The organism is Stenotrophomonas sp. 99219_Sma, assembly GCF_056480785.1.
Map to the genome: position 1 here is coordinate 843410 of NZ_CM151117.1, position 54844 is coordinate 898253.

The 54844-nt window shown below is 65.5% G+C and carries 61 protein-coding genes (1 of these 61 only partly in view); 48 read left to right on the forward strand and 13 right to left on the reverse strand.

Translation table 11 applies throughout. The features are described 5' to 3' along the window. The first annotated feature begins 122 nt into the window (after positions 1-122). The 28 genes from rpsJ to ACZK13_RS03940 all read left to right on the forward strand — a co-directional run bounded on the left by rpsJ (position 123) and on the right by ACZK13_RS03940 (position 15125). The gene (gene rpsJ / locus ACZK13_RS03805; RefSeq protein WP_005408208.1) at positions 123-434 is read left to right on the forward strand and encodes a 30S ribosomal protein S10; all 312 of its coding nucleotides are present in this window, start codon (positions 123-125) and stop codon (positions 432-434) included. 11 nt (positions 435-445) lie between these two features. Further along, a complete protein-coding gene (rplC, locus tag ACZK13_RS03810) occupies positions 446-1096 on the forward strand; it encodes a 50S ribosomal protein L3 (protein WP_004145336.1) in 651 nt (216 codons plus the stop codon). A 12-nt stretch (positions 1097-1108) separates the two neighbouring features. Then, entirely contained in the window at positions 1109-1714 is a 606-nt protein-coding gene (rplD, locus tag ACZK13_RS03815) for a 50S ribosomal protein L4 (RefSeq protein ID WP_004145337.1), read from the forward strand. Further along, positions 1711-2010 carry a 50S ribosomal protein L23 gene (gene rplW / locus ACZK13_RS03820; RefSeq protein ID WP_004145338.1) on the forward strand — a complete coding sequence of 100 codons (300 nt, stop codon included), beginning with the start codon at positions 1711-1713 and terminating at the stop codon, positions 2008-2010. The genes rplD and rplW overlap by 4 nt, the downstream gene beginning before the upstream one ends. Before the next feature lie 10 nt (positions 2011-2020). Further along, a complete protein-coding gene (rplB, locus tag ACZK13_RS03825) occupies positions 2021-2848 on the forward strand; it encodes a 50S ribosomal protein L2 (RefSeq protein WP_004145339.1) in 828 nt (275 codons plus the stop codon). Between the two features lie 6 nt (positions 2849-2854). Next, on the forward strand, positions 2855-3124 hold the full coding sequence (rpsS, locus tag ACZK13_RS03830; RefSeq protein ID WP_004154485.1) for a 30S ribosomal protein S19: 270 nt from the start codon (positions 2855-2857) through the stop codon (positions 3122-3124). 12 nt (positions 3125-3136) lie between these two features. Further along, positions 3137-3472 carry a 50S ribosomal protein L22 gene (gene rplV, locus ACZK13_RS03835; RefSeq protein ID WP_004145348.1) on the forward strand — a complete coding sequence of 112 codons (336 nt, stop codon included), beginning with the start codon at positions 3137-3139 and terminating at the stop codon, positions 3470-3472. An 18-nt stretch (positions 3473-3490) separates the two neighbouring features. After that, positions 3491-4225 (forward strand): 30S ribosomal protein S3, encoded by a 735-nt coding sequence (gene rpsC / locus ACZK13_RS03840; RefSeq protein ID WP_004145350.1) that lies wholly within the window; start codon positions 3491-3493, stop codon positions 4223-4225. Positions 4226-4230: 5 nt separating this feature from the next. Next, entirely contained in the window at positions 4231-4644 is a 414-nt protein-coding gene (rplP, locus tag ACZK13_RS03845; RefSeq protein WP_004154486.1) for a 50S ribosomal protein L16, read from the forward strand. Beyond that, entirely contained in the window at positions 4644-4829 is a 186-nt protein-coding gene (rpmC, locus tag ACZK13_RS03850) for a 50S ribosomal protein L29 (RefSeq protein WP_004154487.1), read from the forward strand. The genes rplP and rpmC overlap by 1 nt, the downstream gene beginning before the upstream one ends. Before the next feature lie 11 nt (positions 4830-4840). After that, on the forward strand, positions 4841-5110 hold the full coding sequence (gene rpsQ, locus ACZK13_RS03855) for a 30S ribosomal protein S17 (protein ID WP_004154489.1): 270 nt from the start codon (positions 4841-4843) through the stop codon (positions 5108-5110). An 11-nt stretch (positions 5111-5121) separates the two neighbouring features. Further along, complete coding sequence (rplN, locus tag ACZK13_RS03860; protein ID WP_010483978.1) at positions 5122-5490, forward strand: 50S ribosomal protein L14; 369 nt, start codon at positions 5122-5124, stop codon at positions 5488-5490. 16 nt (positions 5491-5506) lie between these two features. Beyond that, positions 5507-5824 carry a 50S ribosomal protein L24 gene (gene rplX / locus ACZK13_RS03865; protein WP_004154490.1) on the forward strand — a complete coding sequence of 106 codons (318 nt, stop codon included), beginning with the start codon at positions 5507-5509 and terminating at the stop codon, positions 5822-5824. Positions 5825-5835: 11 nt separating this feature from the next. After that, on the forward strand, positions 5836-6378 hold the full coding sequence (gene rplE, locus ACZK13_RS03870; protein ID WP_004154491.1) for a 50S ribosomal protein L5: 543 nt from the start codon (positions 5836-5838) through the stop codon (positions 6376-6378). Positions 6379-6396: 18 nt separating this feature from the next. Continuing rightward, positions 6397-6702, forward strand: coding sequence for a 30S ribosomal protein S14 (gene rpsN / locus ACZK13_RS03875; RefSeq protein WP_005408209.1), 306 nt, complete (start codon positions 6397-6399; stop codon positions 6700-6702). 258 nt (positions 6703-6960) lie between these two features. Further along, the gene (gene rpsH, locus ACZK13_RS03880) at positions 6961-7359 is read left to right on the forward strand and encodes a 30S ribosomal protein S8 (protein ID WP_005408210.1); all 399 of its coding nucleotides are present in this window, start codon (positions 6961-6963) and stop codon (positions 7357-7359) included. 18 nt (positions 7360-7377) lie between these two features. Continuing rightward, the gene (gene rplF / locus ACZK13_RS03885) at positions 7378-7902 is read left to right on the forward strand and encodes a 50S ribosomal protein L6 (RefSeq protein ID WP_010483977.1); all 525 of its coding nucleotides are present in this window, start codon (positions 7378-7380) and stop codon (positions 7900-7902) included. Positions 7903-7982: 80 nt separating this feature from the next. Continuing rightward, positions 7983-8342 (forward strand): 50S ribosomal protein L18, encoded by a 360-nt coding sequence (gene rplR, locus ACZK13_RS03890; protein ID WP_024957318.1) that lies wholly within the window; start codon positions 7983-7985, stop codon positions 8340-8342. Positions 8343-8502: 160 nt separating this feature from the next. Beyond that, positions 8503-9045 carry a 30S ribosomal protein S5 gene (gene rpsE / locus ACZK13_RS03895; RefSeq protein ID WP_004145411.1) on the forward strand — a complete coding sequence of 181 codons (543 nt, stop codon included), beginning with the start codon at positions 8503-8505 and terminating at the stop codon, positions 9043-9045. Next, entirely contained in the window at positions 9038-9229 is a 192-nt protein-coding gene (gene rpmD, locus ACZK13_RS03900; protein WP_004145412.1) for a 50S ribosomal protein L30, read from the forward strand. The genes rpsE and rpmD overlap by 8 nt, the downstream gene beginning before the upstream one ends. Positions 9230-9235: 6 nt before the next feature. Further along, positions 9236-9679, forward strand: a complete 444-nt coding sequence (rplO, locus tag ACZK13_RS03905) for a 50S ribosomal protein L15 (RefSeq protein ID WP_004154498.1) — start codon at positions 9236-9238, stop codon at positions 9677-9679. Between the two features lie 7 nt (positions 9680-9686). Continuing rightward, positions 9687-11054, forward strand: coding sequence for a preprotein translocase subunit SecY (gene secY / locus ACZK13_RS03910; RefSeq protein WP_005408215.1), 1368 nt, complete (start codon positions 9687-9689; stop codon positions 11052-11054). Between the two features lie 347 nt (positions 11055-11401). Beyond that, a complete protein-coding gene (gene rpsM / locus ACZK13_RS03915) occupies positions 11402-11758 on the forward strand; it encodes a 30S ribosomal protein S13 (RefSeq protein WP_004154500.1) in 357 nt (118 codons plus the stop codon). 11 nt (positions 11759-11769) lie between these two features. After that, complete coding sequence (gene rpsK, locus ACZK13_RS03920) at positions 11770-12159, forward strand: 30S ribosomal protein S11 (RefSeq protein WP_004145443.1); 390 nt, start codon at positions 11770-11772, stop codon at positions 12157-12159. A 15-nt stretch (positions 12160-12174) separates the two neighbouring features. After that, entirely contained in the window at positions 12175-12804 is a 630-nt protein-coding gene (gene rpsD, locus ACZK13_RS03925; protein WP_004145446.1) for a 30S ribosomal protein S4, read from the forward strand. Between the two features lie 55 nt (positions 12805-12859). Next, a complete protein-coding gene (locus ACZK13_RS03930) occupies positions 12860-13858 on the forward strand; it encodes a DNA-directed RNA polymerase subunit alpha (protein WP_010483975.1) in 999 nt (332 codons plus the stop codon). A gap of 191 nt (positions 13859-14049) precedes the next feature. Then, the gene (rplQ, locus tag ACZK13_RS03935; protein ID WP_005408217.1) at positions 14050-14433 is read left to right on the forward strand and encodes a 50S ribosomal protein L17; all 384 of its coding nucleotides are present in this window, start codon (positions 14050-14052) and stop codon (positions 14431-14433) included. 185 nt (positions 14434-14618) lie between these two features. After that, complete coding sequence (locus ACZK13_RS03940) at positions 14619-15125, forward strand: disulfide bond formation protein B (RefSeq protein WP_010483974.1); 507 nt, start codon at positions 14619-14621, stop codon at positions 15123-15125. 64 nt (positions 15126-15189) lie between these two features. On the opposite strand, the gene ACZK13_RS03945 is transcribed toward ACZK13_RS03940, so the two are convergent. Next, positions 15190-17316, reverse strand: coding sequence for a TonB-dependent receptor (locus ACZK13_RS03945; RefSeq protein ID WP_478482273.1), 2127 nt, complete (start codon positions 17314-17316; stop codon positions 15190-15192). A 221-nt stretch (positions 17317-17537) separates the two neighbouring features. Here ACZK13_RS03945 and ACZK13_RS03950 point away from each other — a divergent pair, with 221 nt between their 5' ends. Further along, positions 17538-18929: a class II 3-deoxy-7-phosphoheptulonate synthase gene (locus tag ACZK13_RS03950; RefSeq protein WP_032129763.1), complete on the forward strand. Its 1392-nt coding sequence runs from the start codon at positions 17538-17540 to the stop codon at positions 18927-18929. 791 nt (positions 18930-19720) lie between these two features. Continuing rightward, positions 19721-20863: a mechanosensitive ion channel family protein gene (locus tag ACZK13_RS03955; RefSeq protein ID WP_253144856.1), complete on the forward strand. Its 1143-nt coding sequence runs from the start codon at positions 19721-19723 to the stop codon at positions 20861-20863. A 56-nt stretch (positions 20864-20919) separates the two neighbouring features. Here the strand turns inward: ACZK13_RS03955 and ACZK13_RS03960 are convergent, their stop codons facing one another. The 3 genes from ACZK13_RS03960 to typA are packed head-to-tail and all read right to left on the reverse strand — an operon-like array spanning position 20920 to position 24910. After that, on the reverse strand, positions 20920-22542 hold the full coding sequence (locus ACZK13_RS03960; RefSeq protein WP_049401441.1) for an amidase: 1623 nt from the start codon (positions 22540-22542) through the stop codon (positions 20920-20922). 41 nt (positions 22543-22583) lie between these two features. Then, on the reverse strand, positions 22584-23051 hold the full coding sequence (locus ACZK13_RS03965) for a DUF2127 domain-containing protein (RefSeq protein WP_005408223.1): 468 nt from the start codon (positions 23049-23051) through the stop codon (positions 22584-22586). A gap of 11 nt (positions 23052-23062) precedes the next feature. Then, a complete protein-coding gene (typA, locus tag ACZK13_RS03970; RefSeq protein WP_088024560.1) occupies positions 23063-24910 on the reverse strand; it encodes a translational GTPase TypA in 1848 nt (615 codons plus the stop codon). Between the two features lie 273 nt (positions 24911-25183). Here typA and ACZK13_RS03975 point away from each other — a divergent pair, with 273 nt between their 5' ends. The 6 genes from ACZK13_RS03975 (at position 25184) to ACZK13_RS04000 (ending at position 31897) form a co-directional block, all read left to right on the forward strand. Further along, positions 25184-25675, forward strand: a complete 492-nt coding sequence (locus ACZK13_RS03975) for a peptidylprolyl isomerase (protein WP_004153629.1) — start codon at positions 25184-25186, stop codon at positions 25673-25675. 118 nt (positions 25676-25793) lie between these two features. Beyond that, positions 25794-26780, forward strand: coding sequence for a malate dehydrogenase (locus ACZK13_RS03980; protein WP_004153634.1), 987 nt, complete (start codon positions 25794-25796; stop codon positions 26778-26780). A gap of 121 nt (positions 26781-26901) precedes the next feature. Beyond that, complete coding sequence (locus ACZK13_RS03985) at positions 26902-27516, forward strand: RluA family pseudouridine synthase (RefSeq protein WP_478482274.1); 615 nt, start codon at positions 26902-26904, stop codon at positions 27514-27516. 680 nt (positions 27517-28196) lie between these two features. Then, complete coding sequence (prpE, locus tag ACZK13_RS03990) at positions 28197-30077, forward strand: propionate--CoA ligase (protein WP_049400974.1); 1881 nt, start codon at positions 28197-28199, stop codon at positions 30075-30077. A gap of 215 nt (positions 30078-30292) precedes the next feature. Beyond that, on the forward strand, positions 30293-30808 hold the full coding sequence (locus ACZK13_RS03995; protein ID WP_346487149.1) for a hypothetical protein: 516 nt from the start codon (positions 30293-30295) through the stop codon (positions 30806-30808). A gap of 33 nt (positions 30809-30841) precedes the next feature. Then, positions 30842-31897, forward strand: coding sequence for a suppressor of fused domain protein (locus ACZK13_RS04000; RefSeq protein WP_346487151.1), 1056 nt, complete (start codon positions 30842-30844; stop codon positions 31895-31897). Between the two features lie 67 nt (positions 31898-31964). Here the strand turns inward: ACZK13_RS04000 and ACZK13_RS04005 are convergent, their stop codons facing one another. From ACZK13_RS04005 to ACZK13_RS04025, 5 genes are all read right to left on the reverse strand, one after another. Further along, the gene (locus ACZK13_RS04005) at positions 31965-32576 is read right to left on the reverse strand and encodes a glutathione S-transferase N-terminal domain-containing protein (RefSeq protein WP_032130478.1); all 612 of its coding nucleotides are present in this window, start codon (positions 32574-32576) and stop codon (positions 31965-31967) included. Between the two features lie 84 nt (positions 32577-32660). Continuing rightward, positions 32661-33119 (reverse strand): cell wall hydrolase, encoded by a 459-nt coding sequence (locus ACZK13_RS04010; RefSeq protein ID WP_004154513.1) that lies wholly within the window; start codon positions 33117-33119, stop codon positions 32661-32663. A gap of 298 nt (positions 33120-33417) precedes the next feature. Further along, the gene (locus tag ACZK13_RS04015; RefSeq protein WP_478482275.1) at positions 33418-35448 is read right to left on the reverse strand and encodes an FAD-dependent oxidoreductase; all 2031 of its coding nucleotides are present in this window, start codon (positions 35446-35448) and stop codon (positions 33418-33420) included. 106 nt (positions 35449-35554) lie between these two features. Beyond that, positions 35555-36184, reverse strand: coding sequence for a membrane protein YczE (gene yczE / locus ACZK13_RS04020; protein ID WP_253146072.1), 630 nt, complete (start codon positions 36182-36184; stop codon positions 35555-35557). Positions 36185-36387: 203 nt separating this feature from the next. After that, entirely contained in the window at positions 36388-37407 is a 1020-nt protein-coding gene (locus ACZK13_RS04025; protein WP_478482276.1) for a zinc-binding alcohol dehydrogenase family protein, read from the reverse strand. A gap of 357 nt (positions 37408-37764) precedes the next feature. Here ACZK13_RS04025 and ACZK13_RS04030 point away from each other — a divergent pair, with 357 nt between their 5' ends. From ACZK13_RS04030 to ACZK13_RS04045, 4 genes are all read left to right on the forward strand, one after another. Then, the gene (locus ACZK13_RS04030) at positions 37765-38856 is read left to right on the forward strand and encodes an OmpA family protein (protein ID WP_010483958.1); all 1092 of its coding nucleotides are present in this window, start codon (positions 37765-37767) and stop codon (positions 38854-38856) included. A 220-nt stretch (positions 38857-39076) separates the two neighbouring features. Beyond that, entirely contained in the window at positions 39077-39583 is a 507-nt protein-coding gene (locus ACZK13_RS04035; protein WP_010483956.1) for a hypothetical protein, read from the forward strand. Between the two features lie 20 nt (positions 39584-39603). Further along, entirely contained in the window at positions 39604-40413 is an 810-nt protein-coding gene (locus tag ACZK13_RS04040) for a pseudouridine synthase (protein ID WP_125895370.1), read from the forward strand. An 85-nt stretch (positions 40414-40498) separates the two neighbouring features. Further along, a complete protein-coding gene (locus ACZK13_RS04045) occupies positions 40499-40834 on the forward strand; it encodes a hypothetical protein (RefSeq protein ID WP_049422606.1) in 336 nt (111 codons plus the stop codon). Between the two features lie 84 nt (positions 40835-40918). Here the strand turns inward: ACZK13_RS04045 and kbl are convergent, their stop codons facing one another. Continuing rightward, positions 40919-42127 (reverse strand): glycine C-acetyltransferase, encoded by a 1209-nt coding sequence (gene kbl, locus ACZK13_RS04050; RefSeq protein ID WP_005408238.1) that lies wholly within the window; start codon positions 42125-42127, stop codon positions 40919-40921. A 206-nt stretch (positions 42128-42333) separates the two neighbouring features. On the opposite strand from kbl, the gene ACZK13_RS04055 reads away from it, so the two are divergent. Further along, a complete protein-coding gene (locus tag ACZK13_RS04055) occupies positions 42334-43029 on the forward strand; it encodes a TorF family putative porin (RefSeq protein ID WP_071229157.1) in 696 nt (231 codons plus the stop codon). Between the two features lie 140 nt (positions 43030-43169). Here ACZK13_RS04055 and tdh read toward each other — a convergent pair whose 3' ends face one another. Next, positions 43170-44192 (reverse strand): L-threonine 3-dehydrogenase, encoded by a 1023-nt coding sequence (gene tdh, locus ACZK13_RS04060; RefSeq protein ID WP_010483949.1) that lies wholly within the window; start codon positions 44190-44192, stop codon positions 43170-43172. Between the two features lie 321 nt (positions 44193-44513). Here tdh and ACZK13_RS04065 point away from each other — a divergent pair, with 321 nt between their 5' ends. Then, positions 44514-46676 carry a S46 family peptidase gene (locus ACZK13_RS04065; RefSeq protein ID WP_478482277.1) on the forward strand — a complete coding sequence of 721 codons (2163 nt, stop codon included), beginning with the start codon at positions 44514-44516 and terminating at the stop codon, positions 46674-46676. Positions 46677-46810: 134 nt separating this feature from the next. Here the strand turns inward: ACZK13_RS04065 and ACZK13_RS04070 are convergent, their stop codons facing one another. Continuing rightward, positions 46811-47434: a hypothetical protein gene (locus ACZK13_RS04070; RefSeq protein ID WP_478482278.1), complete on the reverse strand. Its 624-nt coding sequence runs from the start codon at positions 47432-47434 to the stop codon at positions 46811-46813. 225 nt (positions 47435-47659) lie between these two features. On the opposite strand from ACZK13_RS04070, the gene ACZK13_RS04075 reads away from it, so the two are divergent. The 6 genes from ACZK13_RS04075 to ACZK13_RS04100 all read left to right on the forward strand — a co-directional run bounded on the left by ACZK13_RS04075 (position 47660) and on the right by ACZK13_RS04100 (position 53884). Then, on the forward strand, positions 47660-48304 hold the full coding sequence (locus ACZK13_RS04075) for a histidine phosphatase family protein (RefSeq protein WP_010483945.1): 645 nt from the start codon (positions 47660-47662) through the stop codon (positions 48302-48304). Positions 48305-48345: 41 nt separating this feature from the next. Further along, positions 48346-49617 (forward strand): bifunctional tetrahydrofolate synthase/dihydrofolate synthase, encoded by a 1272-nt coding sequence (folC, locus tag ACZK13_RS04080; RefSeq protein ID WP_478482279.1) that lies wholly within the window; start codon positions 48346-48348, stop codon positions 49615-49617. Between the two features lie 81 nt (positions 49618-49698). Beyond that, positions 49699-50727: an SPOR domain-containing protein gene (locus ACZK13_RS04085; RefSeq protein ID WP_125895367.1), complete on the forward strand. Its 1029-nt coding sequence runs from the start codon at positions 49699-49701 to the stop codon at positions 50725-50727. Positions 50728-50773: 46 nt separating this feature from the next. Continuing rightward, positions 50774-51553 carry a CvpA family protein gene (locus ACZK13_RS04090; protein WP_049400926.1) on the forward strand — a complete coding sequence of 260 codons (780 nt, stop codon included), beginning with the start codon at positions 50774-50776 and terminating at the stop codon, positions 51551-51553. 30 nt (positions 51554-51583) lie between these two features. Beyond that, a complete protein-coding gene (gene purF / locus ACZK13_RS04095) occupies positions 51584-53050 on the forward strand; it encodes an amidophosphoribosyltransferase (protein ID WP_032129068.1) in 1467 nt (488 codons plus the stop codon). Positions 53051-53059: 9 nt separating this feature from the next. After that, on the forward strand, positions 53060-53884 hold the full coding sequence (locus tag ACZK13_RS04100) for a ferritin-like domain-containing protein (protein WP_071229161.1): 825 nt from the start codon (positions 53060-53062) through the stop codon (positions 53882-53884). 67 nt (positions 53885-53951) lie between these two features. Here the strand turns inward: ACZK13_RS04100 and ACZK13_RS04105 are convergent, their stop codons facing one another. Beyond that, positions 53952-54844, reverse strand: partial view of a DUF2235 domain-containing protein gene (locus ACZK13_RS04105; protein ID WP_182267321.1) — the 3' portion only. 565 nt of this gene lie beyond the right edge of the window; the window shows 893 of its 1458 coding nt (coding positions 566-1458); its start codon lies beyond the right edge, outside the window — the gene reads right to left on this strand; its stop codon occupies positions 53952-53954.

Consider the following 54844-nt stretch of genomic DNA (forward strand, 5'->3'; position numbering starts at 1 on the left):
GAGGTCTATGGAGTGACCTTGGCGGCCTGCAGGACTGTGGGTCGTCCGTATTCAGGAATTTCATGGGACAAAGCAACCCAGAGGCTTTGTCTGTCGCTCTTTTAACGAAGGAACCTACCGCCATGGCGGACCAAAAGATCCGGATCCGGCTGAAAGCGTTCGATCATCGTCTGATCGACCGTTCGGCCAGCGAGATCGTTGAAACGGCAAAGCGGACCGGCGCGCAAGTGCGTGGCCCGATCCCGCTGCCGACCAAGATCGAGCGTTACACCGTTCTCGTTTCCCCGCACGTCGACAAGGACGCGCGTGACCAGTACGAGACCCGCACGCACAAGCGCGTGCTCGATATCGTTGACCCGAATGACAAGACCGTGGACGCGCTGATGAAGCTCGAACTGGCTGCCGGCGTCGACGTTCAGATCAAGCTGACCTGAGGACTACGACCATGACGAAGAAGTATTCGTTGGGCTTCGTGGGCCGCAAGGCTGGCATGAGCCGCGTGTTCACTGAAGATGGCCGCTCCATCCCGGTGACCCTGATCGAAGCAACCCCGAACCGCATCGCGCAGATCAAGACCGTCGAAACCGACGGCTACAGCGCCGTGCAGGTGACCGTCGGCGCGCGTCGCGCTGCCCTGGTCAACAAGCCGGAAGCCGGCCACTTCGCCAAGGCGAAGGTGGAAGCGGGTCGTGGCCTGTGGGAATTCCGCGTTGAAGACGCGCAGCTCGGCGATTTCGCCGTTGGCGGCGAAGTCAAGGCGGACATCTTCGAAGTCGGCCAGATCGTCGACGTCCAGGGTGTCACCAAGGGTAAGGGCTTCCAGGGCACCATCAAGCGCCACAACTTCCGTATGGGCGATGCAACCCACGGTAACTCGCTGTCGCATCGCGCGCCGGGTTCGCTGGGTCAGCGCCAGACCCCGGGTCGCGTTTTCCCGGGCAAGAAGATGTCGGGCCACATGGGCGCGGTGCAGCAGAGCACCCAGAACCTGGAAGTGGTCAAGGTCGACGTCGAGCGCGGTCTGATCGCCGTTCGCGGCGCCGTTCCGGGCGCGGCGGGTGGCGACGTGATCGTCCGTCCGGCGAGCAAGGCATAAGGAGAGATGACGATGGAACTCGTTATCACGGGTAGCAACAACAAGGTCTCGGTCTCCGACGCCGTGTTCGGTCGCGATTTCAGCGAAGATCTGGTCCACCAGGTCGTCGTTGCCTACCGCAACGCCGGTCGCGCCGGCACCAAGGCACAGAAGACTCGCTCCGAAGTGGCTGGTACCACCAAGAAGTCGAAGAAGCAGAAGGGCGGCGGCGCGCGTCATGGCGCACTGACGGCTCCGATCTTCGTCGGCGGCGGTGTCACCTTCGCGGCCAAGCCGCGCAGCTTCGAGCAGAAGGTCAATCGTAAGCAGTACCGTGCCGCCATGTGCGCGATCCTGTCCGAGCTGAACCGCCAGGGCCGTCTGACCATCGTGGAGTCCTTCGACGTCGAAGTGACCAACACGAAGGGTCTGATCGCCAAGCTGGCCGGCCTGGAAGTGGGCAAGCGCCCGCTGATCGTCACCGAAGAAGCGTCCGAGCACCTGTACCTGTCCGCCCGCAATCTGCCGTACGTGCAGGTGCGTGACGTCCAGGGTCTGGATCCGGTCTCGCTGGTGGGTGCCGACACGGTCGTCATCACCGCTGACGCGGTCAAGAAGGTCGAGGAGTGGCTGGCATGAACAGCAACGAAAAAATCTTCAGCGTGCTGCGTGCCCCGCGTGTCTCCGAAAAGACCGCGCGCCTGCAGGAACTCTCCAACCAGTATGTCTTCGAAGTTTCGAACGAAGCCACCAAGGCCGATGTAAAGGCCGCGGTTGAGCAGCTGTTCGACGTCAAGGTCGAAGCCGTCAACGTGGTCAACGTCAAGGGCAAGAACAAGTCCTTCCGTAACCGTGCTGGCCGCCGCGGCGATTGGCGCAAGGCGTACGTTCGCCTGGCCGATGGCCAGTCGATCGATGTAACGGCCAAGGCCTGAGGTACATCCCATGCCATTGATGAAATTCAAGCCCACTTCCCCCGGCCGCCGTTCGGCCGTGCGCGTGGTCACTCCCGACCTGCACAAGGGTGCTCCGCACGCTGCGCTGGTCGAGTCGCAGAGCCGCTCGGGTGGTCGTAACCACCATGGCCGCATCACCGTGCGTCACGTCGGTGGTGGTGCCAAGCAGCACTACCGCATCATCGACTTCAAGCGCAACAAGCTGGGCATCCCGGCGCGCGTGGAACGCATCGAATACGATCCGAACCGCACCGCGCACATCGCTCTGCTGTGCTACGTCGACGGTGAGCGTCGCTACATCATCGCCCCGAAGGGCCTGAAGGCTGGTGATCAGGTGATCGCTGGTTCGGATGCCCCGATCAAGGCTGGCAACACCCTGCCGCTGCGCAACATCCCGGTCGGCACCACCATCCACTGCATCGAACTGAAGCCGGGCAAGGGCGCTCAGATCGCTCGCGCCGCTGGTGCGGCCGTGCAGCTGGTGGCTCGCGAAGGCATCTACGCCACCCTGCGCCTGCGCTCGGGTGAAATGCGTAAGGTTCCGGTCGAGTGCTGCGCCACCATCGGCGAAGTCGGCAACGACGAGCACAGCCTGGAAAAGCTGGGCAAGGCCGGTGCCAAGCGTTGGCGCGGCGTCCGCCCGACCGTTCGTGGTGCTGCCATGAACCCGGTTGACCACCCGCACGGTGGTGGTGAGGCGAAGGCCGGCCAGGGTAATCCGCATCCGGTCACCCCGTGGGGTGTCCCGACCAAGGGTTACAAGACGCGCCATAACAAGCGCACTCAGCAGTTCATCGTCCGCGATCGTAGGGGCTAATCGACCATGGCACGTTCACTCAAGAAGGGCCCGTTCGTCGATCACCACCTCGTCAAGAAGGTGGAGGCCGCTGCGGGCAGCAAGAAGCCGATCAAGACCTGGTCGCGCCGTTCGATGATCCTGCCTGACATGGTAGGCGTCACCATTGCCGTGCATAACGGCAAGAACCACATCCCGGTTCTCGTCAACGAGAACATGGTCGGCCACAAGCTCGGCGAATTTGCCATCACCCGGACCTTCAAGGGTCACGGTGGTGACAAGAAGTCGGGCAAGTAAGGAGAGATGACAATGGAAGCGAAAGCCATCCTGCGCACTGCGCGCATCTCCCCGCAGAAGGCTCGTCTGGTCGCTGACCAGGTGCGCGGTCTGCCGGCCGAGCGTGCGGTCAACCTGCTGAAGTTCTCGGACAAGAAGGCTGCCCACCTGATCAAGAAGGTGGTGGAGTCGGCAATTGCCAACGCCGAGAACAACCAGGGCGCCGACGTCGACGAGCTGAAGGTTCAGACCATCATGGTTGATGAAGGTCCGACCCTGAAGCGTTTCATGGCGCGGGCGAAAGGCCGCGGTACCCGCATCCTCAAGCGCACCAGCCACATCACTGTGGTTGTGGGCGCCGCCAAGTAAGCGGATAAGGAAAAGACCATGGGTCATAAAGTTCATCCGATTGGTATCCGCCTCGGCATTTCCAAGGACTGGAACTCCAAGTGGTACGCCAACAAGGCCGAGTTCGCTGGTTACCTGGCAGCCGACCTGAAAGTGCGCGAAATGCTGCGCAAGAAGCTGGCTCAGGCCGGCATCAGCAAGATCCTGATCGAGCGTCCGGCCAAGACCGCTCGCGTGACGATCCACACCGCCCGTCCGGGCGTGGTGATCGGCAAGCGCGGTGAGGACATCGAGAAGCTGCGCAAGGAAGTGAGCGAGATGATGGGCGTCCCGGCGCACATCAACGTCACCGAAGTGCGCAAGCCGGAACTGGACGCGCAGCTCGTTGCCGAGTCGATCGCCCAGCAGCTGGAGCGTCGCATCATGTTCCGCCGTGCAATGAAGCGCTCGGTCGGCAACGCGATGCGTCTGGGTGCCCTGGGCATCAAGGTCAACGTCGGTGGCCGCCTCAACGGTGCAGAAATCGCCCGTTCGGAGTGGTACCGCGAAGGCCGCGTGCCGCTGCACACCCTGCGTGCCGACATCGACTATGGCTTCGCTGAAGCCAAGACGACCTACGGCATCATCGGCATCAAGGTCTGGATCTACAAGGGCGAGGTCTTCGATTTCTCCCAGGTTGGCCAGGAAAAGCAGGACGACACCCCGTCGCGCAACGATCGTCACGATCGCGGCGACCGTGGTGACCGTCAGCGCCCGGCCCGTGAAGCGAGGTAACGACAATGTTGCAACCCAAGCGAACCAAGTACCGCAAGGTACACAAGGGCCGTAACGATGGCCTGAGCTGGAGCGCCAACGCTGTCAGCTTCGGCGAATACGGCCTGAAGGCAACCGCACACGGTCAGCTGACCGCGCGTCAGATCGAAGCGGCCCGCCGCTCGATCAGCCGCTACGTCAAGCGCGGCGGCAAGATGTGGATCCGCGTGTTCCCCGACAAGCCCATCACCAAGAAGCCCATCGAAGTCCGAATGGGTTCTGGTAAGGGCAACGTGGAATACTGGGTGGCCCAGATCCAGCCCGGCCGCATGATCTATGAAATCGAGGGTGTTTCCGAGGAAGTGGCTCGCGAGGCGTTCCGCCTGGCCGCCGCCAAGCTCTCGGTCACCACCACTTTCGTGACCCGTACGGTGCGCTGATGGATATCAAAACTCTCCGTGAAAAGTCGGCTGACGAACTCAAGGCCCACCTGATCGACCTGCGTAAGGAACAGTTCTCTGTCCGTATGCAGCAGGTCACCGGCCAGCTGCCGAAGACCCACGACATTCGCCGGGTCCGTCGCGAGATTGCTCGCGTCAAGACCCTGCTCGGCAGCACGAAGTAAGGATGGCCGCTATGAGCGACAATACTGAAAAGAAGACGCTGCGCACGGTCGAAGGCCGTGTCGTCAGCAACAAGATGGACAAGACGGTTACCGTCCTGGTTGAGCGTCAGGTCAAGCACGCGCTGTACGGCAAGTACATCAAGCGCTCGACGAAGCTGCACGCCCACGATGCCGACAACGCCTGCAAGGAAGGCGATGTCGTCCGCGTGACCGAGATTGCTCCGATGTCCAAGACCAAGAACTGGCGCGTGGTGGAAGTCATCACGCGCGCGGCTGAATAAGGAGCTGAATCATGATCCAGATGCAGAGCTACCTTGACGTCGCGGACAATTCGGGTGCCAAGCAGGTGATGTGCTTCAAGGTGCTGGGTGGTTCCAAGCGCCGTTACGCCGGCATCGGCGACATCATCAAGGTCACCGTGAAGGATGCGATTCCGCGCGGCAAGGTCAAGAAGGGTGAAGTGTATGACGCCGTCGTGGTGCGTACCCGCAAGGGTGTGCGTCGCGCCGACGGCTCGCTGATCCGCTTCGACGGCAACGCTGCCGTCCTGCTGAACAACAAGCAGGAGCCGATCGGTACCCGTATCTTCGGGCCGGTGACCCGTGAACTTCGTTCGGAGAAGTTCATGAAGATCGTCTCGCTCGCTCCCGAAGTGCTGTGAGCGACAGGAGATAATCATGGCTAACCGTATCAAGAAGGGCGACCAGGTTGTCGTCAACGCTGGCAAGGACAAGGGCAAGCAGGGCGAAGTCGTCCGCGTCGACGGCGACCGTGTGGTCGTCGCCAACGTGAACATCGTCAAGCGCCACACCAAGCCGAACCCGCAGGCAGGTGTTGCCGGCGGCGTGGTCGAGCGCGAAGCTTCGATCCATATCTCCAACGTGAATGTTCTGAACCCGGCTTCGGGCAAGGGCGAACGCGTTGGCTTCAAGGTGCTGGAGGATGGACGCAAACTGCGTGTGTTCCGCTCCAGCGGTGAGGCGCTCGACGCCTGAGGAATGAGAAGATGAGTTCCCGTCTCGAAAAGTTCTACAAGGACGAAGTGGTGCCGGCGCTGATGAAGCAGTTCGGCTACACCAATCCGATGGAAGTGCCGAAGCTGGTCAAGGTCACCCTGAACATGGGTGTCGGCGAAGCGGCCACCAACAAGAAGATCCTGGAAAACGCCGTCGGCGACATGACCAAGATTTCCGGCCAGAAGCCGGTTGTCACCAAGTCGCGTGTGTCGGTTGCGTCGTTCAAGATCCGCGATGGTTGGCCGATCGGCTGCAAGACCACGCTGCGTCGCCACAAGATGTACGAGTTCCTGGATCGCCTGATCAACATCTCGCTGCCGCGCGTGCGCGACTTCCGTGGTGTTTCCGGTCGTTCCTTCGACGGCCGCGGCAACTTCAACATGGGTGTGAAGGAGCAGATCATCTTCCCGGAAATCGACTTCGACGCCGTCGACGCGATCCGCGGTATGGATATCGCCATCACCACCACTGCGAAGACCGATGCGGAAGCGAAGGCGCTGCTGGCAGCGTTCAAGTTCCCGTTCCGTAACTGATCTGTCGAGGAAACCGAAATGGCAAAGACCTCCATGGTCAACCGCGACATCAAGCGGGAAAAGCTGGCAAAGAAGTACGCTGAAAAGCGTGCAGCTCTGAAGAAGATCGTGTCCTCCGTGGACGCGACCTACGAAGAGAAGATCGACGCCGCAACCAAGCTGGCCAAGCTGCCGCGCGATTCGTCGCCGAGCCGCCAGCGCAACCGTTGCGAGCTGTCGGGTCGTCCGCGTGGCGTCTACAGCAAGTTCGGCCTGGGCCGTAACAAGCTGCGTGAAGCCACCATGCGTGGCGACGTCCCGGGTCTGCGCAAGGCCAGCTGGTAATCCCAGCCGGCCCTGCGATCAGGCGCCCCTTCGGGGGTGCCTGAACCGGGCAGGGGAGGCATTCAGCTTTCCCGACGCAAAAAAACCGAAGAGCCCGGCGCAAGCCGGGCTCTTTTGGCGTATACTCCCGCGTCTTGCCCTGTGCAAACGGGGTTGTAGGAGTGGGCCCTTGGCCCGCTGCATCAAGGGACCTGGCCCGTTTCCAGGAGACAACAGATTTTCGCGAAAGCGGATATCGGTGCACTCAAAGGTACTCATATGAGCATGACTGATCCCATCGCCGACCTGCTGGTCCGCATCAAGAATGCGGCCGCGGTTGGCAAGCAGACGGTGAAAGCCCCGTCGTCCAAGATCAAGGTTGCGATCGCCCAGGTCCTGAAGGACGAGGGTTACATCACCGACCTGCGCGTGACCCAGCTGGAAAACAACAAGTCCGAGCTGGAAATCGTGCTGAAGTATTTCGAAGGCAAGCCGGTCATCGCGACCCTGAAGCGCTTCTCGCGTTCGGGCCTGCGCCAGTACCGCGGCAAGAGCGAGCTGCCGAAGGTCATGAACGGCCTGGGTATCTCCATCATTTCCACCTCCAAGGGCATCATGACTGATGCGCAGGCGCGCCAGCTGGGCGTCGGCGGCGAAGTCCTGTGCTTCGTGGCCTAAGGCGAAAGGAGTAGAACTATGTCCCGCGTAGCCAAGAAGCCGATCGACCTGGGTAAGGTTGAACTGAACGTCCAGTCGGACAGCGTCACCGCCAAGGGCCCGAAGGGTTCCCTGTCGCTGGCCAAGCCGGCCGGTATTGCCATCAACGTCGACAACGGCGTTGCCACCCTGAGCACCGAGAACGCCGAGCTGGTCGCACTGACCGGTACCGTGCGTGCGATCCTGGCCAACATGGTCAAGGGCGTGTCCGAAGGCTTCGAGCGCAAGCTGGAGCTGGTCGGCGTGGGTTACCGCGCTGCCATGCAGGGCAAGGACCTGAGCCTGTCGCTGGGCTTCTCGCACCCGGTCGTGTTCGTGGCGCCGGAAGGCATCACCATCACCACCCCGACCCAGACCGAGATCCTGGTCCAGGGTGCTGACAAGCAGGTCGTCGGTGAAGTTGCCGCCAAGATCCGTGCGTTCCGCAAGCCGGAGCCGTACAAGGGCAAGGGCGTGAAGTACTCCGACGAAGTCATCATCCGTAAGGAAGCCAAGAAGGCGTAAGTGCGAGTCCCTCGCAAGAGCCCGCACATCCTTGTGCGGACTCCTCAGGGAAAAGCCCAACCTTCAGCTTTCAAGGAATAATCAAAATGAACAAGAACATCGCCCGCCTGCGTCGCGCCAAGTCGACCCGCGCCCACATCCGTGAGCTCGGCGTCGCCCGCCTGTCGGTGCTGCGCACCGGCCAGCACCTGTACGCCCAGGTCTTCACCGCCGACGGTTCCAAGGTGCTGGCTGCTGCCAACACCACCCAGACCGACGTCATGGAAGGCCTGAAGAACGGCAAGAACGCCGACGCCGCCGCCAAGGTCGGCCGTATCGTCGCTGAGCGCGCCAAGGCCGCCGGCGTCGAGAAGGTTGCCTTCGATCGTTCGGGCTACCGCTACCACGGCCGCATCAAGGCCCTGGCAGAAGCCGCCCGCGAAGCCGGCCTGCAGTTCTAAGGGATAAGGGCAGGGGACCTGTGGTCTCCTGCCCGCCTGCTCGCCGCCTGAGTGAGGCTGGACGGCGCCACTCTTCTGCAGTGGCCCACCGGAACAACGCGACATTCCACAACCATAAGCGGCCCCGAGCCGTACATACCCAAACTACCAAGGAATCAAAATGGCAGAAGAGCGTCAGCAGCGGGGTCGCGATCGCGACCGTAACCGCGAAGAGAAAGTCGATGACGGCATGATCGAAAAGCTGGTCGCGGTCAACCGCGTCAGCAAGACCGTCAAGGGTGGCCGCCAGTTCACCTTCACCGCCCTGACCGTGGTCGGCGACGGCGAAGGCAAGGTCGGTTTCGGCTATGGCAAGGCCCGCGAAGTGCCGGTCGCCATCCAGAAGTCGATGGAACAGGCCCGCAAGAACCTGGTCAGCGTTGACCTGAACAACGGCACCCTGTGGCACACCATCAAGGATGGTCACGGCGCAGCCCGCGTGTTCATGCAGCCGGCTTCGGAAGGTACCGGCGTCATCGCCGGCGGTGCCATGCGCGCCGTGCTGGAAGCCGTTGGCGTGAAGAACGTGCTGGCCAAGGCCACCGGTTCGCGCAACCCGATCAACCTGGTGCGTGCCACCGTGAAGGGCCTGTCTGCTGCGCAGTCGCCGGCTCGCATCGCGGCCAAGCGCGGCAAGAAGGTGGAGGAACTCAACCATGGCTAATGAGTCCAACAAGACTGTGAAGGTGCGCCTGGTGCGCGGCCTGCGTGGTGCTCAGTCGCGTCACCGCCTGTCGGTGCGTGCTCTGGGTCTGAACAAGCTCAACGATGTGCGTGAACTGAAGGACAGCCCGCAGGTTCGCGGTCTGATCAACACCGTTCACTACCTCGTCAAGGTTGAGGAGTAATCGATCATGACTCTGCGTCTCAATGAACTGAGCCCGGCACCGGGCGCCCGCACCGAGCGCACCCGCGTCGGTCGCGGTATCGGCTCGGGCCTGGGCAAGACTGCCGGCCGCGGCCACAAGGGTTCGTTCGCCCGTAAGGGTGGCGGCAAGATCAAGGCTGGCTTCGAAGGCGGCCAGACCCCCATGCAGCGTCGTCTGCCGAAGATCGGCTTCCGTTCGCCGATCGCCAAGGACACCGCTGAAGTGCTGCTGTACGCGCTGGACAAGCTGCCGGCCGGTGAGATCGACTTCGCCGCCCTGCGTGCTGCCAAGCTGGTCCCGAGCACTGCAAAGAAGGCCAAGGTCGTCGTCAAGGGCGAAGTGACCAAGGCGTTCACCCTGAAGGGTATCGCTGCCACGGCTGGTGCCAAGGCTGCGATCGAAGCTGCCGGCGGCAGCGTAACGGAGTAAGAAAATCATGGCGCAAGCTGGCATCGGTAACCTCGCGGGCGGAATGGGCAAGTTCACTGAACTTCGCCAACGTTTGCTGTTCGTCGTCGGGGCTTTGATCGTCTATCGCATCGGCTGCTACGTGCCGGTGCCGGGCGTCAATCCCGATGCCATGCTTGCCATGATGCAACAGCAGGGCGGCGGCATCGTGGACATGTTCAACATGTTCTCGGGCGGCGCCCTGCACCGTTTCAGCATCTTCGCGCTGAACGTGATGCCGTACATTTCGGCATCGATCGTGATGCAGCTGGCCGTGCACATCTTCCCCGCCCTGAAGGCGATGCAGAAGGAAGGTGAGTCCGGCCGCCGCAAGATCACCCAGTATTCGCGCATCGGCGCCGTGCTGCTGGCAGTGGTGCAGGGCGGCTCGATCGCACTGGCCCTGCAGGGCCAGGTCTCGCCGTCGGGCGCTCCGGTCGTGTACGCGCCGGGCATGGGCTTCGTGCTCACCGCCGTGGTCGCGCTGACAGCCGGCACCATGTTCCTGATGTGGGTCGGTGAGCAGGTCACCGAACGCGGCATCGGCAACGGCGTGTCGCTGATCATCTTCGCCGGTATCGTCGCTGGCCTGCCGGGTGCGATCATCCACACCTTCGACGCCTACCGCGACGGCAACATCCAGTTCATCCAGCTGCTGCTGATCGCCATCGTCGTGCTCGCCTTCACCTTCTTCGTGGTGTTCGTCGAGCGTGGCCAGCGCCGGATCACGGTCAACTACGCGCGCCGCCAGGGCGGTCGCAACGCGTACATGAACCAGACCTCGTTCCTGCCGCTGAAGCTCAACATGGCCGGCGTCATCCCGGCGATCTTCGCCTCGAGCCTGCTGGCCTTCCCGGCCACCCTGGCCATGTGGTCCGGCCAGGCTGCCAACCAGAGCAGCTTCGGCCAGGTCCTGCAGAAGGTCGCCAACGCGCTCGGCCCGGGCGAGCCGCTGCACATGATCGTGTTCGCTGCGCTGATCACCGGTTTCGCGTTCTTCTATACCGCGCTGGTGTTCAACTCGCAGGAAACCGCCGACAACCTGAAGAAGTCGGGCGCGCTGATTCCGGGCATCCGTCCGGGCAAGGCCACTGCCGATTACATCGACGGCGTGCTGACCCGCCTGACCGCGGCCGGCTCGGCCTACCTGGTGATCGTCTGCCTGCTGCCGGAGCTGATGCGCACGCAGCTGAACGCCTCGTTCTACTTCGGCGGTACTTCGCTGCTGATCGTGGTGGTGGTGGTGATGGACTTCATCGCCCAGGTGCAGGCGCACCTGATGTCCCACCAGTACGAGAGCCTGCTGAAGAAGGCCAACCTGAAGGGTGGCAACCGCGGCGGTTTTGCCCGCGGCTGATTGGCCTGTTATACTTTCGTCTTCCTGACGTGATGGTCCCTCCGCTTCGCGGACTCCGGCCACACAAACGAAGGGCGGCCCCCGCAGCGGTTCCGGGTGGGGGTGTGATGAGGTGGTCCCGCGCTGGAGTAGCGCGGGCGGCTCCGGGGGAAACCCCAGGTCCAACCCCATCCGGCGCCGGAGCCTGGGCACACTCCCCAGGCCGGGTTCATGAAACCAATGGTTTCACGGGCTTCCATGTAAACCGGAACCTTGTTAGTATCGCTAGTTCACTTTTTTGATCCATCCTGCCGGATTGGCGTGCCCGAGGCGCGCTGTCGGCCATCACTCAGCTGGAGAACCGCGTCATGGCGCGTATTGCAGGCGTCAACCTGCCAGCCCAGAAGCACGTCTGGGTCGGGTTGCAAAGCATTTACGGCATCGGCCGTACCCGTTCGAAGAAGGTCTGCGAAGTCGCAGGCGTTGCTTCGACCACCAAGATCCGCGATCTGTCGGAGCCGGAAATCGAGCGCCTGCGCGCCGAAGTCGGCAAGTACATCGTGGAAGGCGATCTGCGCCGTGAGATCGGCATCGCGATCAAGCGCCTGATGGACCTGGGCTGCTACCGCGGCCTGCGTCACCGTCGTGGCCTCCCGCTGCGTGGCCAGCGCACCCGTACCAACGCCCGCACCCGCAAGGGTCCGCGCAAGGCGATCAAGAAGTAAGGGACTGAGAAATGGCTAAGCCCGCTGCTAAGACCAAGAAGAAGATCAAGCGCGTCGTCACCGACGGCGTTGCCCACGTCCACGCTTCGTTCAACAACACCATCGTCACCATCACCGACCGCCAGGGCAACGCTCTGTCGTGGGCGACCTCCGGTGGCGCTGGCTTCCGCGGTTCGCGCAAGTCGACCCCGTTCGCTGCCCAGGTGGCTGCTGAAAAGGCCGGTCGTGCTGCGCTGGACTACGGCGTGAAGTCGCTGGAAGTCCGCATCAAGGGCCCGGGTCCGGGCCGTGAGTCGGCCGTGCGTTCGTTGAACAACGTCGGCTACAAGATCACCAACATCATCGACGTGACGCCTATCCCGCACAACGGGTGCCGTCCGCCGAAGAAGCGTCGCGTCTAAAGGGAGCGATAAGAAATGGCTCGTTATATCGGTCCTACCTGTAAGCTCGCCCGTCGCGAAGGCGCCGACCTGTCCCTGAAGAGCCCGGCGCGTGCGCTGGACTCGAAGTGCAAGCTGGAGCAGAAGCCCGGCCAGCACGGCGCCACTGCCCGCAAGGGCAAGCTGTCCGACTACGCCACCCAGCTGCGTGAAAAGCAGAAGGTCAAGCGTATCTACGGCCTGCTGGAGCGTCAGTTCCGCAACTACTACAAGAAGGCCTCGACCAAGAAGGGCAACACCGGCGAGAACCTGCTGCAGCTGCTGGAAACCCGCCTGGACAACGTCGTCTACCGCATGGGCTTCGCCGTGACCCGTCCGGCTGCCCGTCAGCTGGTGTCGCACCGCGGCGTCACCGTGAATGGCAAGTCGGTCAACCTGGCTTCGTACCAGGTCAAGGCTGGCGACGCCATCGCTCTGTCTGAAAAGGCTGCCAAGCAGCTGCGCGTCCAGGAAGCCCTGACCGTCGCCGCCCAGCATGACCTGAGCCCGTCGTGGGTTGAAGTGGATTCCGGTAAGTTCACCGGCATCTTCAAGGCTGTTCCGGATCGTTCGGATCTGCCTGCGGACATCAACGAAGCGCTGATCGTCGAGCTGTATTCGAAGTAATTCACATTGGAGAGCCCCCGGCGACGGCCGGGGGTTCACTAGGAGAACCCGCAACATGACGGTTACCGCCAACCAGGTTCTGCGTCCTCGCGGTCCGCAGATCGAACGCCTTACCGACACCCGTGCAAAGGTCGTTATCGAACCTTTGGAGCGGGGTTACGGGCATACGCTGGGTAATGCCCTGCGTCGCGTGCTGCTGTCGTCCATCCCGGGCTTCGCCATCACGGAAGTCGAAATCGACGGCGTGTTGCATGAGTACACCACGGTCGAAGGTCTGCAGGAGGACGTGCTCGAAGTCCTGCTGAACCTCAAGGACGTGGCCATCCGTATGCACTCCGGCGACAGCGCCACCCTGTCCCTGTCCAAGCAGGGCCCGGGCGTTGTCACCGCTGCCGACATCAAGGTCGACCACAATGTGGAGATCCTGAACGGCGAACACGTGATCTGCCACCTGACCAAGGATACGGCGATCAACATGCGTCTGAAGATCGAACGTGGTTTCGGCTACCAGCCGGCTGCCGCGCGTCGTCGTCCGGACGAAGAAACCCGTGCCATCGGCCGTCTGGTCCTGGATGCCTCGTTCTCGCCGGTCCGCCGCGTCGCCTATGCCGTGGAAGCGGCCCGCGTCGAACAGCGTACCGACCTGGACAAGCTGGTCATCGATATCGAGACCAACGGCACCATCGACGCCGAGGAAGCCGTGCGCACCGCCGCCGACATCCTCAGCGACCAGCTGTCGGTGTTCGGTGACTTCACCCACCGCGACCGCGGTGCAGCCAAGCCGGCCAACAACGGCGTGGATCCGGTGCTGCTGCGCCCGATCGACGATCTGGAGCTGACCGTGCGTTCGGCCAACTGCCTGAAGGCTGAAAGCATCTACTACATCGGCGATCTGATCCAGAAGACCGAAGTGGAGCTGCTGAAGACCCCGAACCTGGGCAAGAAGTCGCTCACCGAGATCAAGGAAGTGCTGGCTCAGCGCGGCCTGTCGCTCGGCATGAAGCTGGAGAACTGGCCGCCGGCCGGTGTCGCCAGCCACGGCATGCTGGGCTGATATCGGTAATGCCTGAAGGCTCCACCGTTCGCGGTGGGGCCTTCAACGCAACACAACATGCCATGACGAACCCCAGGTTCGCGTGGCAGGTCGTCCAGGACGGGCGGCCAGGACCAACCGCAGTCCGCGCAGCAACGCCAGGATGGCGACAACGATCCGCACAGTCTCATCATTAACCAAGGAATATCACCATGCGTCACCAGAAGTCTGGCCGTAAGTTCAGCCGTACCAGCGCCCACCGCGAAGCGATGTTCAAGAACATGGCTGCCTCGCTGTTCAAGCACGAGCTGATCAAGACCACCCTGCCGAAGGCCAAGGAACTGCGCCGCGTTGCCGAGCCGCTGATCACCCTGGCCAAGGTCGATTCCGTCGCCAACCGCCGTCTGGCCTTCGCCCGCCTGCGCGACAACGAAGCCGTGGGCAACCTGTTCACCATCCTGGGCCCGCGCTACGCGAACCGTCCGGGCGGCTACCTGCGTCTGCTGAAGTGCGGCTTCCGCGCTGGCGACAACGCGCCGATGGCCTACGTCGAGCTGGTTGACCGTCCGGTCGTGGCCGAGGAAGTGGCCGAGTAATCGGACCGCTCCAATGCGACACAGCGAAAGCCCGGCCTCTGCCGGGCTTTTGCGTTTCCGGGGGCGGATCCCTTTCTGCAGGAAAGGGCTCTGACCCACACCGTTCCGACAGGCGTCACCTGTGGCGGTTCGAATGGCGCGCACTCTCGGTTACGCTTGGCGCCTGATCCATTCGAGCGTTGACGATGAATCCACTGCGCTGGCCCTTCCGCGCCCAGTTCTTCCTGGGCTTCCTGATCTGCGCGGGCCTGCTTGGCTACGCGATCTTCCTGCAGCTGAAGATGGGCCTGGAGCCGTGTCCGCTGTGCATCTTCCAGCGCCTGGCCTTCGCTGCGCTTGGCCTGCTGTTCCTGATCGGTGCACTGCATGGTCCGTCCAACCGCCCGGGACGCGCGACCTATGGCGTGCTGGCGTTCATTGCCGCCGCAGTGGGCGTGGGCATCGCCGCGCGCCACGTCTACGTGCAGATGCTGCCGCCGGAAATGGGGTCCACCTGTGGCCCGCCGCTGGCCTTCCTGAGCGAGACCATGGGGCCGCTGGAAGTGTTCCGCACGGTGCTGACCGGCACTGGCAACTGCGGCAACATCGACTGGACCTTCCTCGGCCTGACCATGCCGATGTGGTCGGGCGTGTGGTTCGTGCTGCTGGCGCTGTGGGCGCTGGTGGTGTCGCTGCGCAAGGTCAAGCGCTGAAGCAGGGTAGTGCCGGCCGCTGGCCGGCACACCGCGGGAATGCCGGCCAGCGGCCGGCACTATCTCAGAAATCCTGCTGCAGGCTCAGGTAGGCGCCGCGGCGCGGTCCCCATTGCGGGGCGAACACGCCGACGCCACCGCCATCGCGCAGCTGGTAGCTGCGGTCCAACGCGTTGATCACCGCCAGCTGCACATGCAGTGGATGGCCGCTGTCGACGTTGAAGTCGTGCCCGGCGCTGAGGTTCACCTGCAGGTAGGACGGCAGCTCGCCACCGTTGGGTACGCCCTCGATGTCCGAACGCAGGCCACTGCCGAACACGTAGTTGGCCCCGATCCGGTTGTGCCCGGCGAAGGCGTAGCTGAGGCCACCCGACGAGGTCAGCTTCTGGTCGTGGTCCAGGTGGATCCAGTGGTTGGCCACATAGGCCAGCGCCTCGGGATCGAGGTTGTACTGGCTGGTGATGACATCCGTACCGATGGCCTTGTTCAGCGCCGCATTGAAGTAGGCGCTGAACGGGCCGTTGCTGTAGTCGGCACTGAACTCCAGGCCACGGATGTGTCCGCGGCGGTAGTTGAAGGTCGAGTAGATGTAGGCGGCGCCGAACTGGCCTTCGTCCTGCAGGCGCGCGACGCGGCGGTCGTACGCATCCAGTCCAAGGGTCAGGTGTTCACCCAGCTGCTGCGAGACGCCGATGTCGTAGTAGTCGCTGCGCTCGGCCAGCGGCGTGTTGTTGCCGCCGCTGGGCTGCTGGTTGGTGGTGCCGTCGTACAGGGCGATGTCGCTGCTGGCGATCAGTTCACTGGCCGGTGGCGTGAAATAGCGCGAATAGCCGGCATGCACGGTGGTGCTGTCGCTGGCATTCCAGACCACGCCCACGCGCGGGCTGAGCTGGCCCTCGGTGCGGCCGAAGGCCTTGTAGCGGTCACCGCGCAGACCGTAGTTGACGGTCCAGTCGTCGCCGATTTTCCACTCATCCTGTACGTACAACGCCAGCGTGCTGGCATGGAAGGCGCTGTGGTCAGGAATCAGCAGCGGCGTGGTGCTGGACTGCTGGCCGCCGTCATCAACCGGGAACACCCAGCTGTTGCTGCTGGCCCGTGCGTTCTCGTAGTTGCCGTACAAGCCGTAGCGCAGCGTGTGGTCGTTGCCCAGTGGTGTGGAGAAGTCGGCCTGCAGGGTGTTGGCACGGTTGCTGCGCCGCACCTGCGAGGCGACGCCACTGAACACCAGATCGCCGATGACGTCCGGGTTGAACGCTGCATCGCTGTAGCGCTGCCCGGCGGACAGCTGGTAGGCGGTGCTGCCCAGCGTGCCCTGCAGTACCAGCATGCCGAAGCGGGTGGTCTCGCGCTGGGTCTCATCCAGCTGGCTGGAATCGAAGGTGGTGGTGTCCAGGTAACCGAACTGCGGCGTCTGCCCTGGATTGACCGGAATCTGGAAACGGTTGTTGGCGAAACCGGCGAACACACTCAGGCGGGTGTTCTCGTTGACCAGGTAGGTCAGGTCGGCGAAGGCCTTGCCCTGGTGGGTATCGTCGTGCAACGGCTTGCGCGAGTTGGTCGGATTCTCCAGGCCGACTTCGTTCTGGTCGTAGTTGCCGGTCAGGAACCAGCTCCAGCGTCCCTGGTTGCCCCACCAGGAGGCATTCGGGTTCACCTTGCCGAACGAGCCGGTGGTCAGTCCGGCGCTGCCACCGTTGCCCAGCTCGGCGCCATTGCGGGTGGTGATGTCGACCACCGCCGCGGTGCGCTCGCCGAACTGCGCCGGCAACGCGCCGTCCATCAGGCGGATGCTCTTGATGGTGCGCGCATCCAGGGTCTGGCCGAAGCCGGAAATCGACTCGGGCAGCAACACGCCGTTGATCCGGTACTGCAGGTTGGCGTGGTCGCCGCGCACGTGCACGCCGCCATAGGAATCCTGGACCACGCCGGGTGCCTGCAGCAGCACCTGGCTGAGCGGCGCGGAGGCGCCCAGCGGCTGCTTCTGGATGTCCTCGGCGGTGATCTGGTACTGGCTGCTGCCGATGTCCGGCGACAACGCGTTGCGGGCCTGGTCGAGCTGGGCGCTGACGGTGACCGTGTCCAGGTCCTTGACCGCAGGCCCGGCGCCATCTGCGGCGGCCGCGAAGGCGGGCAGGCTGGCCAGGGCCAGGGCGAAGGTGATGCCGGTAGCGAGGGGCGAGGGCTTCATGATGGGAAGAGTGATGGCAGGGCGTGGAAGGGGCCGGTCCATGACGTGGAAGTGTTACTCCGTAACAGATCATGCGCCTGCCTTGAGCGGCTGACCATGCGGGATCTGGCTGCTCGCATCGGCCTTTCCCTGCCGTTCAGGCGGCCTGGCCGAGCAGGTCGGCCCTTTGCGCCAACGGCTGGCTCTGCGACCATGACCGCCCCCCATCCCGGAAGTCTGCAATGAGCCTGTCCGCCGTTCCGCCCGTGCCCGATCCCGCCGCAGCCGCCACTGGCGCCGCCTGGTCGCCGGAGAGCTGGCGTGGCAAGACCGCGCTGCAGATGCCGACCTACCCGGACCCGGTGGCGCTGGACGCCGCTCTGCACGAACTGAAGCGGCTGCCGCCGCTGGTCACCTCCTGGGAAATCCTGGCGCTGAAGCAGCAGCTGGCCGAGGCGCAGGAAGGCAAGCGCTTCCTGCTGCAGGGCGGCGACTGCGCGGAGAACTTCAGCGACTGCGAATCGGGCACCATTTCCAACCGGCTGAAGGTGCTGCTGCAGATGAGCCTGGTGCTGGTGCATGGCCTGCGCCAGCCGGTGATCCGCGTCGGCCGTTTCGCCGGCCAGTACGCCAAGCCACGTTCGGCCGATACCGAGACCCGCGACGGCGTGACCCTGCCCAGCTACCGCGGTGATGTCATCAACGCGCCGGCCTTCACCGAAGCGGCGCGGCTGCCGGATCCGAAGCGGATGCTGCAGGCCCACGCGCACTCGGCGATGACCATGAACTTCGTGCGTGCGCTGATCGACGGCGGTTTCGCTGACCTGCACCACCCCGAGTACTGGAACCTGGAATGGGTGAGCCATTCGCCGTTGGCCGCCGACTACCAGAAGATGGTGGCCTCGATCGGCGATGCAGTGCATTTCATGGAGACCCTGGCCGGGGCCCGCGTGCACAACCTCAACCGCATCGATTTCTACACCTCGCATGAAGCGCTGCTGTTGCCCTACGAGCAGGCGTTGACCCGGCAGGTGCCGCGCCAGCAGGGCTGGTTGAACCTGAGCACGCACTACCCGTGGATCGGCATGCGCACGGCCGCTCTCGATGGCGCGCACGTGGAATACCTGCGTGGCGTGCGCAACCCGATCGCGATCAAGGTCGGCCCATCGGTGACGCCGGACCAGCTGCTGCGCCTGATTGATGTGCTCAACCCGCATGACGAGCCGGGTCGACTGAGCTTCATTCACCGCATGGGTGCAGCGCAGATCGCCGAGAAGCTGCCGCCGCTGCTGGATGCGGTCAAGCGCGATGGCCGCCGCGTGCTGTGGGTCTGCGACGCGATGCATGGCAATACCGAGAGCACCGCCAATGGCTTCAAGACGCGCCGCTTCGACAACGTGCGTGGCGAAGTGGAGATGTCGTTTGATCTGCACGCGGCCGCAGGAACGCGACTGGGCGGTGTGCACCTGGAGCTGACCGGCGAAGACGTGACCGAGTGCACCGGTGGCGCGCGCGAACTGACCGAACGTGACCTGGAGCGCGCCTACCGTTCGACGGTGGACCCGCGGTTGAACTACGAGCAGTCGCTGGAGATCGCGATGGCGATCGTGCGCAAGCAGGAACAAGTGCGGTAAGGGTTTTTCGGCAGGGCTTGCAGCCCTGCACCTGCTGCAGTCAACGTCAACGTCAACAGCGGGCATTCCGTGGGTTGGCGGGGCGGTGTCGGAGTGCGGGGACGCCGCAAGTACGTCCATGTAGGCTTGGCAGCCGCATCCATGCTGCTGACACCCCGCACTCCGACACCGCCCCGCCTCTGACAGATTCCGGCGGCTGTTGGTAGGTGTCGACCTTGGTCGACACGGTAGATCCACGCTATGCGTGGATGAATTTCCAATGGAATCGAATATTTCGATATCTGTGAGATTTGAGCCGAGCATGGCTCGGCTCTACAAAAAATGCCGACAGATCGCAGAAAACTGTCGAAGGCGGGGTGGGTCCGGTTGCGGGGGCGTGAGCCGCATGGGCCCGAGGCATGCCTCGGGCGGGTTGGGCAGGACGCCCAACCCTGGTCTTGCCGTGTGCGCAGGACTGCGCACACGAGCAAGCGGCGACCGAGCTTACATGGGTGAGGGCGCTTTGCTTGCGAAGCACTGCTTTGCAAGCGCCCGAACGCACAGCCGCCGGCGGCTGGGCCGGGCCCCGGAGGGGGACTTGCAGCGTCCCCCGCAACCGGACCCGCCCCGCCACCCCACAGGAAACCCGCTTCTGCTTCGGCTGTTGCTGTTGCTGTTGCTGTTGCTTCGGCTCGCAGCAGGTGCAGGGCTGCAAGCCCTGCCGACCAACACCCTCCTTACGAACGACTGACGTGACACTCATGCGTCATGCGCGAGGCTGTCCGCTTGCTGTTCGAGTGGAGGTGGCAACGGTGCACTGGCAAAGCGCACAGGCCTACGCATGGCCGTTGGGATTGGCAGCAGTAGTGGGTGGCATCGGCGCGTGGCTGATCCTCTGGATCTACCATCGATTGAAAGGGCGTGATCGCCGGCGTGCACGCATCGGTCGCGTGCTCGGGTTACCACTGGCCACCGCATGGCCGCTGCTGTTGTTGATCCCCGCATTGCAGACCACGCCACTGCAGGAGCCGGTGCTGGGCAACCTGCAGCATGTGCTGCACATCGCGCTGACCGCGTGCTTCATCTGGTTGCTGGTACGCGCGGTGGCGGCGGGCGAGCGCGCGATCCTGCGCAGTCATCCCATCGATGTCTCCGACAATCTGGAAGCGCGCCGCATCCAGACCCAGACGCGGGTGCTCAGCCGCGTGCTGATGGGCGGCATCATCGTGCTGGGCGCATCGCTGGTGCTGTTGACCTTCCCGATGGTGCAGAAGATCGGCACCGCGCTGCTGGCATCGGCAGGCCTGATCGGCCTGGTGGCGGGTATCGCGGCCAAGCCGGTGTTCGGCAACCTGATCGCTGGCCTGCAGATTGCGGTGACGCAGCCGATCCGGCTGGATGACGTGGTGATCGTCGAGGGCGAGTGGGGCCGCATCGAGGAGATCGGCAGCAGCTATGTGGTGGTGCGCATCTGGGATGAGCGACGGATGGTGGTGCCGCTGACCTGGTTCATCGAAAACCCGTTCCAGAACTGGACGCGGCGCAGCGCCGATCTGCTCGGCACCGCGTTCCTGTGGTTGGACTACCGTGCGCCGATTGCCGCGATCCGCGCTGAGCTGGAACGCATCTGCCGTGGCGAAGCGCTGTGGGATGGCCGGGTCTGCGTGACCCAGGTGACCGAGACCAGCGAGCGTGCGATCCAGGTGCGCCTGCTGGTCAGCGCGCGCAGCTCGGGCGATGCCTTCGATCTGCGTTGCCTGGTGCGCGAGCGCATGCTCGATTTCCTCGCCCGTGAGCATCCGCAGTCGCTGCCGCAGGTGCGTGCGCGGCTGCAACACGAAGATGAGCTGGATATGCCGCGCGGTCCACGTGCACGCACCGCGGATGTGCGTTCGCCGGGTGCTGAAGATGGTGAGGCGGCAATCGTGCCGGTGGAGCCGGAACCCGGACGGTAGCGCCGGCCGCTGGCCGGCAACTCCGGATCTGCCGGCCAGCGGCCGGCACTACCGGATCACGGCTCGCCAGCGTCGATCAGTGCGTCGGTATCGAAGTGCGGTGGGCGCCGCGCGCGCGTGCGCTGTTCGTAGGCGTAGGCCATCTCGATCAGCTTCGGCTCGCTCCAGGCGGTGCCCATGAACAGCAGACCCACCGGCAGACCATCGATCTGCCCCATCGGCACGGTGAGGCTGGGATAGCCGGCCACGGCGGCGGCGCTGTAGCTTTCACCGGGGAAGTCGTCGCCTTCGCTGCGGATCGGCCATGCCACGCCGGTGGTGGGCGCCACCAGTGCATCAAGCTGGTGGGCGGCGAGGGCGGCATCGATGCCTTCCGGGCCGGCCAGCCGGCGCGCATCGCTGCGGGCGCGGATATAGGCGGGGTCGGCCAGGCCGGCGGTGGCATCGGCCTCCACCAGCAGCTCCTGGCCGAACAGGCCCAGTTCCTGCTTGCTGTGCGCCTGGTTGAAGGCGATCAGTTCGGCCAGGCTGCGCAATGGTGCGCGGTGGGTGCTGAAATAGCGCTCCAGCCCGGCCTTGAATTCGTACAGCAGCAGCGTGCGCTCGGCCTCGGCCCAGGCGCCCTGGTTGGGCAGCTCCACCGGAACCACCACGGCGCCGGCGCGGCGCAGCTCGGTTGCCGCCTGTTCGATCAGTGGCGGCATGCCACGGTACTTCAGCAGCGGTGTCTGCAGCAGGCCGATGCGCTTGCCGCGCAGGCCCTGCGGGTCCAGTCGCGCGGTGTAGTCGTAGACCGCACGGCCGGGCATGGTCGCGGTGGCCGGATCGGCATCGTCGCGGCCGGCGATCGCGGTCAGCACGGCGGCAGCGTCGGCGACGCTGCGTGCCATCGGCCCGGCAGTGTCCTGGCTGAAGGAAATCGGGATGATGCCCTCGCGGCTGACCAGGCCGACCGTCGGCTTCAGGCCGACCACGCCGTTGATCGCCGCCGGGCAGACGATGCTGCCGTCGGTTTCGGTGCCGATCGCCACGCTGGCCAGGTTGGCGGCCACGGCCACCGCGCTGCCGCTGCTGGAACCACACGGCGAATGGCTGATGCGATAGGGGTTGCGGGTCTGGCCGCCACGCGCGCTCCAGCCGGAGATCGAATCATTGCCGCGGAAGTTGGCCCATTCGCTGAGGTTGGTCTTGCCCAGCACCACCGCACCGGCGTCGCGCAGCCGGCGCACCAGGTAGGCGTCATCCGGGCGGAAGCCCTGCAGGGCCAGCGAACCCGCACTGGTGGCCATCGGCGCGGCGTTGATGTTGTCCTTCAACAGCAGCGGGATGCCATGCAGCGGGCCGCGCAGGCGGCCGTCACGGCGTTCGCGGTCGCGCGCGGCGGCTTCCTTCAGGGCATCGGGGTTGAGCTCGATCACCGCGCGCAGGCGCGGCCCGGTGCGGTCCAGCGCGGCGATGCGCTGCAGGTAGGCCTGGGTCAGGGTGGTGCTGTCCAGTTCCCCGGCGGTCATCCGCGCCTGCAGGTCGGCGACATCGGTTTCGGCGTACGGGAACGGCACGTTGCGGCTCGCAGGTTCGGCCGCATGCGCGCTGGGCGTGGCCGGGCTGCAGCCAGCCGAAAGCAGCGCCGGCAGCGCGGCGAGCAGGCAGGTCAGCAGAGGCGGCAAGGACGGGCGCATGGGGCGGCTTGGTCGGCTCCAATCCCCAGTGTAGCCGGTGCTCAGCGGTGGCGCTTGCGCAGGTCGCGGGCGAGCACGTAGACCACGATCAGGTTGATCGCCAGGATCGTCCACGACGGCCAGCCGGGGTGGCGGATGATCGCGAAGATGTCGAAAGGCAGGTACAGGGCGGCGGTCAGGCAGCCCAGCCAGGAGGCCCAGGCCTTGGCCCGCCACAGGCCCCAGGCTTCGACCAGGTGCAGCAGGCCGTAGCCGATCATCCCCGCCGCGGCCAGGTGGACCGCGTCGGGGCTGATCATGTGCAGCAGCGAGGGCAGGGTGCCATGGTCCGGATCCAGGCTGAAACGCCGGATCAGGGCCATGATGCCGTGCCGTAGCGGCTGCGGTCCGAGCACTTCCAGCCCGGTGGCGGCCAACAGCGCCAGCATCGCCTTGCTCGCTTCGAGCAGGGCGATGACATGGAGACCCGGATGCCGGTGTGGATCCGGGTTGTAGCCGCTCTGGTTCACGGGGTGCTGGCTCAGCCGCCGCGCGAAGCCTTCTTGCGGTCGCTTTCGGTCAGGAACTTCTTGCGCAGACGGATCTCCTTCGGGGTGATCTCGACCAGCTCGTCGTCTTCGATGAAGTCCAGGGCCTGTTCCAGCGAGTACTTGATCGCCGGGGTCAGCTGGATCGCATCGTCCTTGCCCGAAGCGCGCATATTGGTCAGCGGCTTGGTCTTGATCGCGTTGACGGTCAGGTCGTTGTCCTTGGAGTGGATGCCGACCAGCTGACCTTCATACACGTTGTCGCCTTCAGCAGCGAACAGCTTGCCGCGCTCCTGCAGCGGGCCCAGCGAGTAGGCCGGCGTGGTGCCCGGCGCATTGGCGATCATCACGCCGTTGATGCGCTTGGCGATCGCGCCCTGTTCCTTCGGGCCGTAGTGGTCGAACACGTGGAACAGCAGGCCCGAACCCTGGGTCAGGGTCTTGAACTCGTTCTGGAAACCGATCAGGCCACGGGCCGGGATCGAGTATTCCAGGCGCACGCGGCCCTTGCCGTCCGATTCCATGTTCTTCAGCTGGCCCTTGCGGGTGCCCAGCTTTTCCATCACGCCGCCCTGGTGGATTTCTTCGATGTCCACCACCAGCTGCTCGATCGGCTCCATCATCTGGCCGTCGATCTCCTTGATGATCACTTCCGGGCGCGACACGGCCAGCTCGTAGCCTTCGCGACGCATGTTCTCGATCAGCACCGACAGGTGCAGTTCGCCACGGCCGGAAACCAGGAACTTGTCGGCGTCTTCCAGCTGCTCGACCTTCAGGGCCACGTTGTGGACCTTTTCACGGTCCAGGCGGTCCTTGATCTGGCGGCTGGTCAGGAACTTGCCACCGGACAGGTCCTTGTTGCCGGCGAACGGCGAGTTGTTGACCTGGAAGGTCATCGAGATGGTCGGCTCGTCGACGGTCAGTGCCGGCAGCGCTTCCGGGAAGTCCGGTGCGCAGATGGTGTCGGAGATGGTCAGCTCCTGGATGCCGGAGATGGCCACGATGTCGCCGGCCTCGGCGGTATCCTGCTCGATGCGCTCCAGGCCCATGAAGCCCAGCACCTGCAGCACCTTGCCGTTGCGCTTCTTGCCTTCACGGTCGATGACCGCGACCTGCATGTTCTTCTTCAGGGTGCCGCGCTGGATGCGGCCGATGCCGATCACGCCCACGAAGTTGTTGTAGTCCAGCTGGCTGATGCGCATCTGGAACGGGCCTTCCGGGTCCACTTCCGGGCGCGGCGCGTGCTGCATGATCGCTTCGTACAGCGGGGTCATGTCGCCGTCGCGCACGGTGTCTTCCAGGCCGGCATAGCCGTTCAGGCCGGAGGCGTAGACGATCGGGAAGTCCAGCTGCTCGTTGGTGGCGCCGAGCTTGTCGAACAGGTCGAAGACCTGGTCGATCACCCATTCCGGACGGGCGCCCGGACGGTCGACCTTGTTGACCACGACGATCGGCTTGAAGCCCATCGCGAAGGCCTTCTGGGTCACGAAGCGGGTCTGCGGCATCGGGCCGTCCATCGCATCGACCAGGATCAGCACGGTGTCGACCATCGACAGCACGCGCTCGACCTCACCGCCGAAGTCGGCGTGGCCGGGGGTGTCGACGATGTTGATCCGGTTCTTGATACCGGTCTTCTTGTCTTCCCAGGTGATGGCGGTGTTCTTGGCCAGGATGGTGATGCCGCGTTCCTTTTCCTGGTCGTTGCTGTCCATCACGCGCTCGGCGAGGACGGTACGCTCGGACAGGGTGCCGGACTGCTTCAGCAGCTGGTCGACCAGGGTGGTCTTGCCATGGTCGACGTGGGCGACGATGGCGATGTTGCGAAGATTTTCGATGGACATACGAAAGGGGGCCAGTCGGCGCCGGATTTGGAAAAAGAAGTCCAACATTATACGTCGAACTTGACGATTCGCGAAAAGGTGGATTTCACGCCCGTCACGGGGCCCATTCAGCTGGCGGTCCGCGGCGCCGGTCGAGGCCGCCTGGCCTGCACCACGGGGCACCCCGTCCCGTGGCTGAAGCCCGGATCTGCGCCCATGGTCGAAGCCGCCGCCGCCACGAGGCAGGTGTAAACTAGGTGGCTAGACGCGTTCCCCTCTGCATCAAGGATCTTCATGTCCCTCATCGCCACTTTCGACACCACCCAGGGCCCGATCAAGGTCGAGCTGTTCGCCGACAAGGCGCCGCTGACCGTGGCCAACTTCGTGAACCTGGTCAAGCACGGTTTCTATGACGGCCTGATCTTCCACCGCGTGATCGCCGACTTCATGATCCAAGGCGGCTGCCCGCAGGGTCGTGGCACCGGCGGCCCGGGCTACAAGTTCGAAGACGAGAAGAATGGCGTGAAGCACGAGGTCGGCTCGCTGTCGATGGCCAACGCCGGCCCGAACACCAACGGCAGCCAGTTCTTCATCACCCACATCAAGACCGACTGGCTGGACGGCCGCCACACCGTCTTCGGCAAGGTCCTGGAAGGCCAGGCCATCGTCGATTCGGTCAAGCAGGGCGACGTGATCCATTCGATCACCCTGGAAGGCGACGTCGACGCCGTGCTGGCCGCCCAGGCCGAGCGCGTCGCGGAGTGGAACAAGCACCTCGCCGCCTGATCCCCCTTCGAAACGGCCACCCTCGGGTGGCCGTTTCCCTGTTCCCCGCCGCCCGCCAGGCCTGCGTGGCCACGCCCGCGGCGTCCCATCAAACGCTTGCAAGCAAGAGGAAACCCCCATGAAAGCACCCGTTCGTGTTGCCGTGACCGGCGCCGCCGGCCAGATCGGTTATGCCCTGCTGTTCCGCATCGCCTCCGGCGAAATGCTGGGCAAGGACCAGCCGGTCATCCTGCAGCTGCTGGAACTGCCGGTGGACAAGGCCCAGGCCGCCCTGAAGGGCGTGATGATGGAGCTGGAAGACTGCGCCTTCCCGCTGCTGGCCGGCATGGTCGGCACCGATGACGCCGAAGTCGCGTTCAAGGACGCCGACATCGCCCTGCTGGTCGGCGCTCGTCCGCGTGGCCCGGGCATGGAGCGCAAGGACCTGCTGCTGGAAAACGCCAAGATCTTCACCGCCCAAGGCGCGGCGCTGAACAAGGTCGCCAGCCGTGACGTGAAGGTGCTGGTGGTCGGTAACCCGGCCAACACCAACGCCTACATCGCGATGAAGTCGGCCCCGGACCTGAAGCCGGAGAACTTCACCGCCATGCTGCGCCTGGACCACAACCGCGCGCTGAGCCAGCTGTCGACCAAGCTCGGCAAGCCGGTCGGTGGCATGGAGAAGCTGGTGGTGTGGGGCAACCACAGCCCGACCATGTACCCGGACTACCGTTTCGCCACCGCTGATGGTGCGTCGATCGCCGATGCGATCAACGACCAGGAGTGGAACGCCAACACCTTCATCCCGACCGTCGGCAAGCGCGGCGCGGCGATCATCGAAGCCCGTGGCTCGTCCTCGGCTGCTTCGGCCGCCAACGCAGCCATCGACCACGTGCGTGACTGGGTGCTGGGCAGCAACGGCAAGTGGGTCACCATGGGCGTGCCGTCCGACGGTTCCTACGGCATTCCGGAAGGCGTGATCTTCGGCTTCGCGGTGACCACCGAGAACGGCAAGTACACCCTGGTCAAGGATCTGCCGATCGACGACTTCAGCCAGAAGTACATCGACAAGACCCTGGCCGAGCTGGAAGAAGAGCGCGCCGGCGTCGCCCACCTGCTGGGCTGATGCAGGCGGTACCGGCGCGAGCCGGTACGTCTTCCATCGAGGTAGGTACCGGCCGTTGGCCGGTACGCAGCAACGGGGAAGCTCAGGCTTCCCCGTTTCTGTTTGAGGAATACAGGAACTGATGATCCACCTGCATTACATCGACGACGCGCTGCTGGTGGCCGAGAAGCCGGCCGGCCTGCTGTCCGTGCCTGGCCGCAGCGCCGAGAACCAGGACTGCGTGGTCGCGCGCCTGCAGGCGCTGTACCCGGATGCATTGACCGTGCATCGCCTGGACCAGGTGACCTCCGGCCTGCTGCTGCATGCGCGCGGCAAGGACATGCAGGTGGCGTTGTCGATGCAGTTCGAGCAGCGCCAGGTTGGCAAGCGTTACGAAGCGATCGTGGAGGGGCTGCTTGAAGGCGATGCCGGCGAGGTGGACCTGCCACTGATCGTGGACTGGCCGAACCGGCCGAAGCAGATGGTCGATCACGAACGCGGCAAACCGGCGCTGACACGTTGGCACGTAATGGCACGTGATGTTGAAGCGCAGCGCACCCGCGTGGCGTTGGAACCGATCACTGGCCGCAGCCATCAGCTGCGCCTGCACATGGCCAGTCTCGGCCATCCCATCGTTGGCGATGTGCTGTATGACGCCGCGTCGGCGCAGCGTGTGCATCTGCATGCGCGCAGCCTGCGGTTCGCCCATCCGGTGACGGGCGAAGCGCTCGCGTTCGAGTCCCCGGTTCCGTTCTAGGGGTTCGGCAGGGCTTGCAGCCCTGCACCTGCAGAATCAACGTCAACGTCAACGTCAAAAGCGGGCTATCCGTGGGTTGGCGGGACGGTGCCGGAGTGCGGGGACGCCGCAAGTACGTCCCTGTAGGCTTGGCAGCCGCATCCATGCGGCTGACACCCCGCACTCCGACACCGCCCCACCTTCGACAGGTTCCCGCGGCTGTTGGTAACTGCGGCTTTGTTCCGCGCGGCTGTTGGTAGGTGTCGACCTTGGTCGACACGATTTTTCTCTCAGATATCGAATGAATCATCCACGCATGGCGTGGATCTACCGTGTCGACCAAGGTCGACACCTACCAGAGCAGTCGACCAAGGTCGACATCTACCAGAGCAATACGCCTTTCCGACAGATCGCAGGAAACTGTCGAAGGCGGGGTGGGTCCGGTTGCGGGGGCGTGAGCCGCATGGACGCGGCGACCGAGCCTCCATGGACGGATTTACGGCGCCCCCCGCAACCGGACCCACCCCGCCATCCCTCAATGGCCCCGCTTTTGACGTTGACGTTGACGTTGACGTTGATTCTGCAGGTGCAGGGCTGCAAGCCCTGCAGAACAAAACCCCACCCCCTACCAAGGTAGGGCGGCCCGCGCGGCAGCACCGGACTATCCTCGAACCCATGACTTTGTCTGGGAGGGCTGCGTCATGAACTACGAGGAAACCTACCGTCGCTCGATCGACGAGCCGGAGGCCTTCTGGGGCGAGGAAGCCAAGCGCATCCATTGGCACAAACCGCCGCAGCAGGTGCTCGACTACAGCAACCCGCCGTTCCGGCGCTGGTTCGTCGGTGGTGAAACCAATCTCTGCTACAACGCCGTCGACCGCCACCTGGCCGAGCGCGCCGACCAGCTCGCGCTGGTCGCCATCTCCACCGAAACCAACAGCACCCGCGAAATCACCTATCGCCAGCTGTATCGCGAAGTGAACGACTTCGCCGCCGTGCTCAAGCACCTCGGCGTCGGTCACGGTGACCGCGTGGTGATCTACATGCCGAACATGGCCGAAGCCGTGTTCGCGATGCTGGCCTGCGCGCGCATCGGTGCGGTGCACTCGGTGGTGTTCGGTGGCTTCGCCGCGCACAACCTGGCGCTGCGCATCGACGATGCCAAGCCCAAGCTGCTGATCGCCGCCGATGCCGGCATGCGCGGTGGCAAGCTGATTCCGTACAAGCCGATGGTCGATGCAGCCTGCGCCGAAGCCACGTCGCCACCGCCGCACGTGCTGATCGTGTCGCGTGGGCTGGATGCCGCCGAACCACGCGTGCCGGGCCGCGATGTGGACTACGCCGAGCTGCGTGCGCAGATCGGTGAAGTCGACGTGCCGGTGCAGTGGCTGGAAGCGAGCGAGCCGAGCTATCTGCTGTATACCTCCGGCACCACCGGCAAGCCGAAGGGCGTGCAGCGCGATGTGGGGGGCTATGCGGTGGCGATGGCACAGTCGATGGAAACGGTGTTCGACTGCAGGCCGGGACAGGTGATGTTCTCCACCTCCGACGTCGGCTGGGCGGTCGGCCATTCCTACAACGTGTACGGCCCGCTGATCGGCGGCTGCACCTCGCTGCTCTACGAAGGGCTGCCGACCAACCCGGATCCGGGCATCTGGTGGGCGCTGTGCGAGCAGTACAACGTGCGCACGATGTTCTCGTCGCCCACCGCCATCCGCGTGCTGAAGAAGCACGACGCGGACTTCATCCATCGCCACGACCTGGGCGCGCTGAAGTACCTGTTCCTGGCCGGCGAGCCGCTGGACGAACCGACCGCGCACTGGATCAGCGAAGCGCTCGGCAAGCCGATCATCGACAATTACTGGCAGACCGAAACCGGCTGGCCGGCACTGACCCTGCTGCCGGGCCTGGAGATGAAGCCGGTGCGTTTCGGCTCGCCCGGGTTCCCCAATCTCGGCTACCGGATGAAGGTGATCGACGAGAACACCGGCGAGGAAGTGGCACCGGGGCAGAAGGGCGTGCTGGTGGTGTCGCCGCCGCTGCCGCCGGGCTGCATGAGCACGGTGTGGAACGACGACAGCCGTTTCCTGCAGAGCTACTTCAGCCACTTCAAGGAGCTGCTGTACAGCTCGCTGGACTGGGCGATCCGTGACGACGATGGTTATACCTTCATCCTCGGCCGTACCGACGATGTGATCAACGTGGCCGGGCACCGCCTGGGCACGCGCGAGATCGAGGAGGCCATCTCCAGCCATCCGCGCGTGGCCGAGGCGGCGGTGATCGGGGTCAAGGATGAACTGAAGGGGCAGGTGCCGCTGGTGTTCGTCACCCTCAAGCAGGGGCTGGATGGCGAGGATCCGGCGCCGGTGGTGGCCGAGATGATGGCCACGGTGACCACCTCGCTCGGCGCGGTCGCGCGCCCGGCGCACGTGCACGTGGTCAATGCCTTGCCCAAGACCCGCTCTGGCAAGCTGCTGCGGCGCTCGTTGCAGGCGCTGGCCGAGCAGCGCGACCCGGGTGACCTGTCGACGCTGGATGATCCCAGCGCGCTGGAGGAGATCCGCCGCGCGCTGGGACGTTGACCTGGTAGTGCCGGCCGCTGGCCGGCACCCCCATCAATCCTGAGGTTGCCGGCCAGCGGCCGGCACTACCCGCAGCACTTGCGCTAAGCTCGGCCTGTCATCGACCTGCAACACGCGGTGCGCGCCGGGGAAGGCGCGTGCCGTCCGGGGATGGCACACAGGGGAGCGTGCCCTCAAGGGCGCGCAGGCATTGCGCATCGAGGGAGGGGGAAGCAATGGCATTGCTGCACGCCAAGACGGCGGCTGGCCGTCAGGAAATCGAAGACCGTGGTCGGCGCCTGCCGGCGGCACTGCGTTCGATCCTGCTGATGGTCGACGGCCATCGCGACGACACCGAACTGCGCGGCCTGTTCGAAGGCCTGCGGGCACCGCCGGATGCACTGGAGCAGTTGGCCGCGCAGGGCCTGATTGAAGTGATCGGCGGAAGTGCCGAAACCGCACCGACGCGCAGCATCAGCACCGGCCGTGAACAGGACCCGGCGCTGTACCAGCAGCTGTACGACGCGATGAGTGAGGCCGTGCGTCGGCATCTGGGCCTGAAGGGCTATTTCATGCAGTTGAAGATCGAACGCTGCACCGATGCGCTGGCACTGGAGCGCCTGTGCCCGGAGCTGCTGGCGGCCGTCGGCAAGGCGCGCAGCCCGGCGCTTGCGCAGCGCTGGTGGCAGGAAACCCAGGCGGCACTGGCGAGTGGCAGCAGCGAGGTCGTACAGGCCTCAGCCACCGCGTAAAGTGATCGGTTTACTTCTCACAAGGAGTCTCCCGTGCAGGACGACCACGACGACACCGATACCCCCGGCTGGGACGCGATCAACGCCGCGCTTGCGCCGTTGCATGCCGGCCAGGAACCGCGCCATTACGGCACTGCATTGCCCTACACGCTGGGCGGTCAGGATCCCCTGGATGGCATCAGTGTGTACTGGGCGGATGCGCCGGTACCGCATTGGCATTACATCACCTACGGCTTCTCCGAGCTGTACGCCAAGGAGAGCAGTGATGCCACCGCCAGCGGCTATGGTTTCGAGCTGACCTTCCGCCTCGCTGCCGACGTCGGTGAGAACGCCGGCAGCACGCCGCCGGTGTGGCCGATGAACCTGCTGCAGAACCTGGCGCGCTATGTGTTCGGCAGTGGCAACGTGTTCGAGGATGGCCACCACCTCAATGCCAACGGCCCGATCGCGTTGGAGACCAACACGCGCTTGTGCCATCTGGCCTTCGTCGCAGATCCGCAGTTACCCGCACGCGACACCGCCAATGGCCACCTGCAGTTCCTGCAGCTGGTCGGGCTGACCGATGAGGAGATGGAAGCGGTCAAGCGCTGGTCGACGCGCGGCGTGCTGCAGGCGCTGCAACCGGCGATGCCGCTGTGGATCAGCGATCTGCATCGCGGCAACCTGCTGGAGGATCCGGCATTGGCCGCACAGGTGCAGGCCGGCAGCGAGCGCGAGGGCTCCAGCACCGGCATGTTGTTCATCGAGACGCTGGACTGGCGCCAGGAGGCGGGCGTCACCACCCTGGTGCTCGGTGCGGGCCAGGTGGCCAGCGTGTGCGAGCTGCTGCCATTGCGCCTGCGCCACGGCAAATCGCTGGAACTGGTCAGCCGCGAGCGGCAGTGGGAATTCATTCCGGCCGCGCGCGGTGAAACCGGCGAGGTATCGGCCGACAGCGCGCGTTGGGCACTGGACGAGACGGGTCTGGAAGCCTTGGCGGGCGTGCGTGCCGAGCGCGGCATCTACCCGGTGGCGGCGGCGCTGCGCATCGAAGTGGTGCCGACCTACCTGCGCGATGCCAAGGGCGAAGTGATCCGCCAGATCGGCTGAGTGTGGCGATTGCACCGATGGGGGCAGAGCCGTCTGCTGTGCAGACGGCTCCGACCCATGGTCTGGCTCAGGCCAGGCCTTCGGCCTTCAGCGCGGCCTGCACGCCGGCATCGGCATCCATGCGCGCCTTGTAGGCGGCCAGGTTGTCCAGGCCGGACAGGTCGACCTTGGTGCCAGCAGCCCAGCGCAGCGTGATGTAGAAGTACGGGTCGGCGAAGCTGCGGAAGCCGGCCAGCCACGGCTTGTCGGCCAGCTGCTTGTCGGCGGTCTCGAACAGGGCGCGCAGGCGCTTGTGCGCGGCGGCGCGGATCGCATCGAACTGGCTCTCGTCGGCGATGAACTTGCCCGGCGCGAACAGCGGCGAGAAGGCCGGATGCACATCGGAATTGACGAAGGCCAGCCAGCGGGTGGCTTCGGCGCGCTGGCGCGGGCTGCCGTCGCCGCCGAGGCCGGCCTGCGGGAAGCTGTCGGCGATATAGCCCATGATCGCGGCGTTCTGCAGCAGCACGAAGTCGCCGTCGACCAGTGCGGGGACGGCACCGGCCGGATTGATCTTGAGGAATTCCGGGCCCTTCAGGGTGTCCTTGTTCAGCAGTTCAACCTCGAACGGCTGGCCGGTCCACTGCAGGGCGATGTGGTCGGCGGTGGAACAGGCACCGGGCTTGCTGTACAGCTTCATGGGAACTCCAGGTGATGCGGGCGGGAAGCGCCCACTATCCCAGAGCTTGCCAGCGGGCGGCAACGCTGCCGCCAGCACGGATCGTTACGACTGCCGCGGCTTGAGGTTCTGCACCTTATAGAAGGTGTGATCGCCGATGGTGGCCACCTGGTAGGCATTGCGCCAGTTCGGGCTGGCAATGGACAGCGCGGCGAAGTGGCTGGCACCGGGCACGATCTCGCGGCGCTCGCCGGCCGGCAGCGCCCAGTTGCGCTCGGCGTCGAAGGCCACGTTCATCGCCTCGCTCCAGGCCGCATCATTGCCCAGCTGGGTGCCGGGCGAGACGATGGTCGGTGCGAACTGCTTGCGCGCGGTGACCACCTGGCACATGGAGTCGCCCCACAGGCCACTGTCGAGGCGGCGCAGGGCGACCTCGGCGACGGCCTGCTGGCCACGCAGGGTCTGGTCGCGGGCTTCCAGGTAAACGGTGGTGCTCAAACACAATGAATCAGCGGCCGGTTGAGGCAACAACTGCGACAGCCAGAGAATCCAGGCCAGTTTCATATAACTCCTTGCTCCGTGTGGGCCGCACCCTCCGGTTCCGGCCGCAGGGGCGACAGGAGGCGGGGTACGACTTGGCGTCATGGGGAGGCGGCCATCGGGGCCGCCCCGTGGGCAGCCCCAAAAGAAACGATCAGTACCGATCGAGGGGGCTGCGCCGGCTCACCGGAAACTGGCTGGTGAGCGGAAAGATGGCGCAAGGTAGGGGGGGATAGCCGAACGCATCGTGAACCGCCCGGCTTGACATTCAGGTTCGGCAGGGGTGACGGAAATCACATTCCGCCCCTCATTCAGGCGCTCATCAGAGCGCGGCGGCCACCCGGCTGCCCTGGTCGATGGCTCGCTTGGCGTCCAGTTCGGCCGCTACATCGGCACCCCCGATCAGCTGCGCGTTGATGCCGGCGGCCTGCAGTTCGGCCTGCAATGCACGATTCGGTTCCTGCCCGGCGCAGATCACCACATGGTCGACCGGCAGCAGCTGTTCGCTGCCTTCCACGCGGATGCGCAGGCCTTCGTCATCGACGCCCAGGTACTCGACGCCACCGAGCATGCGCACGCCCTTGGCCTTCAGTGTGGCGCGGTGAATCCAGCCAGTGGTCTTGCCCAGTCGCGCGCCGGGCTTGCCCGGGCTGCGCTGCAGCAGCCAGAGCCGACGCGGTGACGCCTCGACCTCGGGCCGGCCCAGCGAGCCGCGGGCCTCGAACGCGCTGTCCACGCCCCATTCGGCCATCCAGCGTTCCGGATCGAGGGAGGGGGACTCACCGGCGTGGCTGAGGTACTCGCCGACATCGAAGCCGATGCCGCCGGCGCCGATGATCGCCGCATTGGTGCCCACTTCAACCCGGCCCAGCAGCACGTCCAGGTAGCTGACCACCTTGGCGTGGTCGGCGCCGGGGAAGTCGACCTTGCGCGGGGTGATGCCGGTGGCCAGCACCACCTCGTCGAAGCCGGCCAGGGTGGCGGCATCGGCGCGGGTGCCGAGGCGCAGCTGCACGCCGGTTTCGGCCAGCGTGTGGCGGAAGTAGCGCAGGGTCTCGTGGAACTCTTCCTTCCCGGGGATGCGCTTGGCCACGTTGAACTGGCCGCCGATCTCCTCGTTGGCATCGAACAGGGTGACCTGGTGGCCGCGCTGGGCAGCGACGGTGGCACACGCCAGGCCTGCCGGGCCAGCACCGACCACGGCAACTTTCTTCGGCGTGGCGGTGGGGCGATAGACCAGCTCGGTCTCGTGGGCGGCGCGCGGATTGACCAGGCAGCTGGCCAGCTTGTTCTCGAACACGTGGTCCAGGCAGGCCTGGTTGCAGGCGATGCAGGTGTTGATTGCCTCGGCGCGGCCGGCACGGGCCTTGTTCGGCCATTGCGGGTCGGCCAGCAGCGGACGCGCCAGCGACACCATGTCGGCACCGCCGCTGGCGAGGATGCGCTCGGCGACGTCGGGCATGTTGATGCGGTTGGTCGCCACCAGCGGCACCTTCACATGCGGCTTGAGCTTGGCGGTGACCCCGGCGAAGGCGGCGCGCGGCACCGAGGTGGCAATGGTCGGAATACGGGCTTCGTGCCAGCCGATGCCGGAATTGATGATCGTCGCGCCGGCGGCCTCGATGGCCTGCGCCTGCTGCACGATCTCCTCCCAGTTGCTGCCGTCCTCCACCAGGTCCACCAGCGACAGGCGGTAGATGATGATGAAGTCCGGGCCACAGGCCTCGCGGATGCGGCGCACGATCTCGACCGCGAAGCGCATGCGCTGGTTCGCATCGCCGCCCCAGCGGTCGGTGCGCTTGTTGGTGCGCGGGGCGATGAACTCGTTGATGAGGTAGCCCTCCGAGCCCATCACTTCCACACCGTCGTAGCCAGCCTCGCGGGCCAGCTTCGCGCTGCGTGCGTAGTCGGCGATATGGCGCTCGACGCCACTGGCCGACAACGCACGCGGGGTGAACGGGTTGATCGGTGCCTTCAGCTTCGACGGCGCCATCGACAGCGGGTGGTAGGCATAGCGGCCGGCATGCAGCAGCTGCAGGCAGATCTTCGCGCCGTGCTGGTGCGCGGCGGCGGTGAGCTGCCGATGCGGGCGTACTTCCCAGGGCCAGGACAGCTTGCCGCCGAACGGCTTCAGCCAGCCGACCACGTTCGGCGCGAAGCCGCCGGTGACGATCAGGCCGACACCGCCCTCGGCGCGTTCGGCGAAGTAGGCCGCCAGCCGCGGGAAGTCGCGGGCGCGATCCTCCAGGCCGGTGTGCATCGAGCCCATCAATACGCGGTTGCGCAGCTGGGTGAAGCCCAGGTCCAGCGGGGCGAACAGATGGGGGTAGGCGCTTTCGTTGGCTGGCGACATTGTCGATACGCTTGCGTACGGAAGCGCGAAGCGTGCCGCGAAACGGCGGCCGGGGCAAGGGCCGGCCTTTGGGTAGTGCCGGCCGCTGGCCGGCATCCTGGGCAGATCAGGGTGCTTGCGGTTGCCGGCCAGCGGCCGGCACTACCGGGGTGCGACCGATCCCGAACCAGCCCAGCGTGACACCACACAGCGGACCGATCAGCAGGGCGAAGGCGAGGGTGCCGAGCCCAACATTGCCGCCCAGCCACCAGCCCAGCAGCAGCACGCTGCCCTCGATCAGGCTGCGCACCTTCCAGATCGGCCAGCCGGTGTGGGCATGCAGGCCGGTCATCAGGCCGTCGCGCGGGCCAGGGCCAAGCCTGGCGCCGATGTACAGGCCGGTGGCCAGCGCGACCAGCAGCATGCCCGCGCAGAACATCGCCAGCTGCCAACCAAGGCCGACGGCCGGCGGCAGCAGCCATAGTCCGAACTGCGCGGAGGGGCCGATCAGCATCACGTTGAGAACGGTGCCGACACCCGGTTTCTGCCGCAGCGGCCACCACAGCAGCAACACCAGTGCGCCGATGACATTGGTCGCCAGGCCGAACGACAGCGGCGTCTGCGCGGCGATGCCCTGTGACAGGACATCCCAGGGCGCCACGCCGATGGCCGCACGGATCATCAGCGAGGCGCCGAAGCCGTATAGGAACAGGCCGGTGATCAGTTGCAGCAGGCGCAAGGGCAGGGCGGTGGGCATGGCGGTCTCGGGGGAGAGGAATCTGTTTCCACCGTAATCCCGATTCAGTCACTTCCATAGATACAGATGCCGACCAATCCGCCGCTACAGTGTCGTCGAGCGTGCTCGACTGCTCCTGATGAATCAGTCGAGCACGCTCGACGCTACGATCAGACCGCACGGCCGGGCATGGGCTCGGCTTTACAGCGGCGTTCCAGCTTGGCTCAGTCGCCCCAGCCTGCCAGCGCCAGCTTGCCCACCGTGCGTCCGCTGGCCAGGCGCTGATGCGCGATGTCCAGATTTGCCGCATTGATCGGGCCCAGGCTTTCACTGAGGGTGCCGCGCAGCTGGCCGGCATCGATCATGCTGGCCGTGCGGCTGAGGATGCAGTGCTGCTCGATGCAGTCGGCAGTGGCAAAGCGCGAGCGCGCGAACATGAACTCCCAGTGGATGCCGATGCACTTGGCTTTGTAGGGATCGCCGATGCGCAGCGGCCCACGCGGCTCGACGATCAGGCCCACATGTCCCTGCGGCGCCAGCAGCAGGCCCAGCTCGTCCCAGTAGTGATCGGTGTCGGCCAGGTTGAGTGCGACCTGCACCGTGTCGATGCCCAGCGCCTGCAGCTGGGCCTGAAGTGGTTGCCGGTGGTCGATCACGTGCCGGGCACCCATCTGCCGGCACCAGTCGGCCGAGGCCTCGCGCGACGCCGTGGCGATCACCTCGAAACCCGCATGGCGGGCCAGCTGGATTGCCATCGAGCCGACCCCACCCGCACCGCCGATCACCAGCAGGTGCTGGCCGGCGTGGCGGCGATCGTCCAGCCGCAGCGGCATGCGCTCGAACAGCAGCTCCCAGGCGGTGAGCGTGGTCAGCGGCAGCGCTGCGGCTTCAGCGAAATCCAGCGTGGTTGGCTTGCGCGCGACCAGGCGTTCATCCACCCAGTGGTACTGCGCATTGCAGCCGGGGCGGGTGACATCGCCTGCGTAATAAACCTCGTCACCGGAGGCAAACAGGCTCGCCTCGTCGCCGATTGCCTCGACCACGCCGGCAGCGTCCCAACCCAGCACGCGGGGTGCCTGGAGCGTGGCCGGATCCGTGCTGGCACGCTGCTTGCCATCGACGGGGTTGACTGAAACCGCCTCGACCCGGATCAGCAGGTCACGGCCCCGGGGAGGCAGCGGCGGAGGCAGGTGCATATCGCACAGGGCAGGGGCGGATTCACGACTCAGGGCGACGGCTTTCATCACGGCTCCGGCTGGGTTCGTGGCTCCATCATAAGGTTCCTCACGTTTCCGCAGACGCGCTGAACCGTTTGATGCAGCGCGCCGCGCAATATGTCGTTTTCCCCGCCTAAACCCCGTCAAACCCTTGCAGCATGAGGGTCTTGCGGATTTTCATCATCCTGTATAGGGTTTCAACGTCGGACCGGCGGACGGTCGGGCGCAACACTTCACATGTTACGGGACTGTTAACATGGCCTTCACCCGCCTGAGCATAATGTTCGCGGCGGTGGCGTGCTGAATCGGCTGTCGTACATCGACGCACTTGTGCTGGCCCATGCCTCTACCGGTTTCATACCCCCGAAATAGGAGCTGTACTCAATGAACAAGAAGATCCTTACTGCCGCGCTGCTGGGCGGCCTGGCTTTTGCCCAGGCAGCTTCGGCGCAGGAGTTCGATGACCGCTGGTACCTGACCGGTTCGGCCGGCTTCAACTTCCAGGACAGCGACCGTCTGACCAATGACGCTCCGTTCGTGACCCTGGGCCTGGGCAAGTTCATCAGCCCGAACTGGTCGCTGGACGGTGAGCTGAACTATCAGAACCCGAACTTCGATTCGAACAAGGACCTGAACTGGTCGCAGTACGGCGTCTCGCTGGACCTGCGTCGCCACTTCATCAAGGAAGGCCGCGGCTGGAACCCGTACATCGTCGGTGGCCTGGGCTACCAGAAGTCGGAAGAAGAGTACCCGGCGCTGAATGCCAATGGTCCGCGCCAGCGTAAGGACGGCAACGTTGCCGCCAAGCTGGGCGTCGGCCTGCAGACCACCTTCGAAAAGCGCGTTGCTGTCCGCGCCGAAGTGGCCTACCGCGCTGACTTCGACGACCAGAGCGTTGCCGCTCCGAAGGAAGACTGGTTCGGTGACGTGCTGGCTTCGGTCGGCGTCGTGATCCCGCTGGGCCCGGCTCCGGTCGCGGCTGCTCCGGCTCCGGCTCCGGTTGCCCCGAGCTGCGCCGACCTGGATGACGACGGTGACGGCGTCAACAACTGCGACGACAAGTGCCCGAACTCGCAGCCGGGTCAGACCATCGGTCCGGACGGTTGCCCGGTGCCGGTCTCCATCGACCTGAAGGGCGTCAACTTCGACTTCGACAAGTCGAACCTGCGTCCGGACGCCGTGGCGATCCTGAGCGAAGCCACCGAGATCCTGAAGCGTTACCCGGATCTGCGCGTTGAAGTTGCCGGTCACACCGACTCGAAGGGTACCGACGCTTACAACCAGAAGCTGTCGGAGCGTCGCGCTACCGCCGTGTACAACTACCTGACCAAGAACGGCGTTGACGCCGGTCGCCTGGTTGGCCCGATCGGCTACGGCGAGAGCCGTCCGATTGCTCCGAACACCAACCCGGATGGTTCGGACAACCCGGAAGGTCGCGCCAAGAACCGTCGTACCGAGCTGAACGTCCAGAACTAAGTTCTGACGCTCTGCCAGTAGGACACAGCAGGACCCGGCTTCGGCCGGGTCTTGTTGTTTCCGTAGCCCGGAATCCGCGTGTCCGTCGGTCCGGGAACAACCGTTCGTCGGGTTTTTATCCGTAAAACCAATGAGTTGCCGTATTCATTGAAAGTGGCGCTTGAAAGCTGTCGCGGCATTGCTAAACTCGCCGCGTCACTTCCTTTCCTGGATGCCCTTCATGCTGCGCTCTGCATCGGCCGCCTTCCTGGCGCTGGCCCTGGTTCCCGCCGCCCACGCTGCGGTCGATTGCTCGGTCAACACCAGCGCCTCGCCGCTGCCGTTGCCGGCCACGACCATCGCGCCGGTGGCCGACGAGCTCTACATCCGTGGCAACCAGCTGGGCATGCCGGCCGGCGTGCTGAGCAGCAACTACGATCCGTCGCAGTCGCTGGACCAGGTGCTGCAGCGCCTGCGCATCGATGGTTGCCAGAACATCGCCAAGGCCATTCCGAGCGCCCCGGCAGTGAAGCCGAACGATCCGGCGGCCTACAAGCCGCAGACCGAATTCGACAATACGCCCTGGCGCTTCGACATGAGCCAGAACGGCAAGCGCATGACCGCCGAAGAGTTCGACGCCTGGATGAAGGCGCGTGGCGTGCGTGTGGTCAAGGCGCGTCCGGCTCCGGCCGCCACTCCGGCCCCGGCCGAAGCACCGGCTGAGACCAAGCCGGTCGACAAGAAGTAAGCACCGCGGGGAGCAGAGGCTTGCGCACGCGCCGCCCACCTGCCGCCCCCGCCGCCCGCTCCCACGCACCGCGTGGGCGTGCGACTCCCGCTGCCACAGCCGCCGGTGTCCGTCATGGCCTGGCGCGCGTGCTGTCCAAGGCCGGCGTGTGTTCGCGCAGCGAGGCCGCGCGCTGGATCGCCGATGGCCGCGTGCGCGTCTCCGGCCGCATCGTGCGGGATCCCGAATTCCCGATTGGGCAGCCGGCGCCGCCGATCGAGGTCGATGGCCAGCCGATGGGCGCGCCGCAGCGCCTGTACCTGATGCTCAACAAACCGCGTGGGGTGGTGACCACCGCGCAGGACGAACGTGGCCGCGACACCGTGTACCGCTGCTTCGATGGTGCCGGCCTGCCGTGGATCGCGCCGGTCGGGCGCCTGGACAAGGCCAGTGAAGGGTTGTTGCTGTTCAGCAACGATCCGCAGTGGGCCGCGCGCCTGACCGATCCAGAGACCGGCCCGCAGAAGACCTACCACGTGCAGGTCGACCGCCTGCCCGATGACGCCACGCTGGCGGCCCTGCAGGCCGGCGTGGACGACGAGGGCGAGTTCCTCGTCGCCCAGGCTGTGCGCGTGCTGCGCAGCGGCGATAAGACCGCGTGGCTGGAGGTGGTCCTCGACGAGGGCCGCAACCGCCACATCCGCCGCCTGTTGGCGGCCTTCGACCTGCAGGTGCTGCGCCTGGTCCGGGTCGCGATCGGTGGGCTGCAGCTCGGCGATCTCGGCAAGGGCCAGTGGCGGGTGCTGGAGGTCAGTGACCAGCAGCGGCTGGGGGCCGCTGCACCGGGCTGATCATCGCCCGCGGCCGGCGGTTGCCGGCCACCGTTCCAGGCGTAGGGGGCGTCTGGCTGCTGAATTTCCCGAACGGAGCCTGCCCATGTACCACCCGACCCTCAACCAAACCCTGCGCTGCGCAGGCCTGCTGCTGCCGATGGTGGTGCTGACCGCCTGTGGTGGCCACAAGAAGGTGGCCAAGGCGGAAACGCCGGCCGAGACCCCGGTGGTGGAAGTGAAGACCCCGGAGCTGGATGGTCGCGGCAGCTACCGCTTCCTGATGAGCAACGGCGACAAGAAGATGACCGCCGATGAGTTCGACGCCTGGATGAAGGCCAATGGCATCCGCGTTGCCAAGGGCAACGGCCAGGATGCTGCCGCCAAGCCGGTGGTGGTGGCCAGCAAGGACGAGCCGAAGGGCAAGAAGAAAAAGAAGTGATGCCGGGAAGGTGCCGACCTCGGTCGGCACGCCCTCACGCCCGGTAGGTGCCGACCTTGGTCGGCACGCTTTGGCCGGTGGGGATCAACCCTTGATCACGCCCAGCTCGACACCGATGCGGGTGAACGCATCGATCGCGCGGTCCAGATGCTCGCGACTGTGCGCGGCGCTGATCTGGGTGCGGATGCGGGCCTGGCCCTTGGGCACCACCGGGAAGAAGAAGCCGATCGCGTAGATGCCTTCTTCCAGCAGGCGCTCGGCGAACTTCTGCGCCAGCGGTGCGTCGTACAGCATCACCGGGCTGATCGGGTGTACGCCCGGCTTCACGTCGAAACCGGCGGCGACCATCTTTTCGCGGAAGTAGCGGGTGTTTTCCACCAGGGTGTCGCGCAGATCGTCAGCGGCGGCCAGCATCTCGAACGCTTTGATGCCGGCGGCCACCACATGCGGCGGCAGCGAGTTGGAGAACAGGTACGGGCGCGAACGCTGGCGCAGCAGCTCGATCACCTCGGCGCTGGCGCAGGTGAAGCCGCCCAGTGCACCGCCCATGGCCTTGCCCAGGGTGCCGGTGATGATGTCGATCTTTTCCAGCACGCCCTTCACTTCGGCCGAGCCGCGGCCGGTGGCACCGAGGAAGCCGGTAGCGTGGCATTCGTCGATGTGCACCAGCGCGTTGTACTTCTTCGCCAGCGCGGTGATCTCGTCCAGCGGCGCAATGAAGCCGTCCATCGAGAACACGCCGTCGGTGGTGATCAGCTTGGTCTTGCAGCCGGCGGCGTCGGCGGCCTGCAGCTGGGCTTCCAGGTCGGCCATGTCGCAGTTGGCATAGCGGAAGCGCTTGGCTTTGCACAGGCGCACGCCGTCAATGATCGAGGCGTGGTTCAGCGCATCGGAAATGATCGCGTCGTTCTCGCCGAGCAGCGGCTCGAACAGGCCGCCGTTGGCATCGAAGCAGGCCGCGTACAGGATGGTGTCCTGCTTGCCGAAGAAGTCGGCGATCTGCTTCTCCAGCTGCTTGTGCAGGTCCTGGGTACCACAGATGAAGCGCACCGAGGCCATGCCGAAGCCGTGGGTATCCAGCGCATCCTTGGCGGCCTGGATCAGGTCCGGATGGTCGGCCAGGCCCAGGTAGTTGTTGGCACAGAAGTTCAGCACCTTGCGGCCGTCCTCGAGGGTGATCTCGGCCGACTGCGGGCTGGTGATGATCCGCTCGGACTTGAACAGGCCCTGGGCGCGGATGGCGTCCAGTTCCTCGGCGTAGTGGCGGGTCAGGGCGGAGGAGGCGTCGGTCATGGCGTGGGCACGGCTCTGAACGGGGAAACCGCTGATTCTACCGGGCATCGCCGCTTGCCGACCGGCCCGGATGGGGCATCGCCACGGCCGGCACATGTTGCATCGCAATAGCAAACTGGTTAAAAATTCGTGAACCGGAGCTGTCCCGCTCCGGCCGCTACGCCCGCTCCCCGCCTTCCACGCCACCGCCCCCACCGGAGACGCTCATGAAGCACGCCCGTGCCTGCCTCGCCATTGCCGCTGCCCTGACCCTGGCCGCCCCGTTCGCCGCCAGCGCCCAGGAAAACGAATCGCCGTACAGCTGGAACGTCACCGCTGTTTCCGATTACCTGTTCCGTGGTGTGTCGCAGACCGACGAGGATCCGACCCTGCAGGCCGGTTTCACCTACACCAGCCCGGTTGGCCTGTATGCCGGCGTTTGGGGTTCGGGCGTGGACTTCGGTGCGGGTGATCCGAAGACCGAGGTCGACTACCTGATCGGCTACGGCGTGGACGTCACCGAGCGCGTCAACGTCGACGTGCTGCTGAACCGCTACACCTACCTGAAGTCCAGCCACCAGAACTACAACGAGCTGATCACCACCACCACGCTGGATGACACCTACAAGCTGACGGTGGCCTACACCAACGATGTATGGAACAGCAGCACCGATGGCTGGTACTTCGGCCTGGGCGGCAGCTGGGGCCTGCCGAAGGATTTCACCCTGAATGCCAATGTCGGCCGCAGCACGTTTGAAGACGGCATCGCCAAGGATTACACCGACTGGAATGTCGGCGTTGAGCGCCAGTTCGGAATGGCCAAGGTCGGCCTGGGCTACTACGGTACCGACGGCAACGGCCGCGACAACTCCGGCAAGCTGGCCCACAGCCGCGTGATGCTGAGCGTGGCCATCGGCAAGTAACGCCGCAGGCGTTACCGGTAGTGCCGGCCGCTGGCCGGCAACATCGGGATGGCAAAGAAAAAGGCGCCCATCGGGCGCCTTTTTCAATTTCAAGGTGTGCCGAGCAAGCTCGGCACCCACCCATCGCGCGCGGCGAAGGGTCAATTCCAGCTCAATACAACCTTGCCGGCCTTGCCTTCTTCCATCAGGTCGAAGCCCTTCTGGAAGTCGTCGATCGGCAGCTGGTGGGTCATCACCTTGCCGAGCGGGAAGCCGGACAGCACCAGCTGGGTCATCTTGTACCAGGTCTCGTACATCTTGCGGCCGTAGATGCCCTGCACGGTCAGGCCCTTGAAGATGATCTTGTCCCAGTCGCAGCCGGCGCCCTTGGGCATGATGCCGAGCATGGCGATCTTGCCGCCGTGGTACATGCAGTCGAGCATGTCGTTGAACGCGCGCGGGTTGCCGCTCATTTCCAGGCCGACGTCGAAGCCCTCCATGTGCAGCTCCTTCATCACGTCCTTCAGCGACTGGTTGGCCACGTTGACCACGCGGGTGGCACCCATGTCGGCGGCCAGCTTCAGACGGAAGTCGTTGACGTCGGTCACCACCACGTTGCGTGCACCGATGTGCTTGCAGATGCCGGCGGCGATGATGCCGATCGGGCCGGCGCCAGTGATCAGCACGTCTTCACCGATCACGTTGAACTCCAGCGCGCAATGCGCGGCGTTGCCGTACGGATCGAAGAACGCAGCCAGCTCCGACGGGATCTGGTCCGGGATCGGCCACAGGTTGCTGGCCGGCATCACCATGTATTCGGCGAAGGCGCCGTTGACGTTGACGCCGATGCCGACGGTGTTCGGGCACAGGTGCGGGCGGCCGCCACGGCAGTTGCGGCAGTGGCCGCAGACGATGTGGCCTTCGGCCGAGACGCGCTGGCCGATTTCGTAGCCGGTCACGGCCGAGCCGAGTGCGGCGACGCGACCGACGAATTCGTGGCCGATGGTCAGGCCCGGCTTGATGGTGCGCTGGCTCCACTCGTCCCACAGGTAGATGTGCAGGTCGGTGCCGCAGATCGCGGTCTTCTCCAGCTTGATCAGGACCTCGTTCGGGCCCGGGGTCGGCACCGGAACTTCTTCCAGCCAGATGCCCTTGGCCGCTTCGCGCTTGACCAGGGCCTTCATCGTTTGCTGCGCCATCGGGGTGGAACTCATCAGGGGGAAAGCGCGGATTATAGGGTGCCGCGCGGATTTCCCATGTTGCGCTGCGGGTGCAGTGGCGGAACGAAAGGCGTGTGTTGGCGGGCGTTTCGAACGTGCTGCAAACAGCGGCGCCGCTGCGCTCGCCGGGCATGGCCCGGCGCTACCGGGGAGGGTGCGCGCAAGCGGTAGCGCCGGGCCATGCCCGGCGAAGGGCATCGGTGCGCCCGGCCCATGACTTCCGGGGTTCGGGCCGGGGCAGGGCGGCGGGCTACAATCGAAGGTTCCACTACCAGGGGCCGCTCCATGCGCTCGAACCTGCTTGCATTCTCCATCGTCGCCAGCCTCGGGCTGGCCCAGGTCGCCCATGCCGCTGAAGGCATGTGGGTGCCGCAGCAGCTGCCGGAAATCGCCGGTCCGCTGCAGAAGGCCGGCCTGAAGCTGTCCCCGGAACAACTGTCCAACCTGACCGGCGACCCGATGGGCGCGGTCGTCGCCCTCGGCGGCTGCACCGCCAGCTTCGTCTCGCCGCAGGGCCTGGTGGTCACCAACCACCACTGCGCGTATGGCGCCATCCAGCTGAATTCGACCGCGCAGAAGAACCTGATCAAGGACGGCTTCAACGCGCCGACCCTGAAGGACGAACTGAGCGCCGGCCCGAACGCCCGCGTGTTCGTGCTCGACCAGATCACCGACGTCACCGCCCAGGCCAAGGCCGCCATTGCTGGCGCCGGCAACGATCCGCTGGCCCGCAGCCGCGCGCTGGACGCCTTCGACAAGGCCCAGGTCGCCGCCTGTGAAGCCGATGCCGGCTTCCGCTGCCGCCTGTACAGCTTCTCCGGCGGCAACACCTACCGCCTGTTCCGCAACATGGAAATCAAGGACGTGCGCCTGGTCTACGCGCCCCCGGGCAGCGTCGGCAAGTTCGGCGGCGACGTCGACAACTGGATGTGGCCGCGCCACACCGGCGACTTCTCGTTCTACCGGGCCTATGTGGGCAAGGACGGCAAGCCGGCCGCCTTCGCCGCCGACAACGTGCCGTACCAGCCCAAGCACTTCCTGAAGTTCGCCGACCAGCCGCTGGGCGCAGACGACTTCGTGATGGTGGCCGGCTACCCGGGCCGCACCAACCGCTATGCACTGGCCGGTGAGTTCAACGAAACCGCCAGCTTCACCTACCCGACCATCGCCAAGCACTACAACGCAGTGCTGAAAATGATCGCCGACGCCGGCAAGGCCGACGCCGACGTCAAGGTGAAGTACGCAGCGACCGCCGCCAGCATGAACAACGTGGCCAAGAACTACCTGGGCCAGCTGGAAGGCTTCAAGCGCATCGACGCCGCCGGCCAGAAGCAGGCTGAAGAAGCCGCCGTGCTGGCCTGGCTGAAGAAGCAGGGTGCTGCCGGCAAGCCGGCCCTGGCCGCCCACGCGCAGCTGCTCAAGCATCTGGATACCAGCAAGTCGACCCGCGAACGCGACCTGTTCGTCGGCCAGTTCAACAACACCTCGGCCGTTGGCGCAGCGATCACCCTGTACCGCCTGTCGATCGAACGCAGCAAGCCGGATGCCGAGCGCGAAGCCGGTTACCAGGAACGCGACCTGACCACCATCGAAGGTGGCCTGAAGCAGATGGACCGTCGCTACGTGGCGAAGATGGACCAGCAGCTGCAGACCTACTGGCTGGACCAGTACGTGGCCCTGCCGGCCGCGCAGCGCGACAACGAAGTGCTGAACAAGTGGCTGGCCGGCAGCGATGCCGCTGCGGTCAAGTCGCTGGTGAACAAGCTGGGCGGCACCGAGCTGGGCAGCCTGGACAATCGCCTGAAGTGGTTCAAGGCCGACCGTGCCGCGTTTGAAGCCAGCAGCGATCCGGCCATCCAGTACGCCGTGGCCGTCATGCCGGCACTGCTGAAGCAGGAAGAGCAGAAGAAGATCCGCGAAGGCGAATCACTGACCGCCCGCCCGCTGTACCTGCAGGCCGTGGCCGACTACAAGAAGAGCCAGGGCGAGTTCGTCTATCCGGATGCCAACCTGTCGCTGCGCATCACCTTCGGCAACGTCATGGGCTATGGCAAGGACGGCGTGAAGTACACCCCGTTCACCACCCTGGAAGGCGTGGCGGCGAAGGAAACCGGTGAAGATCCGTTCGATTCGCCGAAGGCGCTGCTCGATGCGGTCAAGGCCAAGCGTTACGGCGGCCTGGAAGACAAGCGCATTGGTTCGGTGCCGGTGAACTTCCTGTCCAACCTGGACATCACCGGCGGCAACTCCGGTTCGCCGGTGCTGGATGCCAACGGCAAGCTGGTCGGCCTGGCCTTCGATGGCAACTGGGAATCGGTCAGCTCCAACTGGGTGTTCGACCCGGTGATGACCCGCATGATCGCCGTCGACAGCCGCTACATGCAGTGGATCATGCAGGAAGTGGCGCCGGCGCCGCAGCTGCTGAAGGAACTGAACCTGGCCAAATAAACCGGTTGAGGTAGTGCCGGCCGCTGGCCGGCAACACCTGCAGATACTGCCGGGCGGTGTATCCACGCATGGCGTGGATCTACTGCAAATCCTGAAACCCCGCGACGTCTGTCGCGGGGTTTTTGTCAGCAGCCTTAAGCGGTTTCCCAGGGAACCGGGCGCCCCATTCCCGACACATCGCTGCCAGCTCCGAGCACCCGACAGTGATTCCAGTAGTCATCTTCCGAGCCCTCAAGGCTGTCGAGATGCAGGCGGACGGATGGGATAGGCCAGCTGTGTTCCATTGCAGCCAGCGCGATCAGCTGCTCGCAAACGTCTTCGTCCGGTGCATCCAATCCGGACAACAAGCGCGTGAATGCTTCATAGAACTCTTCCTCGGGATCGTTCAGGGCGGCAATTTCGTCCATTTCGATTGAAATGAACTCATACGGTGCGTCTTCAATCACCCGCTCGAGCATGTTCACGTACGGAGCAAGATCACCGATACCCTTGAATGCCTGGACGACGCCTGTGCGGCGGCGCCGAAGGGTTTCGAGCACTTTCTGTTTGGGTGCCGAAGGTGCCTGTCCGATCACAACTTCGCCATCGACTTCGAAATCAGCCCGTTGGAAATCCTCGGGCGTGAAAAGCGCAGGCCATAGCAGCGGTATGCAGTAGACATCATTTGCCAGCGTCTGCAAGTCGGAATCGTAGTCGTCGGCAAAACTGGGATAGATGCCCGGCAAGGGGCTGCAGCACAGGTAGGAGCGATTGGACATGGATGGGCCCGCAAAAGCCCAGAGCATGGACATCGGTTGCCAGCAATACCATCAGATTGGTTGCAAATTGAGAAGTGAACGTGGCTGTCCGTTTCGACCTCGTTGGTCGCACTGTGCGCTTGGCTGACCGGCCCGGTGCGCCGAACAGGTATCATCCCTGTTCCGTGGACTTCACAGGATGTGAACGAAACGCGGAAACCTCCTCCCCCAGGACCCCTTGCACGCATGCGCATCCTGCTTGCCCGCCACGGCGAAACGCCGTGGAACGCCGAAGGCCGCTACCAGGGCCAGATCGATATTCCGCTTTCGCCGATCGGTGAAGCCCAGGCCCAGGCACTGGGTGCCCGCCTGGCTTCGGTGGACATCACCCGTGCCGTCGCCTCGCCGCTGTCGCGCGCCCAGCGCACCGCACAGCTGGCGCTTGGCGCCGCGCGTGCCGACATGCTGCTGACCGAGCCGGAGCTGCAGGAAATCGCCCACGGTGAGTGGGAAGGCCTCCTCGCCAGCGAGATCAACGAAAAGGATCCGTCGCGCCTGCAGGCCTGGCGCGAGGAGCCCGATACCGTGCTGATGCCCGGCGGCGAATCGCTGCGCCTGGTGCTGGAACGCAGCTGGCGTGGCCTGGCCCGTGCCACCGAAGGCCTCGGCGAGCACGACACGCTGCTGGTGGTTGCGCACGATGCGGTCAACCGCGTGATCCTGTGCAAGGTGCTGGGCCTGCCGATTTCCCGCCTGTGGACCTTCCGCCAGGCACCGACCACGCTCAACCTGCTCGAAGGCGCCGACCTGGACAGCCTGGAAGTGGTGCGCCTGAACGACTGCGCCCACCACACGCCGTTCTTCGGCGAAGCCAAGCACCGCGCTCTCTGATCCATCCCATCGAACCACCTGTTTCTGCTGGAACCGCTGCCGTGACGAACACCCCGACCACCCTGGCCGATTGGCTGGATTACATTGAACGCCAGCACCCGGCGACTATCGACATGGGACTGGAGCGCGTGCGCACCGTCGCCACCGCGATGGGCCTGGGTGCACCGGCCGGGCGCACCATCGTGGTCGGTGGCACCAACGGCAAGGGTTCCACCGTGGCCTTCATCGAGGCCATCGCGCGTGCTGCCGGCTGGAAGGTCGGCGCGTACACGTCGCCGCACCTGCTGCGCTACAACGAGCGCGTGCGCATCGATGGCCAGGATGTCGACGATGCGGCGCTGGTTGCTGCGTTCAATGCTGTCGAAGCCGCGCGCGGCGACACCACGCTGACCTATTTCGAGTACGGCACGCTCGCTGCGCTGCAGCTGTTCGCCGACGCCGGGCTGGATCTGGCCGTGCTGGAAGTGGGCCTGGGTGGCCGCCTGGATGCGGTCAACATCGTCGACGCCGATGTATCGGTGATCACCACCGTGGACATCGATCACGCCGAATGGCTGGGCGATGACCGCGAAGCGATCGGCACCGAGAAGGCCGGCATCATCCGCGGCTGGAAGCCGGTGATCCTGGGTGAGACCGATCCGCCATCGAGCGTGCTGGCGCGAGCCTACCTGGTCGGTGCCAACGCGATCCGCGGCGGCAGCGACTACTTCTACGAACCGATCGATGCCGAGCGCTGGCGCTGGCGCGATGTCGGTACCCGCCTGGAGCTGCCGACCCCTGCGCTGGCCGGGCCGATCCAGCTGGCCAATGCTGGTGCCGCGATCGCTGCACTGCGTGCGCTGGACAAGCCGGTGCCGCGCGCGGCGTGGGCCGAAGGCGTGGCCGCCGCCCGCATCGCCGGCCGCCTGCAGGCGTTCGAGCGCGATGGCGTGCAGATCCGCGTCGACGTCGGCCACAACCCGCAGGCTGCCGGCCAGCTGGCGCGTGCGCTGAAGGCCGAGGCGGTACCTGGCCGTACCCTGGCGGTGTACGCCGCGTTGCAGGACAAGGACGCGGCGGGCGTGGTGCAGGCGCTGCAGGACGTAGTGGGCGAGTGGACCCTGGCAAGCCTGGATGGCCCGCGCGGGCAGAGCGCGGCGCAGCTGCAGGCACGTCTGGCCGATACCGCTGCCGCCACCGCACAGCTGTCCGGCAGCGTCGAACAGGCCCTGGTGCAGGTGCTGGCCCAGGCCCGGCGTGGCGACCGGGTGCTGGTGTTCGGCTCGTTCCATACCGCCGCCGCGGCCCTGCAGTGGCTGCAGGGCGACGCCTGATCCGCGTTCAGCCAACGCCGACGCCGGCCGGTCCGGCACCCGTATAATCGACGGCAATCTCCGGACAGTTGCCTGCCTCACGTGGATACGCCTCTGAAACAGCGTCTGATTGGTGCCATCGTGCTGGTGGCACTGGCCGTGATTTTCCTGCCGATGCTGGTCAAGGGACCCGCACCCGACAGCGGTGTCGCCAATGTGCCGATCGCCGCGCCGGATGCGCCGGCCGATGGCCAGTTCGAAACCCGTGAGCTGCCGCTGGTCGCCCCGGCCGGTGGTGCCACCGGCCTGCAGACCGGGCAGGCCAAGCCGCTGCAGGAGGCTGCCACGCCGGCTACGCCGCCGACCGTGGACACCTCGCCGGCAGTCGCCGCCGGCAACTATGCGGTCACCTTCGGTGCCTACGGCAGCAAGGCCGACGCCGATGCGGTGATCGCCTACCTGAAGCGCTCGCAGCTGCCGGGCTTCGCCGAAACGGCCACCATCAACGGCCGCCAGGCATGGCGCGTGCGCGTTGGACCTTACGCCGACCGTGCCCAGGCCGAAGCGGCCCGCCTGCAGGCGGTGAAGATCCGTGCGGATGTGAAGGCCGAAGTGATCACCCTGGACGCGGCGGCCGGCAGCAGTACTCCGGTTGCGGCCGCCCCGGCACCGGCTGCGCCGAGCGCCAGCACCCCGTCCGCAGCTGTTGCGCCCTCGGCCAGCGGCAACCCGGTCCGCAGCGAAAGCCTGCCGCCGAGCACGCCAACGGCGACCGCGCCACCGGCCGCCAAGCCGGAACCGCCGAAGCCGGCGCCGAAGCCCGAACCGAAGCCGGAGGCCACCGCCAGCAAGCCGGCGACGGCGCCGACCACACCGGCAGCACCAGCTGCCAGCGGCGTCGGCTTTGCCGTGCAGCTGGGCGCGTTCGGTCAGGCCAACGATGCCAATGCCCTGCGCGACAAGGTTCGTGCCGCTGGTTTCAGCGCTTTCGTCGAGCAGGTGCGCACGGACAAGGGAACCCTGCATCGCGTCCGCGTCGGGCCGGTGGCCAACCGCGCTGACGCCGAGCAGCTGAAGGCGCAGGTCGCCGCCAAGGTCGGCGTGGCCGGCATGGTCCGACCGCACCCATGACCCACGCGCAGCCCCGTTGCCAGCGCCGCCGAAGGAGCGGGGCGCCATGATCGACGTGGTGCTGCTGATCGTGATCGCCGCCTCGACCCTGCTGGGGATGCTGCGCGGCTTCGTCGGAATCGTCATCGGCACCCTGTCGTGGCTGCTGGCCGCGTGGGCGGCCTTCGCCTTCGGTAATGACGCGGCCCACTGGTGGGCCGCGCCGGCGGCCCCCGGAGGCGAGCACTTCGTCGGTGGCTACCTGGGGGTCGGCATCGGCGTGATGATCGTGGTCGCGGTGATCGGCATGGTCATCAAGGCCCTGGTCCACCGCAGCATGCTGACCAGCCTGGACCGCCTGCTGGGCGGGGTGCTGGGCGCGGTGCGAGGCGGCCTGATCGCCGCGGTCCTGCTGCTGCTGGGCAGCTTCACCCCGCTGACCGCCGAACCCTCCTGGCAGCGCTCGGCGGTGCGTCCGTTGCTGAACCCGACCGTGGCCTGGATGAACAGCAAACTGCCGCACTGGGAGGTTCCCGGGGCCGATCTGCTGCCCAAGGCCTTGCCGACCGACGCGCTGTCCCCATCTGCATTGATGGAGTTGGGCAAGAACGCAGGCGCCGGGTTGGGAAAGCCGGGCGCGGCAGGCGATAATGGCATCCTCAACCAGGTAGTGGCAGGCAGCGGATGGCTGCGGCCTGCGAAAGCGGAACAGGGCGATTCCTACGATCCGGCCGAAGTGCGCCCGGACGCTCCTGCACTGCCGGACAGTATCGAGCCGGGCGATCCGGCCAACGTCGACCGCGCGCGCGGCGACCACCGCGGCCAGGTACGGCCACCTTCCTTGTAACTGGGCACAGCCCAGCGGAGACCTCGCACCATGTGTGGCATCGTCGGAATCGTCGGCAACCAGAACGTCGCCGGGCAGTTGTATGACGGCTTGACCGTTCTCCAGCACCGTGGCCAGGATGCGGCGGGCATCGCCACCGCCAGCGGCAGCCGCCTGCGCGTGCAGAAGGCCACCGGCCTGGTCCGCGATGTGTTCGATGCCCGCACCATGTCCACCCTGGAAGGCAGCGTCGGCATCGCCCATGTGCGCTACCCGACCGCCGGTTCGGAAGGCATGGACGAGGCACAGCCGTTCTACGTCAATTCGCCGTACGGCATCGCGCTGGCCCACAACGGCAACCTGATCAACACCGAAGCGCTGCGCCAGCAGGTGTTCGAACAGGACCGCCGCAACGTCAACACCGATTCGGACAGCGAAGTGCTGCTGAACGTGTTCGCCTATGAACTGGAGCAGCAGCGCCAGCTCAGCCCGGAAGCCGCGATCCGCGCGGTGGCCGGCGTGCACCGCCGCTGCAAGGGTGGCTATGCGGTGGTCAGCGTGGTGCTGGGCCTGGGCCTGGTCGCCTTCCGCGATCCGCATGGCATCCGGCCGCTGGTACTGGGCAAGCGCAGCCACGCCGAAGGTGACGAGTACATCGTCGCCTCCGAGTCGGCCGCGCTGGACGTGCTGGGCTTCCAGCGCGTGCGCGACGTGCAGCCGGGCGAAGCGCTGGTGATCACCGCGCGTGGCGAGCTGTTCTCGGAAATCTGCGCCGAGCCGGCCGAGCACACCCCGTGCATCTTCGAATACGTGTACTTCGCGCGCCCGGATTCGATGATCGACAACGTCTCGGTGCACAAGGCGCGCATGCGCATGGGCATCAAGCTGGGCGAGAAGATCCTGCGCCTGCGCCCGGACCACGACATCGACACCATCATCCCGATCCCGGATACCTCGCGCGATGCCGCGCTGGAGATCTCCAACGTGCTCGGGGTGAAGTACCGCGAAGGCTTCATCAAGAACCGCTACATCGGCCGCACCTTCATCATGCCGGGCCAGGGCGAACGCGTGAAGTCGGTGCGCCGCAAGCTCAACCCGATCCACCTGGAGTTCCGCAACCGCGTGGTGCTGCTGGTGGACGACTCGATCGTGCGCGGCACCACCAGCCAGCAGATCGTGCAGATGGCCCGTGATGCGGGCGCGCGCAAGGTGTACCTGGCCAGCGCGGCACCGCCGGTGCGCTACCCGAACATCTACGGCATCGACATGCCGGCGGCCGAAGAGCTGGTCGCGCACAACCGCACCGTGGAAGAGATCGAGGCCCACCTGGGCTGCGACTGGCTGATCTACCAGGACCTGGAAGACATGGAAGCGGCGGTGAGCGAGGGCAACCCGGCGCTGCGCAACTTCGATTCGTCCTGCTTCAACGGCCACTACCCGACGGGTATCGAGCCGGGCTACTTCGAGCGCATCCAGCAGCTGCGTTCGGACGACGCCAAGCACAAGCGCCGCGCCTGAGGTCCAGGCGTGGTCGATGTACCCGACGTTGGTGGCGACCTGCTGCGCGCTGCGCAGCAGTGCCTGGCCGAAGCCGACCCGCTGCGCAAGGTGGCGCTGACCCAGGCCTATGCCGCCGCGTTCCGTGCTGGCCGCCTGAAGGTGGCGGCCGATGCACCGCCGCCGGAGCCGATCCGCATGCCCGGCCGGCCGGCGCAGCTGGTGCTGGTGCATCCGCGTGAAGTGCCGCGGCGCGGACTGGGCGGTGTGGAAGGGCGTGCCGCCTTCATCCACGCCATCGCCCATATCGAACTCAACGCGATCGACCTGGCCTGGGATGCGGTATACCGCTTCCGTGGCCTGCCGCCGGCGTTCCATGCCGACTGGGTCAGCTGTGCCGACGACGAATCGCGGCACTTCATGCTGTTGCGCGAACGCCTGCAGGTGCATGGCCACGACTATGCCGATTTCCCAGCGCACAACGGCCTGTGGGAAATGTGCGAAAAGACCGCCCATGACGGCCTGGCACGCATGGCACTGGTGCCACGCGTGCTGGAGGCGCGCGGCCTGGACGTAACGCCCGGCATGATCGGGAAGCTGCGCAATGTCGGCGATGGCGAAACCGCCGATGTGCTGGAAGTGATCCTGCGCGAGGAAGTGGCGCACGTCGCTGCCGGTTCGCGCTGGTACCGCTGGTACTGCGACCGCGCCGCTGTCGAGCCGCGTGCGCGCTTCAAGGAACTGCTGGTGGAGTACGCCGGCGGCTACCTGCATGGGCCATTCAACATCGAAGCGCGCCTGCTGGCCGGGTTCGATGCGGATGAGTTGGCCAACCTGATTGAACAGGCCGGTTGAAGAAAGGGGGACGGAGGGGATTAAGTCGTTTGTGGCACAAACGACTTAATCCCCTCCGTCCCTTTTTTCATGCGTTCGGCAACACCACGCGCTTGCCATCCACCGTTGGCCGGTTGATGTAGAACAGGCCGGGACCCGGCCGGTACGGCAGTTCGCTGACGCCGGCATCGGCGGCGTAGGTCAGTGCGGTGTCGCCCAGTGCATCGAAGTTCCAGTGCGCCGACTGCATCAGGTAACGCCGTCGCAGCAGCGCCTCCTGTGTCTGCGTCAGCGGCTGTCCGGCCACCAGTCGGCGTGCGATCGGCTGCAGGGCGGACGGCAGCTCCCAGCCGGGAACTCCAGCGGCATTGGCGGTCCATTGCACGCCAGCATCGATGGCCTGCTGCTGCATCACCTGCAGTGCGATCAGCTGGTAACGCCAGTCGATGCGCCGACGCAGCACCACCGCGGCGGTCACATACAGCACCGGCGACAACAGCACGCTGCGGCTGCCGGCGCGACGCTGCTGCTGCCACTGGTGCCAGACATCCACCCAGATCTCCTTTTCACCCACGCCCAGCTGCTGCCGCCAGCGTTCGGCGTCGGCCTGCGTTTCGGCGTAGGCCGTGGTGGCCTGCAGCAACGCCAGTGGAGGGACCTGGTAGTCGGAAACCGGTGGGCGGCGCAGCTGCTGCCGGCGCGGACGGCTGAGCAGCTTGGGCCCTTCTTCCAGCTGGTTGTAGCCACCGCCGATGTTGGCGTGCACGCCGGGCAGGGCGATCTCGGTGAACGTTGGCGCGACGCTGGTCAATGGATAGTGTTGGCGATGCTCGTCACGCGCGGCCAGTTGCACGACGTGTGCCGCGATGCCACTGCGCAGGGCGAGCTGCGGGTGTTCATCGGCGCGGCCACCATTGACTGCAACCACGGTGTCGAACAGTCCGATGAAGCGCAGCACCGGCGTGACGGCGGCGAAGTCCG

What these genes read in the sequence shown, in the direction of transcription:
- ACZK13_RS03985 (WP_478482274.1), top strand. Translation starts at nt 26,902, where the DNA reads ATGATCCACCTGCATTACATCGACGACGCGCTGCTGGTGGCCGAGAAG.
- rplF (WP_010483977.1), top strand. Translation starts at nt 7,378, where the DNA reads ATGTCCCGCGTAGCCAAGAAGCCGATCGACCTGGGTAAGGTTGAACTG.
- ACZK13_RS03980 (WP_004153634.1), top strand. Translation starts at nt 25,794, where the DNA reads ATGAAAGCACCCGTTCGTGTTGCCGTGACCGGCGCCGCCGGCCAGATC.
- rpsD (WP_004145446.1), top strand. Translation starts at nt 12,175, where the DNA reads ATGGCTCGTTATATCGGTCCTACCTGTAAGCTCGCCCGTCGCGAAGGC.
- rpsN (WP_005408209.1), top strand. Translation starts at nt 6,397, where the DNA reads ATGGCAAAGACCTCCATGGTCAACCGCGACATCAAGCGGGAAAAGCTG.
- ACZK13_RS04045 (WP_049422606.1), top strand. Translation starts at nt 40,499, where the DNA reads ATGTACCACCCGACCCTCAACCAAACCCTGCGCTGCGCAGGCCTGCTG.
- ACZK13_RS04015 (WP_478482275.1), bottom strand. Translation starts at nt 35,448, where the DNA reads ATGTCGCCAGCCAACGAAAGCGCCTACCCCCATCTGTTCGCCCCGCTG.
- ACZK13_RS03930 (WP_010483975.1), top strand. Translation starts at nt 12,860, where the DNA reads ATGACGGTTACCGCCAACCAGGTTCTGCGTCCTCGCGGTCCGCAGATC.
- ACZK13_RS03945 (WP_478482273.1), bottom strand. Translation starts at nt 17,316, where the DNA reads ATGAAGCCCTCGCCCCTCGCTACCGGCATCACCTTCGCCCTGGCCCTG.
- ACZK13_RS04010 (WP_004154513.1), bottom strand. Translation starts at nt 33,119, where the DNA reads ATGAAACTGGCCTGGATTCTCTGGCTGTCGCAGTTGTTGCCTCAACCG.
- ACZK13_RS04070 (WP_478482278.1), bottom strand. Translation starts at nt 47,434, where the DNA reads ATGTCCAATCGCTCCTACCTGTGCTGCAGCCCCTTGCCGGGCATCTAT.
- tdh (WP_010483949.1), bottom strand. Translation starts at nt 44,192, where the DNA reads ATGAAGGCCCTGGTCAAGCGCGAAGCGGCCAAGGGCATCTGGCTGGAA.
- yczE (WP_253146072.1), bottom strand. Translation starts at nt 36,184, where the DNA reads ATGCCCACCGCCCTGCCCTTGCGCCTGCTGCAACTGATCACCGGCCTG.
- ACZK13_RS03950 (WP_032129763.1), top strand. Translation starts at nt 17,538, where the DNA reads ATGAGCCTGTCCGCCGTTCCGCCCGTGCCCGATCCCGCCGCAGCCGCC.
- rpsH (WP_005408210.1), top strand. Translation starts at nt 6,961, where the DNA reads ATGAGCATGACTGATCCCATCGCCGACCTGCTGGTCCGCATCAAGAAT.
- ACZK13_RS04035 (WP_010483956.1), top strand. Translation starts at nt 39,077, where the DNA reads ATGCTGCGCTCTGCATCGGCCGCCTTCCTGGCGCTGGCCCTGGTTCCC.
- ACZK13_RS03975 (WP_004153629.1), top strand. Translation starts at nt 25,184, where the DNA reads ATGTCCCTCATCGCCACTTTCGACACCACCCAGGGCCCGATCAAGGTC.
- rplB (WP_004145339.1), top strand. Translation starts at nt 2,021, where the DNA reads ATGCCATTGATGAAATTCAAGCCCACTTCCCCCGGCCGCCGTTCGGCC.
- typA (WP_088024560.1), bottom strand. Translation starts at nt 24,910, where the DNA reads ATGTCCATCGAAAATCTTCGCAACATCGCCATCGTCGCCCACGTCGAC.
- ACZK13_RS04090 (WP_049400926.1), top strand. Translation starts at nt 50,774, where the DNA reads ATGATCGACGTGGTGCTGCTGATCGTGATCGCCGCCTCGACCCTGCTG.
- purF (WP_032129068.1), top strand. Translation starts at nt 51,584, where the DNA reads ATGTGTGGCATCGTCGGAATCGTCGGCAACCAGAACGTCGCCGGGCAG.
- rplX (WP_004154490.1), top strand. Translation starts at nt 5,507, where the DNA reads ATGGCTAACCGTATCAAGAAGGGCGACCAGGTTGTCGTCAACGCTGGC.
- secY (WP_005408215.1), top strand. Translation starts at nt 9,687, where the DNA reads ATGGCGCAAGCTGGCATCGGTAACCTCGCGGGCGGAATGGGCAAGTTC.
- ACZK13_RS03940 (WP_010483974.1), top strand. Translation starts at nt 14,619, where the DNA reads ATGAATCCACTGCGCTGGCCCTTCCGCGCCCAGTTCTTCCTGGGCTTC.
- ACZK13_RS04065 (WP_478482277.1), top strand. Translation starts at nt 44,514, where the DNA reads ATGCGCTCGAACCTGCTTGCATTCTCCATCGTCGCCAGCCTCGGGCTG.
- rpsM (WP_004154500.1), top strand. Translation starts at nt 11,402, where the DNA reads ATGGCGCGTATTGCAGGCGTCAACCTGCCAGCCCAGAAGCACGTCTGG.
- rplN (WP_010483978.1), top strand. Translation starts at nt 5,122, where the DNA reads ATGATCCAGATGCAGAGCTACCTTGACGTCGCGGACAATTCGGGTGCC.
- ACZK13_RS04005 (WP_032130478.1), bottom strand. Translation starts at nt 32,576, where the DNA reads ATGAAGCTGTACAGCAAGCCCGGTGCCTGTTCCACCGCCGACCACATC.
- rplD (WP_004145337.1), top strand. Translation starts at nt 1,109, where the DNA reads ATGGAACTCGTTATCACGGGTAGCAACAACAAGGTCTCGGTCTCCGAC.
- rpsJ (WP_005408208.1), top strand. Translation starts at nt 123, where the DNA reads ATGGCGGACCAAAAGATCCGGATCCGGCTGAAAGCGTTCGATCATCGT.
- rpsK (WP_004145443.1), top strand. Translation starts at nt 11,770, where the DNA reads ATGGCTAAGCCCGCTGCTAAGACCAAGAAGAAGATCAAGCGCGTCGTC.
- ACZK13_RS04025 (WP_478482276.1), bottom strand. Translation starts at nt 37,407, where the DNA reads ATGAAAGCCGTCGCCCTGAGTCGTGAATCCGCCCCTGCCCTGTGCGAT.
- ACZK13_RS04075 (WP_010483945.1), top strand. Translation starts at nt 47,660, where the DNA reads ATGCGCATCCTGCTTGCCCGCCACGGCGAAACGCCGTGGAACGCCGAA.
- rpsC (WP_004145350.1), top strand. Translation starts at nt 3,491, where the DNA reads ATGGGTCATAAAGTTCATCCGATTGGTATCCGCCTCGGCATTTCCAAG.
- rplQ (WP_005408217.1), top strand. Translation starts at nt 14,050, where the DNA reads ATGCGTCACCAGAAGTCTGGCCGTAAGTTCAGCCGTACCAGCGCCCAC.
- prpE (WP_049400974.1), top strand. Translation starts at nt 28,197, where the DNA reads ATGAACTACGAGGAAACCTACCGTCGCTCGATCGACGAGCCGGAGGCC.
- rplC (WP_004145336.1), top strand. Translation starts at nt 446, where the DNA reads ATGACGAAGAAGTATTCGTTGGGCTTCGTGGGCCGCAAGGCTGGCATG.
- kbl (WP_005408238.1), bottom strand. Translation starts at nt 42,127, where the DNA reads ATGACCGACGCCTCCTCCGCCCTGACCCGCCACTACGCCGAGGAACTG.
- ACZK13_RS03960 (WP_049401441.1), bottom strand. Translation starts at nt 22,542, where the DNA reads ATGCGCCCGTCCTTGCCGCCTCTGCTGACCTGCCTGCTCGCCGCGCTG.
- rpsS (WP_004154485.1), top strand. Translation starts at nt 2,855, where the DNA reads ATGGCACGTTCACTCAAGAAGGGCCCGTTCGTCGATCACCACCTCGTC.
- ACZK13_RS04055 (WP_071229157.1), top strand. Translation starts at nt 42,334, where the DNA reads ATGAAGCACGCCCGTGCCTGCCTCGCCATTGCCGCTGCCCTGACCCTG.
- rplP (WP_004154486.1), top strand. Translation starts at nt 4,231, where the DNA reads ATGTTGCAACCCAAGCGAACCAAGTACCGCAAGGTACACAAGGGCCGT.
- rplW (WP_004145338.1), top strand. Translation starts at nt 1,711, where the DNA reads ATGAACAGCAACGAAAAAATCTTCAGCGTGCTGCGTGCCCCGCGTGTC.
- rpsQ (WP_004154489.1), top strand. Translation starts at nt 4,841, where the DNA reads ATGAGCGACAATACTGAAAAGAAGACGCTGCGCACGGTCGAAGGCCGT.
- ACZK13_RS04030 (WP_010483958.1), top strand. Translation starts at nt 37,765, where the DNA reads ATGAACAAGAAGATCCTTACTGCCGCGCTGCTGGGCGGCCTGGCTTTT.
- rpsE (WP_004145411.1), top strand. Translation starts at nt 8,503, where the DNA reads ATGGCAGAAGAGCGTCAGCAGCGGGGTCGCGATCGCGACCGTAACCGC.
- rplV (WP_004145348.1), top strand. Translation starts at nt 3,137, where the DNA reads ATGGAAGCGAAAGCCATCCTGCGCACTGCGCGCATCTCCCCGCAGAAG.
- ACZK13_RS03995 (WP_346487149.1), top strand. Translation starts at nt 30,293, where the DNA reads ATGGCATTGCTGCACGCCAAGACGGCGGCTGGCCGTCAGGAAATCGAA.
- rpmD (WP_004145412.1), top strand. Translation starts at nt 9,038, where the DNA reads ATGGCTAATGAGTCCAACAAGACTGTGAAGGTGCGCCTGGTGCGCGGC.
- rplE (WP_004154491.1), top strand. Translation starts at nt 5,836, where the DNA reads ATGAGTTCCCGTCTCGAAAAGTTCTACAAGGACGAAGTGGTGCCGGCG.
- rplO (WP_004154498.1), top strand. Translation starts at nt 9,236, where the DNA reads ATGACTCTGCGTCTCAATGAACTGAGCCCGGCACCGGGCGCCCGCACC.
- rpmC (WP_004154487.1), top strand. Translation starts at nt 4,644, where the DNA reads ATGGATATCAAAACTCTCCGTGAAAAGTCGGCTGACGAACTCAAGGCC.